The 57,671-nt window shown below is 57.4% G+C and carries 49 protein-coding genes, 1 tRNA gene and 3 pseudogenes (1 of these 53 running past the window's edge); 24 read left to right on the forward strand and 29 right to left on the reverse strand.

The genetic code is table 11. The features are described from left to right. Positions 1-28 precede the first annotated feature (28 nt). Together HK24_RS00005 and HK24_RS14015 are read right to left on the reverse strand one after the other, a co-directional pair. Positions 29-325 carry a hypothetical protein gene (locus HK24_RS00005; RefSeq protein WP_369826496.1) on the reverse strand — a complete coding sequence of 99 codons (297 nt, stop codon included), beginning with the start codon at positions 323-325 and terminating at the stop codon, positions 29-31. Between the two features lie 322 nt (positions 326-647). Then, positions 648-1,405: pseudogene (locus tag HK24_RS14015) on the reverse strand (type II toxin-antitoxin system HipA family toxin). Positions 1,406-1,644: 239 nt separating this feature from the next. Between HK24_RS14015 and HK24_RS00015 the strand changes: the two are divergent. The 4 genes from HK24_RS00015 (at position 1,645) to HK24_RS00030 (ending at position 9,734) form a co-directional block, all read left to right on the forward strand. Then, positions 1,645-3,801 carry a glycosyltransferase gene (locus HK24_RS00015; RefSeq protein WP_086632816.1) on the forward strand — a complete coding sequence of 719 codons (2,157 nt, stop codon included), beginning with the start codon at positions 1,645-1,647 and terminating at the stop codon, positions 3,799-3,801. Positions 3,802-3,922: 121 nt separating this feature from the next. Next, the gene (locus tag HK24_RS13745) at positions 3,923-5,140 is read left to right on the forward strand and encodes an HAD-IIIA family hydrolase (protein ID WP_143412270.1); all 1,218 of its coding nucleotides are present in this window, start codon (positions 3,923-3,925) and stop codon (positions 5,138-5,140) included. Continuing rightward, complete coding sequence (locus HK24_RS00025) at positions 5,137-6,225, forward strand: dehydrogenase (protein ID WP_086632818.1); 1,089 nt, start codon at positions 5,137-5,139, stop codon at positions 6,223-6,225. The genes HK24_RS13745 and HK24_RS00025 overlap by 4 nt, the downstream gene beginning before the upstream one ends. After that, on the forward strand, positions 6,213-9,734 hold the full coding sequence (locus tag HK24_RS00030) for a glycosyltransferase (RefSeq protein WP_086632819.1): 3,522 nt from the start codon (positions 6,213-6,215) through the stop codon (positions 9,732-9,734). The genes HK24_RS00025 and HK24_RS00030 overlap by 13 nt, the downstream gene beginning before the upstream one ends. Before the next feature lie 269 nt (positions 9,735-10,003). Here the strand turns inward: HK24_RS00030 and HK24_RS00035 are convergent, their stop codons facing one another. The 4 genes and pseudogenes from HK24_RS00035 to HK24_RS00050 form a co-directional block, all read right to left on the reverse strand. Further along, positions 10,004-11,215 (reverse strand): AGE family epimerase/isomerase, encoded by a 1,212-nt coding sequence (locus tag HK24_RS00035; RefSeq protein ID WP_086632820.1) that lies wholly within the window; start codon positions 11,213-11,215, stop codon positions 10,004-10,006. A gap of 196 nt (positions 11,216-11,411) precedes the next feature. After that, entirely contained in the window at positions 11,412-14,585 is a 3,174-nt protein-coding gene (locus tag HK24_RS00040) for an error-prone DNA polymerase (protein WP_086632821.1), read from the reverse strand. Continuing rightward, positions 14,582-16,012 (reverse strand): annotated as a pseudogene (locus tag HK24_RS00045) (Y-family DNA polymerase). Before HK24_RS00045 ends, HK24_RS00040 begins: the two are co-directional and overlap by 4 nt. A 7-nt stretch (positions 16,013-16,019) precedes the next feature. Then, entirely contained in the window at positions 16,020-16,814 is a 795-nt protein-coding gene (locus tag HK24_RS00050) for an ImuA family protein (protein WP_086632822.1), read from the reverse strand. Positions 16,815-17,048: 234 nt separating this feature from the next. Here HK24_RS00050 and HK24_RS13750 point away from each other — a divergent pair, with 234 nt between their 5' ends. Together HK24_RS13750 and HK24_RS13755 are read left to right on the forward strand one after the other, a co-directional pair. Further along, positions 17,049-17,159: a UvrD-helicase domain-containing protein gene (locus HK24_RS13750; RefSeq protein ID WP_233125906.1), complete on the forward strand. Its 111-nt coding sequence runs from the start codon at positions 17,049-17,051 to the stop codon at positions 17,157-17,159. 1,091 nt (positions 17,160-18,250) lie between these two features. Then, positions 18,251-18,340: pseudogene (locus tag HK24_RS13755) on the forward strand (SOS response-associated peptidase); the annotation flags it as partial. Positions 18,341-18,954: 614 nt separating this feature from the next. Here HK24_RS13755 and HK24_RS00060 read toward each other — a convergent pair. Further along, entirely contained in the window at positions 18,955-19,815 is an 861-nt protein-coding gene (locus HK24_RS00060; protein WP_086632823.1) for an aldo/keto reductase, read from the reverse strand. Between the two features lie 24 nt (positions 19,816-19,839). Next, positions 19,840-20,823: an aldo/keto reductase gene (locus tag HK24_RS00065; protein WP_086632824.1), complete on the reverse strand. Its 984-nt coding sequence runs from the start codon at positions 20,821-20,823 to the stop codon at positions 19,840-19,842. A gap of 149 nt (positions 20,824-20,972) precedes the next feature. Between HK24_RS00065 and HK24_RS00070 the strand changes: the two genes are divergently transcribed. Continuing rightward, on the forward strand, positions 20,973-21,866 hold the full coding sequence (locus tag HK24_RS00070; protein WP_086632825.1) for a LysR family transcriptional regulator: 894 nt from the start codon (positions 20,973-20,975) through the stop codon (positions 21,864-21,866). 219 nt (positions 21,867-22,085) lie between these two features. Here HK24_RS00070 and HK24_RS00075 read toward each other — a convergent pair whose 3' ends face one another. Beyond that, positions 22,086-25,391: a Hint domain-containing protein gene (locus HK24_RS00075; protein WP_086632826.1), complete on the reverse strand. Its 3,306-nt coding sequence runs from the start codon at positions 25,389-25,391 to the stop codon at positions 22,086-22,088. Positions 25,392-25,520: 129 nt separating this feature from the next. Then, positions 25,521-26,168, reverse strand: a complete 648-nt coding sequence (locus HK24_RS00080; RefSeq protein ID WP_086632827.1) for a LexA family transcriptional regulator — start codon at positions 26,166-26,168, stop codon at positions 25,521-25,523. Positions 26,169-26,364: 196 nt separating this feature from the next. On the opposite strand from HK24_RS00080, the gene HK24_RS00085 reads away from it, so the two are divergent. The 7 genes from HK24_RS00085 to HK24_RS00110 all read left to right on the forward strand — a co-directional run bounded on the left by HK24_RS00085 (position 26,365) and on the right by HK24_RS00110 (position 30,669). Further along, positions 26,365-26,616 (forward strand): hypothetical protein, encoded by a 252-nt coding sequence (locus tag HK24_RS00085; RefSeq protein WP_062274372.1) that lies wholly within the window; start codon positions 26,365-26,367, stop codon positions 26,614-26,616. Between the two features lie 3 nt (positions 26,617-26,619). Beyond that, on the forward strand, positions 26,620-27,471 hold the full coding sequence (locus HK24_RS00090; protein WP_086632828.1) for a hypothetical protein: 852 nt from the start codon (positions 26,620-26,622) through the stop codon (positions 27,469-27,471). A 3-nt stretch (positions 27,472-27,474) separates the two neighbouring features. Beyond that, on the forward strand, positions 27,475-28,452 hold the full coding sequence (locus HK24_RS00095; protein ID WP_086632829.1) for a hypothetical protein: 978 nt from the start codon (positions 27,475-27,477) through the stop codon (positions 28,450-28,452). A 188-nt stretch (positions 28,453-28,640) separates the two neighbouring features. Next, positions 28,641-28,802 carry a hypothetical protein gene (locus tag HK24_RS13560; protein WP_158092981.1) on the forward strand — a complete coding sequence of 54 codons (162 nt, stop codon included), beginning with the start codon at positions 28,641-28,643 and terminating at the stop codon, positions 28,800-28,802. A gap of 240 nt (positions 28,803-29,042) precedes the next feature. Continuing rightward, positions 29,043-29,261: a hypothetical protein gene (locus HK24_RS00100; protein ID WP_086632830.1), complete on the forward strand. Its 219-nt coding sequence runs from the start codon at positions 29,043-29,045 to the stop codon at positions 29,259-29,261. A gap of 92 nt (positions 29,262-29,353) precedes the next feature. Next, complete coding sequence (locus HK24_RS00105; protein ID WP_086633040.1) at positions 29,354-29,989, forward strand: hypothetical protein; 636 nt, start codon at positions 29,354-29,356, stop codon at positions 29,987-29,989. Between the two features lie 338 nt (positions 29,990-30,327). Beyond that, complete coding sequence (locus HK24_RS00110) at positions 30,328-30,669, forward strand: hypothetical protein (protein ID WP_086632831.1); 342 nt, start codon at positions 30,328-30,330, stop codon at positions 30,667-30,669. An 8-nt stretch (positions 30,670-30,677) separates the two neighbouring features. Here HK24_RS00110 and HK24_RS00115 read toward each other — a convergent pair whose 3' ends face one another. From HK24_RS00115 to hisB, 9 genes are all read right to left on the reverse strand, one after another. Beyond that, positions 30,678-31,787 (reverse strand): site-specific integrase, encoded by a 1,110-nt coding sequence (locus HK24_RS00115; RefSeq protein WP_086632832.1) that lies wholly within the window; start codon positions 31,785-31,787, stop codon positions 30,678-30,680. 143 nt (positions 31,788-31,930) lie between these two features. Next, a tRNA-Glu gene (locus HK24_RS00120) sits at positions 31,931-32,006 on the reverse strand. A gap of 50 nt (positions 32,007-32,056) precedes the next feature. Then, positions 32,057-32,422 carry a histidine triad nucleotide-binding protein gene (locus tag HK24_RS00125; protein WP_086632833.1) on the reverse strand — a complete coding sequence of 122 codons (366 nt, stop codon included), beginning with the start codon at positions 32,420-32,422 and terminating at the stop codon, positions 32,057-32,059. A gap of 11 nt (positions 32,423-32,433) precedes the next feature. Continuing rightward, the gene (locus HK24_RS00130) at positions 32,434-32,808 is read right to left on the reverse strand and encodes a phosphoribosyl-ATP diphosphatase (RefSeq protein ID WP_046901090.1); all 375 of its coding nucleotides are present in this window, start codon (positions 32,806-32,808) and stop codon (positions 32,434-32,436) included. Between the two features lie 4 nt (positions 32,809-32,812). Then, positions 32,813-33,574 (reverse strand): imidazole glycerol phosphate synthase subunit HisF, encoded by a 762-nt coding sequence (hisF, locus tag HK24_RS00135; protein WP_086632834.1) that lies wholly within the window; start codon positions 33,572-33,574, stop codon positions 32,813-32,815. Continuing rightward, positions 33,568-34,914: a 1-(5-phosphoribosyl)-5-[(5-phosphoribosylamino)methylideneamino]imidazole-4-carboxamide isomerase gene (gene hisA, locus HK24_RS00140; RefSeq protein ID WP_198942026.1), complete on the reverse strand. Its 1,347-nt coding sequence runs from the start codon at positions 34,912-34,914 to the stop codon at positions 33,568-33,570. The genes hisF and hisA overlap by 7 nt, the downstream gene beginning before the upstream one ends. Further along, entirely contained in the window at positions 34,911-35,549 is a 639-nt protein-coding gene (gene hisH / locus HK24_RS00145; RefSeq protein WP_086632836.1) for an imidazole glycerol phosphate synthase subunit HisH, read from the reverse strand. Before hisH ends, hisA begins: the two co-directional genes overlap by 4 nt. Beyond that, on the reverse strand, positions 35,534-35,926 hold the full coding sequence (locus HK24_RS00150) for a hypothetical protein (protein WP_064275114.1): 393 nt from the start codon (positions 35,924-35,926) through the stop codon (positions 35,534-35,536). The genes hisH and HK24_RS00150 overlap by 16 nt, the downstream gene beginning before the upstream one ends. After that, entirely contained in the window at positions 35,923-36,519 is a 597-nt protein-coding gene (hisB, locus tag HK24_RS00155) for an imidazoleglycerol-phosphate dehydratase HisB (protein WP_046901095.1), read from the reverse strand. The genes HK24_RS00150 and hisB overlap by 4 nt, the downstream gene beginning before the upstream one ends. Positions 36,520-36,694: 175 nt before the next feature. Here hisB and HK24_RS00160 point away from each other — a divergent pair, with 175 nt between their 5' ends. Genes HK24_RS00160 through HK24_RS00170 form a run of 3 tightly spaced genes read left to right on the forward strand, consistent with a single transcriptional unit; the run spans position 36,695 to position 39,523 of the window. After that, a complete protein-coding gene (locus HK24_RS00160) occupies positions 36,695-37,297 on the forward strand; it encodes a nitroreductase (protein WP_233125907.1) in 603 nt (200 codons plus the stop codon). Positions 37,298-37,302: 5 nt separating this feature from the next. Then, positions 37,303-38,487, forward strand: a complete 1,185-nt coding sequence (gene ubiM, locus HK24_RS00165; RefSeq protein WP_086632837.1) for a 5-demethoxyubiquinol-8 5-hydroxylase UbiM — start codon at positions 37,303-37,305, stop codon at positions 38,485-38,487. Between the two features lie 19 nt (positions 38,488-38,506). Further along, positions 38,507-39,523: a zinc-binding alcohol dehydrogenase family protein gene (locus HK24_RS00170; protein WP_086632838.1), complete on the forward strand. Its 1,017-nt coding sequence runs from the start codon at positions 38,507-38,509 to the stop codon at positions 39,521-39,523. Positions 39,524-39,532: 9 nt separating this feature from the next. Here HK24_RS00170 and HK24_RS00175 read toward each other — a convergent pair whose 3' ends face one another. From HK24_RS00175 to HK24_RS00190, 4 genes are all read right to left on the reverse strand, one after another. Continuing rightward, the gene (locus HK24_RS00175; RefSeq protein ID WP_086632839.1) at positions 39,533-40,921 is read right to left on the reverse strand and encodes a glycosyltransferase family 2 protein; all 1,389 of its coding nucleotides are present in this window, start codon (positions 40,919-40,921) and stop codon (positions 39,533-39,535) included. A gap of 17 nt (positions 40,922-40,938) precedes the next feature. Continuing rightward, positions 40,939-41,421 (reverse strand): hypothetical protein, encoded by a 483-nt coding sequence (locus HK24_RS00180; RefSeq protein ID WP_086632840.1) that lies wholly within the window; start codon positions 41,419-41,421, stop codon positions 40,939-40,941. Between the two features lie 86 nt (positions 41,422-41,507). Beyond that, complete coding sequence (locus HK24_RS00185) at positions 41,508-43,886, reverse strand: DUF3772 domain-containing protein (protein WP_086632841.1); 2,379 nt, start codon at positions 43,884-43,886, stop codon at positions 41,508-41,510. A gap of 184 nt (positions 43,887-44,070) precedes the next feature. Beyond that, positions 44,071-45,144, reverse strand: a complete 1,074-nt coding sequence (locus HK24_RS00190; RefSeq protein ID WP_086632842.1) for a quinone-dependent dihydroorotate dehydrogenase — start codon at positions 45,142-45,144, stop codon at positions 44,071-44,073. Positions 45,145-45,247: 103 nt separating this feature from the next. Here HK24_RS00190 and HK24_RS00195 point away from each other — a divergent pair, with 103 nt between their 5' ends. Beyond that, on the forward strand, positions 45,248-45,463 hold the full coding sequence (locus HK24_RS00195) for a hypothetical protein (protein WP_064275151.1): 216 nt from the start codon (positions 45,248-45,250) through the stop codon (positions 45,461-45,463). A gap of 2 nt (positions 45,464-45,465) precedes the next feature. Here HK24_RS00195 and HK24_RS00200 read toward each other — a convergent pair whose 3' ends face one another. After that, positions 45,466-46,311, reverse strand: a complete 846-nt coding sequence (locus HK24_RS00200; RefSeq protein WP_086632843.1) for a sugar phosphate isomerase/epimerase — start codon at positions 46,309-46,311, stop codon at positions 45,466-45,468. A gap of 5 nt (positions 46,312-46,316) precedes the next feature. Next, positions 46,317-47,126 carry an alpha/beta fold hydrolase gene (locus tag HK24_RS00205; protein ID WP_086632844.1) on the reverse strand — a complete coding sequence of 270 codons (810 nt, stop codon included), beginning with the start codon at positions 47,124-47,126 and terminating at the stop codon, positions 46,317-46,319. A 128-nt stretch (positions 47,127-47,254) separates the two neighbouring features. Between HK24_RS00205 and dusB the strand changes: the two genes are divergently transcribed. The 6 genes from dusB to hflX all read left to right on the forward strand — a co-directional run bounded on the left by dusB (position 47,255) and on the right by hflX (position 54,471). Next, positions 47,255-48,346 (forward strand): tRNA dihydrouridine synthase DusB, encoded by a 1,092-nt coding sequence (gene dusB / locus HK24_RS00210; RefSeq protein ID WP_086632845.1) that lies wholly within the window; start codon positions 47,255-47,257, stop codon positions 48,344-48,346. A 21-nt stretch (positions 48,347-48,367) separates the two neighbouring features. Further along, positions 48,368-49,096 (forward strand): helix-turn-helix domain-containing protein, encoded by a 729-nt coding sequence (locus tag HK24_RS00215; protein ID WP_086632846.1) that lies wholly within the window; start codon positions 48,368-48,370, stop codon positions 49,094-49,096. A gap of 68 nt (positions 49,097-49,164) precedes the next feature. Next, on the forward strand, positions 49,165-51,459 hold the full coding sequence (locus tag HK24_RS00220; RefSeq protein ID WP_233125927.1) for a PAS domain-containing sensor histidine kinase: 2,295 nt from the start codon (positions 49,165-49,167) through the stop codon (positions 51,457-51,459). Further along, positions 51,449-52,855 carry a sigma-54 dependent transcriptional regulator gene (locus tag HK24_RS00225; RefSeq protein WP_046901107.1) on the forward strand — a complete coding sequence of 469 codons (1,407 nt, stop codon included), beginning with the start codon at positions 51,449-51,451 and terminating at the stop codon, positions 52,853-52,855. Before HK24_RS00220 ends, HK24_RS00225 begins: the two co-directional genes overlap by 11 nt. Positions 52,856-52,951: 96 nt before the next feature. Next, entirely contained in the window at positions 52,952-53,167 is a 216-nt protein-coding gene (gene hfq, locus HK24_RS00230) for an RNA chaperone Hfq (RefSeq protein WP_369826498.1), read from the forward strand. Further along, on the forward strand, positions 53,164-54,471 hold the full coding sequence (gene hflX / locus HK24_RS00235; protein ID WP_046901109.1) for a GTPase HflX: 1,308 nt from the start codon (positions 53,164-53,166) through the stop codon (positions 54,469-54,471). The genes hfq and hflX overlap by 4 nt, the downstream gene beginning before the upstream one ends. Here hflX and HK24_RS00240 read toward each other — a convergent pair. The 4 genes from HK24_RS00240 to HK24_RS00255 all read right to left on the reverse strand — a co-directional run. Next, positions 54,444-55,610, reverse strand: coding sequence for an OpgC family protein (locus tag HK24_RS00240; protein WP_086632848.1), 1,167 nt, complete (start codon positions 55,608-55,610; stop codon positions 54,444-54,446). The genes hflX and HK24_RS00240 overlap by 28 nt on opposite strands. 203 nt (positions 55,611-55,813) lie before the next feature. Continuing rightward, entirely contained in the window at positions 55,814-56,239 is a 426-nt protein-coding gene (locus HK24_RS00245; protein ID WP_086632849.1) for a cupin domain-containing protein, read from the reverse strand. Further along, on the reverse strand, positions 56,236-56,850 hold the full coding sequence (locus HK24_RS00250; protein WP_086633041.1) for a cupin domain-containing protein: 615 nt from the start codon (positions 56,848-56,850) through the stop codon (positions 56,236-56,238). The genes HK24_RS00245 and HK24_RS00250 overlap by 4 nt, the downstream gene beginning before the upstream one ends. An 83-nt stretch (positions 56,851-56,933) precedes the next feature. After that, a protein-coding gene (locus tag HK24_RS00255; protein ID WP_086632850.1) for a SulP family inorganic anion transporter crosses the window boundary here: on the reverse strand, positions 56,934-57,671 show its 3' portion. It continues 717 nt past the right edge of the window; 738 of the gene's 1,455 nt are visible here — the last part of the coding sequence; the start codon falls outside the window, past its right edge; it ends in the stop codon at positions 56,934-56,936.

Below are 57,671 nucleotides of genomic sequence, written 5' to 3' on the forward strand. Positions count from 1 at the left end.
CGTCTATCAAATCGCCAAAAGCCAGAAATTACGGGCCAAGCACATCAATCAAGGGTTCTTCGATCCCTCCACGTTCGAACAGTTCCCTGAAGGTGATCTGATTTTTCTGGCTCGTGGGTGGCTCAAGCTGCCCGACATGCGCTTTGGCCCGGACGTCCATGAGCCAGCGCCGTGCAAGGCTGGCGGTCGCGAAGGTCTCGCGATGGCGCTTGCCATCGACCACTTTTCGGGCCTGATACTGGCCCGGCCCACGATACCACACCCCTTTGGGTAAGGGCTTTCCGGTAACCGGATCCTTGCTGGTCTCTTTGGGGGCTTTGCTCATCGTCGATCGGTCCTTTCCCAGTTTGGCTCGGGATTGGCTCAAAAATCAACGGTTTTCAGATTAACCTGCTGCAAGTCCTTGAAAAACTTGGTGTCCCATAGGGGATTCGAACCCCTGTTGCCGCCGTGAGAGGGCGATAAGTGTAGGCTAAATGGCTGGGTTTTTCCGTTTAAATTGTTGATAATAGGGAATTTAATATCACTGACTGTCACTGGATACAACTAGATATCATATCAGGGTGGGCCCAAAACGGGCCCAAAAAGTTACCGCCCTGACTGGTTATCCAACGCTGCATCTGTGGAGCAGCAGGGGAGATATCTGATCACAGGGCCAGTGCCTGTCTGAGATCGTTATGCTCGAATGCGCTCGCCATACGCTGGATCTCCGCTGACCGGGCGCCGACTTCTCTGGCGGTCTCCCGCCATGTCGCGGTGACCGTCGCCATATCCTTGATGACGGCGCGTGCCTGCGGCAGCGTAAGAGCGAAGAATTCCGATGCCGCCTCGAACAGATCGACCGAGCATGTGCCCTCATCAAGATCAATGTTTGTGGTCAGGACCCGTGCCTTGAGATCGGTCGGAACAGGATTTAGGTCGTAGGCTGGAGAAAGCGACCATCCGGCCTTTCCCTGCCACAGGAAACCATGATTGCGCAGATGATCATCGACATTCGAGATCAGAACATTAAAAACCACGCGCCGATAAAGGGCGTGGTCGTCCGTCTTTCCCTGAGCACCGTATCTTGCAAGGGCTCCGAGTAACTCCCACGTTCCCCGTCTCTGGCGCCCATCATTGCCATTGCGGATAGGAACGGAATGCGGGTGGCGCTGTCACGGTCGAAACGCTGTGAGAGAAGAACCGCTTTGCCGGCGACATGGATCAGTTTGTGTCGTGGGGTCGCAATGCCAGCCTGCCCGGCCAGTCGCAAGGCGATCTCCTCCCAGGTTTCCATGCTGTAGTCGTCAGTCTCTTTGGGAAACTTGGCGATGGAGAGATGGCCGCTCAGGTCGATGACCGAGGCTTTGGGCCGTGCGCCACATACGATCCGCTCAAAACGCAGGTCAAAAGTGACCCAAAGCACCGTCAATCAAATCCTCAAAAGCCAGAAATCACCAGCCAAGCACATCAACAAATGGTTTCTCGATCCCTCTATTTGAATTTGTGGCGATTATTTGCTGTTTCGGACGGATTGTCTGACTCTTAAAAGATTGTGTGACGAAAAATCTGCAAACGTGACTGCACGCGGTGGTCTGAAAGTGTTAGTCTCTCACAAACCCTGATCTCCGTTCCTGTGCCCAATTTCTGAGAAACCGTTCTGCTATGCCGATTTCGACCGAGAATGCTGCTGACATCGTTCGGCTATTTCGTACTGGTCTTGGAAGAAGACCAGAGCCCGCTGCTCTCGCTCACTTTGCTTCTCTACTGGAAGACGGGGCGGCATTTCATGACGTGGCTCATATCATCGCAGGATCGCCAGAATTTCGGCAACTTCACGGTGACGAAGACATCTGCGACGTCCGATATATATCTTTCCTGTACCATAACGGGTTGGGTCGGACACCTGATCCGCAGGGAGAGGCTGCTCTGATGGAGGCCCCGAACCGGGGCGATGGGCTGGTGATTGTTGCCGGATCGGAGGAGGCGCGTGTTCGGGCCGATCTCTATGCGCAGCTTTATCCAGAAGGTGCGTCGCCGCAAGACGACATGGCCTACAAAGCTTGGCTGCTGCGTTATGACCGACTGTTGCCTACCGATCAGTTGGCCATCGGACGGCATATCGATCGGGGGATGACCTCGCGGCCGACATTTTCTCTGATGGTGCAGGTCAGCGATTATCGGCTGGATCTTTTGGAGGAAACAGTCGCTTCCCTGGAAGCGCAGATCTATACCGACTGGACGCTGATCGTGGTCTATTCTGAGAACCTGCGGCCCGGTATTCGCGCGCATCTTAAAGAGATTATGCGACGTGTGCCTGGCCTCGTCGGCGTGGAAGTTTCGCCCCATCAGCAGGTTGAAGGTCGCTGGCGGAGCGCAATGGCGGCAGCGACGGGCAGTTTTTGTGCCTTTCTGGAGCCCGGGGACCAGCTTTCCCGAACGGCGCTTTACGAATTCGCGGTAGCTATCGCTAGTCGGCCTGATCTGGTGCTTCTGTATTGTGACGAGGATCGTTTGGGCAGTGACGGGCAGCGCTGTCACCCTTCTTTCAAGACGGGCTGGAGCCGGGATCTCGCTTATGCGGGAGATGTGATCGGGCAGCTTGCGGTGTTTAGCCGGGCGCGGATCACGGCTGTGGGTGGAGCCCGTGACGACGGGGGTAGCTTTACGCGCTATGAACTGTTGCTGCGCGTGACGGATAATGTGCCGGAGGCCCGTATCCATCATCTGCCGCGGATTCTGTTCCATCGTGGGCGGACGCCGGGTCTGCCTCTGATGTTCCCGCTGGTGCGGGCTACGCGGCAGTATCCTGAAATGCGAGACGTGGTCCTGCGGCATTTTAGGAAAAGCCATCCGGATTTCGATCTTGAGGATGTTTATATCGGTGGCAATGTCTGGCCGCGGATCGTCTATCCGATGCTGGCAACGCCGCTTGTCTCGATCATCATTCCCACGCGGGACAAGTTCAAGTTGCTCGAGCGGTGCGTCTCCAGTCTTCTGACGCTGACGGAGTATCAGTATTTCGAGGTTCTGATCGCCGATAATGGTAGCACTACCTCCGAAATGCTCGATCTCCTGCGACGTCTGGGACGTGATCCGCGCGTGAGGGTGCAGCGCCTTGCGATGCCCTTCAACTGGTCTGCCCTCAACAACACGATGGTCGGTCTGGCAAAGGGCGACATGCTGCTCTTCCTCAATGACGATACACAAGTTCTTGAGGAAGGCTGGCTGACGGAAATGGTGTCACTGGCGCAGCAGCCCGGCGTCGGCGTGGTTGGGGCGCGGCTCTCCTATCCTGACGGGACTGTGCAGCACGGGGGCGTTGTTCTGACGGAACGCGGGCCCAAACATATCATGCGCAGCGCGGCGGAGGATAATCCTGGTTATTTGGGTCAGCTTGTCCTGACGCGGGACCTGATGGCCGTGACGGGAGCTTGTATGCTTGTACCCCGTCCAGTTTTCGAGCAGATCGGCAGTTTTGACGAGACATTCCCCCTGACATGCAATGACATTGATTTCTGTCTGCGCGTCCGGGACGCCGGGTTGCGGGTCATCTGGACGCCGCATGCGACGCTGATGCACGAGGATGGCGGTACGCGCGGCCGGGACGGGACCGCGCGTAGTCTGTTCAATGCCTGCGTGGATGTCGGACGGTTGCTTGAACGGTGGGAGCAGATCATGCTCGATGATCCATTTCTGAATGCTAATCTCGAGGCAACGGACTACGCCCTGCAACTGGCCACACCACCCCGTGCGCCAAAGCCCTGGCGACGGCTGGGCCGCCGGCAGAAGGCATCCACGCCGCGTACCGCGCTATCCTAAAGGATTGTCCCGTTTTCTCTGCGGTCATCCGCCTTGAGTTGATCCGTTCTGTCCTGAAAAGATCAAAGATGTTCTGTCCTGCTGTTTCCGTTTTCCGTTCCGTTGCGGAGTATCCTTGCCCGTGAGTGATGTGACCGTGCGTCAGTGTGCCATTCTGGTGGGGGGGCTTGGTACGCGTCTGGGCGCATTGACCCGCGCCCTGCCCAAGCCGCTCATGCCCTGTGGCGACCGGCCTTTTCTGGCGTGGCTGATGCGGGAAATGCAGCGTTTTGGTGTGGAGGATTTTGTTCTGCTAGCAGGATATCTATCGGTCGAGATTGAGCAGGCCGTGGAACAGATCCGGTCTTTTCTGCCGAAGCCAGCGAAGATCACTATCAGCGTGGAGCCGTTCCGCGCGGGAACGGGGGGCGCGCTGTATCATGCCCGCGCGCATCTTCAGGGCCGTTTCCTGCTCTGTAACGGGGATTCCCTGTTTTCCTGCAATCTGTCGCGGTTCCTGTCGCGGGCGCGGCAGGGGAACTGGATGCTGCTGCGCGCAGTCGAGGATCTGGACCGGTATGGGGAAGTCCGTCTGGCAGGAGATGGCGAACATGTTGCGTCTTTTCATCCGAAAGCCGAGCAGCCGGGGCAATCGGGGCTGATCAATAGTGGGATCTATTTGTTGGATCACACGGTCTTCGATCATCTGACGCCGGACTGTTCGCTGGAGCAGGACATTCTGCCCGCGCTAGCAGCGAGGACAGATCTGCGTGGCATGGAACTGACGGGATATTTCCGGGATATCGGTCTGCCGGACGATCTTGCGGCAGCGGGACATGAACTGCCCGCAGTGCTGCGGCGTCCGGCCGTGTTCCTGGATCGGGACGGCGTCATTAACCGTGACCATGGCTGGGTCGGGACGCGGGAGCGTTTCGAGTGGGAGCCGGGCGCTCTGGACGCTATCGGGCGGATGACGGAGCGCGGACACCATGTCTTCATTGTCACCAACCAGTCTGGCGTGGCGCGTGGACTGTATTCCGAGCACGATCTTCAGTCCCTGATGGGGTGGGTGATCGGCACGGCGCGCGCGCATGGGGGGACGATCGACGACTGGCGGTACTGCCCCATCCATCCCGAGGCCGTGGTGGAGCGGTATCGGGGGACCAGTCCTGACCGCAAGCCTGAACCGGGCATGATCCTTGACCTGTTGCGGCGGTGGGAGCTTGATCCGGAGCGCTGCGTGATGTTCGGAGACCAGCCCTCCGACATGCAGGCTGCCAGTGCGGCAGGTCTCGAAGGCGTTCGTGTGGGCCCCTCCGGTCTGGCTGACCTAATTTCCGAAAGAGAGGCGTTCCTGTGAACAGCGATCCTCATACACGCTCGTCCCGCACACGCCCGATTGCCGGGACGCGGAGTGCCGTTCGCGCACGGGTGCCGCTGCGTCTAGGGCTGGCTGGTGGCGGGACGGACCTCAGCCCGTACTGTGACGACTTCGGCGGGGCCGTCCTGAACACGACCATCGACCGGTACGCATATGCCTTCATCGAGCGATCGGCAGACGGGAATGTTCATTTCATCGCGCCCGATGTGGGCATCGATGAAGCGTTTGACCCGCGTGACATCAATGGCACCATCCCGGTCCATGCGAAGCTCAGGCTTCATGCCGGGGTTCTGGCCGGGATCAGCCGTCGTTTCTCAGTACAGGTTGAGCCATGGCGCATCACGTCTTTCGTGGATGCACCTCCCGGATCAGGGCTCGGGTCGTCTTCTGCGCTGGTCGTCGCTCTGGTGGAGGCTTTTGTAAGCCTGCTCCAGCTTCCGCTGGGCCCTTACGATGTGGCGCACTTGGCTTATGAGATCGAGCGGATTGATCTGGGGCTTCAGGGGGGCAAGCAGGATCAGTATGCCGGAACGTTCGGCGGAACGAACTTCATCGAGTTCCTAGCCCAAAACCAAGTAATCGTTAACCCGCTGAGGCTGTCCAGTCGTATCCGCAATGAGGTTGAAATGTCTCTGGTCATCGCTTTTACGGGCGTGTCTCGGGCATCCGCCGACATTATTGCCGAGCAGCGCAATGGTCTGCTCAAGGTTACGGAAGAGACCATGCGTAACATGCATCGCCTCAAACAGGACGCGCACGATATGAAGAATGCTCTTCTGCGCGGGGAAGTGGCGCATATGGCCGAGATCCTGAACAGGTCGTGGGAAGCGAAAAAGAACACGGCGCGGGGCATCTCCAATCCATTGATCGAAAAGCTCTATGGGCAGGCGATGGCGGATGGCGCAATCGGTGGGAAGGTCTCGGGCGCCGGTGGTGGTGGTTTCATGATGTTCCTAGTGCCGCCTGAGCGTCGGGTGCAGGTAATCCGCGGCCTGAATGGTGCGGGCGCGCAGGCTGGTGGCGTACATCTCGTGACGGAAGGAGCCGAAACATGGCTGAGCTGAAGCCGGTGACTGATGACAGCTCGTTCGCAGATGGCATGAGATGGCACGACGGGGAGCGGTCGGAGCGAGAGGAGCATCTGCCCATCAGGAAGCCTGCGGTCGAAAAGCATGTGCGTCTGCTCATCGAGAATCAGCTGGAGCAGGCGATGGGGCGTGTCTTCCAAGTGGAAGAGCGGAACCGCCATCTGGAACGTCTGTTCGCGCGCGAGCCGGTTTCAGAGCATGATGTCCAGTCCCTGACCCGCAGCAATACGGAACTGCGCAAGCAGCTTCAGCAGATCCAGTCGGAGCATCGGCTGCTGCTTCAATCCACCGCATGGCGCGTAGGGCGCAGGTTGCGGGATCTGGCGCAGCGGCATCCGGTCTTTGCCCGTCATGCGCGCCGTGCTGTAAAGCTCGCATACTGGACCCTTACGCTGCGTTTGTGGTCGCGGATCCAGGTTCGCCGGGGGGCCAGAAAAGGCATTGCCCTTCTTGCACAGTCGCCGTTGTTCGATACGGCTTGGTATTGCAGGCGTTACGCGGCAATGTTGCCACCAGGGACTGATCCGGTTTCACATTATTACTGGACAGGTGCAGCGCAGGGACTGGATCCGCATCCGCTGTTCAGCAGCAGCTGGTATACTGCTGCGCTGCCGGTTGAGGCGGCGATCAATCCGCTTGTCCATTACATTACCCATCAGGGCCGCAACCCACCCGATCCGCATCCCCTGTTCGATACGGACTTCTATCTGAAGCAGGTTGGAAAAATAGCGCCTGGACGTACACCGCTGGAAGATTTTCTGGCGCGTCCGCCTGGGTCTGCGATCAGGCCGAATGCTGTTTTCGATCCTGTGGCCTATGCCGAGGAATATGCCACCAGTGTGAAAGACGGAACCAATCCTCTAGCGCATTATGCCGCGGAAGGGGAAGCCGGCGGGTTCTGGCCGCATCCGCTGTTTGATCCGGCCTGGTACACGGCGCGACACCCGGCTGCCGTGGAGTTCGGAGCACTAGCGCATTATCTGCGGGAAAAAAAATGCGCAAAGGGCGTGGTCTGTTCCGAACATATGGAACAGCTGGGTGACAGCACGCTGTCCCTGCCGTTTGCGCTGTCCTTCCAGGAGGAGCATGATCCGGAAGTTTCGATCATCATTCCGGTCTATGGTCATTATTACGATACCTGGCGCTGCCTGGCGTCTGTCATGCTGCTGACGCGGAAAGTGCCGTATGAGGTCATTATTGCGGATGACCGTCCGTCTCGGCCGATTGCTTCCCTTCTGGGAGCGAGGGGTGCGGTACAGATCATCAATACTGAGAATCTTGGTTTTCTCGGTAACAGCAATACCGCCGCGCGACGGGCGCGGGGCCGCGAATTGATGTTCCTGAACAATGATACGACCGTCGGGTACAACTGGCTGGCCCCGATGCTGTCGGTCATGAAAGCCGACCCCTGTGTGGGCGTTGTGGGCTGCAAGCTTCTGAACGGTGATGGCACCGTGCAGGAGGGAGGTGGCATTATTTACGGAACTGGCTGGGGCGACCCGTTCGGGAAAAATGACCGGGCCGATCGTGGCTGCTACAATTACGTCCGTGAAGTGGATGTGGTGACGGGGGCCTGTTTCCTTGTCCGCCGCCATCTGTTTGAGAAAATGGGCGGGTTCGACGGCCGTTATGCTCCTGCGTTCTACGAAGAGTTCGATCTTGCCACCAGCATCCGGGATGCGGGATACCGGGTCGTGTATCAGCCTGCGAGCCGTGTCCGCCATCATGGTAGTGCCTCTTATGGCACGGAGACGCGCGACCGGCAGACTCTAAAGAACCACGCGACCTTCTGCCGCAAGTGGCAGACGCTTTTAGCGACGCAACCCGCGCCTGACACGTCCAGCTTCTTGAGTCGCGAACGGCCGTCTCCACGGGGCATTATCCTTGTCATTGATGACAAGGTGCCGGAATATGACAAACATGCCGGGGCGGTCACGTTGTTCCAGTACCTGCGCCTCATGAGGGAGCTGGGGCTGCGGGTGATCTATGCCCCGCAGGACGGTAAACCGCTGGAACCTTACACGTCTGCTCTCCAGCAGCTTGGCATCGAGGTCCTTCACGCGCCGGATCGACTGGACCGCTGGCTGAAGGCCTATGGGCTTTACGTCGATTTCATCTGGACGGCGCGGCCGGATGTGACATTCCCGATCCTGTCGCAGCTTCGGCGCCATACCGGTGCGCCAATTCTGTATTACACTCATGACCTGCATTACTTGCGGGAGATGCGCCGCTACGAATTAGAAGGCAGCATCTGGGCGCTTCAGGAATCCCAGCGGCTCAAGCCAATGGAACTGAAGATCTTTGATGTTGTGGACCACGTCCTGACACCAAGCAAGGAAGAAAAGCGCGATATCCTCCACGAGGTGCCGCACGCAAATGTCACAGTGGTACCGCCCTATCTGTTTGGCGACACGGATCTGACAGATGCGCCGGCCGATTTCGGAAGCCGCACGGATCTGATTTTCGTCGGGGGCTTTGACCATACGCCCAATGTGGACGCAGCGGTCTGGCTGTGTCAGGGGATTATGCCTCTGGTCTGGGAGAAGCATCCGGACAGCACCTTATGGATCGTCGGGAACGTGCCACCGCAGCCTGTACAGGCGCTGGCATCGGAGCGGGTAAAGGTAACGGGGTTCGTGCCGGAACTGGAGCCTTATTTTGAAAAGGCGCGCGTCTCAGTCAATCCGCTGCGTTATGGTGCCGGGGTTAAGGGTAAAATCGTCACATCCTTGCAGGCGGGTATTCCTGTTGTTACGACTACCTGCGGCAATGAGGGCATCCAGCTTGAGGATGGGAAGGAGGCACTGATTGCTGATGAGCCAGAGGATATCGCGCAGGCAGTCATCCGTCTTCTGGATGATGAAGCCCTGTGTCGGACGCTGATCCGCTCGGGTGCGGAGGTCGTGCGGACACGCTTTTCTGCCAGCCGGGCGCGGGAGATCCTGCGGAGTATTCTGGGAGATGCGCTGTGTCCTGTTTGTGGCAGCCGTCCGCGACAAGGGCGTCACGTAGAAGTCGACTGGCGCCTGGGACTGCACTGCACGAACTGTGGAGTGGATAATCTTGCAGCTGGTGTAGCGCAGGTCGTGGTGGCGCCGTGGCATCGACAGCGGGTCAACACGATACGCGAGGCGCTTCCATATTTACAGGATCTGCGGATTCACGAATTCGGAAGGGGTGACGCGTTTCACGCCGTGCTATCGGGACTGGGCGGATATACCTGTTCTGAAAAACCTATCGACAGGCTGCTTTATGAAGATAGCCTGATCGACCTGTTTCTCAATCCTGAGGGCCAAGTGCTGGATATGCCGACACTCCATCGTATTCTGAAGCCGAACGGCAAATATATCTGTGCGGTCCTCAAGCAGGCGAATGAGAAGGCACAGTCCCTGAGGGAAATTGGCTTTCAGGCTACAATTCATAACGTCGATATGTCCGACAGCGATGAGACTTCTCTGCAGATCATTGAAGCCATTCGGAATTGAGATGGGTTTCGTAAGGAAGCCATGAAAATAGGTTGGGCAAGCTGCTCTTTTCAGTACTAAAATCTGAAAGGGCAGCTTGCCCAGTCCGATATCGATCTGGAGCGACTGGTCTTCATTGACGAAACCTGAGTCTCCACGATTACGGGGCGGTACTATGATGATGTTAACTTCGCCTAGTTGATGTGCAGTTTCTGGAGCTTCGTACTAGACGGCTCACGACAGATGACATGCCCTTTACATTTCGAAAGCGGAATTTCCCCTTCCAGTCTTTAGGTGCGTTCAATTCGTTCATATTTTCCTTTAGATACTGATAACTGACGCGCTGCCCCATAGATATGATAGAGTGAGCTGGCGGGCATATAATCGACTAGAGGCGTACCTGCTTCGTCAAAACGATCAATCCAGCCGCCATTCAAATGGGCTGGAGTAAATCGTTTCAGGAATCTCTCTCCTAGGCTGTCTACGCAAATATCGTCCGCCATGCCGAGCTCCCGACGCTTACAAAGCAATCGTAGGAATTCAGTTTGTGGCCAGATCCGAACTGTTTTTTCAAAGAGAACACCGTCTTCTGTCATTGCATCAAACACAACGCCTGATTTCAAATCTATTCCATGACGGCAGGCAGACTGAAAAAAACTCTCTGCAACTTCTGAAAGGCCTGATTTGTCTTTATCTGGCGGTGAGACTAGACGTTCGTATTCGCTAAATAGCCAAGCCCACTCAAAAAGATGTCCAGGTTCAACGCGGTTGTGTGATGCAGCGTTTTCGGGTTTCCATGAAGAAATGAAGAACTCAAGTAGCATACCTGATCGATTATCGATCAGGTGGTTACGGGCCAGCGCAATGAGGTTGTGCAGCTTATCGAGATAATATTCGTCTCCTGTAACCTCGAAAAGCACCAGATAGGCTTCCAGAAGATGCATATGAGGGTTTTGTCGACGTAAGGAATCTGCAGGTGGTACAGTATCAATATAGCCTGCATCGGGTGCGGAAAATATTTGCTCGACTTCTGTGGCTGTCTGATAAGCGATTTTACGATATTTCTCTTCTCCAGTCAGCTGGATTGCCCAGCCGTAGGCAAAAAGAATAAAAGCATGCGCGTAAAGATCGCGTTGACGACCAGCAGGGCGTCCATCCGGCGCAAGCGAAAAGATCCATCCTATATCACCGTCTCTGCCTCGATATTGTTGCTCTATCGTATCTAGGCAGCGCAATGCCTGTACAGAAGCGTCGTAATATCCGTCGAGCGCGGCGCGGCAGTAAGTGGAAATCTGCCGTGCCTGAACCATTAGACGCAGCTCACTCATTTGGACAGGACATCCGTCCCAATCAAGTCGTTCATGGTATAGACCACGCGCTACGTCAAAGCCTGCATTGCTCCATAGAGGAAGCGCATGAGCTGTTAGCCATTCCTTCCAAACCGGCTGAGAGCGTGCTTTGCTTGCTTTTGGAGTAGAGAAGAGAGAGGCATCAACCGCCATGCATATATCCTTAAAAAATTGTTGAGTTTAGATAAAACTGAAGTGTAGAGGCATTGATAGCTCCGCCGCTTAAACACAGTTGCTAATCAGGCTTGGCTCGAACAGCTTGTGGCTATGGTGAGAGGGCATAGTTCGACCACGAGTTCATTAGGCGATGTCGCCAGATTCGTGCTATTTTGCTGCGTCACCTCGGGGGTCAGTGAAAATTACGCGATCTGACGACGATACGCTCATCGGCGGAAACGCTGTCATGGGGGCTCTCAGCAGAGGAGCGATTACCGATGTCTGCAAGCAACCCGGAAAGGTCGGTGATCTCCTTTGCGACCAGATGCACGACGTCACCTTCCTTCTGGAGCATGCCTGTCACCGCCAGCATGTGGCCGCCGAGCACCACGCGCCGGTTCGCATTGAACAGATCCGGCCAGATGATGACGTTCATGTTGGCCCTCTCATCCTTCAGCGTCACGAACACCACGCCTTCGGCGGAGCCCGGCCGCTGCCGGACCAGCACCAGTCCCGCTACGGTGAGACGCTTCCCATCCTTTGCCGCAAGCGCCTGCCGACAGGTGACTATGCCCCGTTCTCGCAGATCCCTGCGAAGAAATGTGAGGGGATGATCCCGTAGGCTCAGGCCAAGACGGTTGTAATCCCGCACCACCTCGGCCCCGTCACGCATGGGCTGGAGCAACACATCCGGCTCCTCCGTTTCTCGCGTTACTTCCGCGGCCGCAAACAAGGGCAATGGTTCGTCCCGTAAGGCCTTAATCGCCCATAGCGCCTCGCGCCGTGCCAGCCCGAGCGAGGGACGGAACGCATCAGCCTCAGCCAGATGGGTGAGGGCTGCCGCTTTGACGCCAGCCCGACGCCACAGGTCATCAACCGAGGTAAACGGACATGACGCTCGTGCGGCAACAATCCGGGCCGCATCGTCATTGGCCAGTCCCTTCACCAGGCTCATGCCCAGTCGCACGGCGAACATCCCGTCAGGTCTTTCTGGTCCTTCCAGCGTGCTGTTCCAGCGTGAGGCATTGACGCAAACGGGCCGGATTTTCACACCATGTTCCCGCGCATCGCGAACCAGTTGCGCTGGCGCGTAAAATCCCATCGGCTGGGAATTCAGGAGTGACGCAAGAAACACATCCGGATGGGTGCATTTCATCCACGATGACGAATAGGCCAGAATGGCGAAACTGGCTGCATGGCTCTCGGGAAACCCATAGGAACCGAAGCCTTCCAATTGCTGGTAGATCCGTTCTGCAAAATCCTCATCATAACCGTTGTCGCGCATGCCTTCGATGAGACGCGTCTGAAACTGCGAGACGGTACCGGTATTCTTGAACGTCGCCATGGCCCGACGTAACTGATCGGCCTCGGCGGCGGTAAACCCCGCACAGATCATGGCGACCTGCATCGCCTGCTCCTGAAACAGCGGGATGCCAAGCGTTTTGCTCAGAACCTTTTCCAGTTCGGGGGTGGGATAGTTTTCCGGCTCAATCCCTTCACGCCTGCGAAGATAGGGATGGACCATATCCCCCTGAATGGGGCCGGGACGCACGATCGCGACCTCGATGACGAGGTCATAAAACACACGCGGTTTGAGCCGTGGCAGCATGGACATCTGCGCCCGGCTCTCGATCTGGAACACACCGATCGTATCCGCCTTGCGGATCATGGCGTAGGTGCGGGGATCCTCAGCCGGAATGCTCTGAAGCGTGAAATGCTGGCCCTTGTGGTCTGCTAGCAGATCCAGCCCCTTTTTCATGCAGGTCAGCATGCCCAGAGCTAGAATATCCACCTTCATGAATTTCAGGACGTCGATATCGTCCTTGTCCCATTCGATGATCTGGCGGGCCTCCATTGAGGCAGGCTCGATGGGCACCAGTTCATCCAGCCGGTCATGTGTCAGCACAAAACCACCGGGATGCTGCGACAGATGGCGGGGCACGCCAATCAGGCATCGAGCCAGATTCAGCGTCAGGCGGATGCGCCGATCGGACAGATCAACGCCGCTATCATTCAGGGCGTCATCGTCCAGCTTACGTCCCCAGCCATGAATCTGGCCCGAGAGGGTTCGGATCAGATCCTCCGGCAACCCCATAACCTTGCCGACATCCCGCAAAGCCCCTTTGGCGCGATAGCGGATCACCACCGCGGTCAGAGCTGCGCGGTTACGGCCATAATGCTCATAGACCCACTGGATAACCTGCTCGCGGCGGGCATGCTCGAAATCCACATCAATATCCGGCGGCTCGTCCCGTTCTTCAGAGACGAAGCGCTCGAACAGTAGCGAGTTACGGGCCGGATCAATGGCGGTGATACCCAGCACGTAACAGACTGCAGAATTGGCAGCCGACCCACGACCTTGGCAGAGAATGTCCTGACTACGGGCATAGCGGACGATGCTGTTCACCGTGAGGAAATAGGGCGCGTATTTCATGCGCCCGATCAGGGCGAGTTCATGGTGCAGGCTTTTGCGGACTTCGTCCGGCACCCCTTCGGGATAAGTGCGGTCTGCCGCCTCCCATGTTAGCGCTTCCAACGCCTGCTGGGGCGTCTGACCGGGCACGGACACTTCATCGGGATACTGGTAGGCCAGATCATCAAGCGAGAAACGGCAGCGCTCCACGATCTGCATGGTACGGGTCACGGCTTCAGGGTAACGGCCGAACAGCCGGGCCATCTCCTGCGGTGGCTTGAGATAACGGTCGGCATGACGTTCGCGGATGAACCCGGCCTCGTCAATGGTGGTATTGTGCCGGATGCAGGTCACGACATCCTGCAGGATGCGCCGGTCATGAGTATGGAACAGCACGTCATTGGTCACAACGGTTGGCACCCGTGCCTGATGTGCCAGGTTCGACAGTTCATACAACCGCATCTGGTCATTCGGGCGGCGTAGGAGGGTGAGCGCCATGTAGGCGCGGTGGGCAAAGGCGTCTTTCAGCTTGCGCAGATGCAGGGCGCAAGCATCGTCTGCCGTGTCGGGGATCAGGACAACGATCAGGCCTTCACCCCAGGCGACGAGATCCTCCCAGAGAAGATGACATTTCCCTTTTCCGGCTCGCTCCTTGCCTAGGCTGAGCAGGCGGCAAAGGCGGCCATAGGCAGCCCGGTCCATCGGGTAGACCAGCACGGGCGGGAAATCCGCCAGATCGAGACGGCATCCCACAACAAGGCGGAGTCCGACCTCTTTTGCCGCGACATGGGCCTGCACTATCCCGGCCAGAGAATTGCGGTCACAGATGCTCAGCGCCTCGATGCCAAGCGCCTTTGCTTGTGCGAATAGTTCGATGGGGGAGGAAGCCCCGCGCAGGAACGAGAAATAGGTCGTGATCTGCAGTTCGGCATAACGCTGCGCCGAGGTGCTCATCCAAAAATCCCGTGCAGAAACCAGCCCTGCGAGCCGGTCTCGCCGTGCTCACCATCACCGGCACGGTAAAGCCAGAACCGTTCGCCACGGGTGTCCTCCACCCGGAAGTAATCGCGGGCGATGGTCAGCTCGGCGTCATTTTTCCACCACTCGCCAAAGACCCGCTCAGGCCCGTCAGCGCATTTCACTTTCCGCCGCACGCCCCGCTAGATGAAGAACAGCGGTGGCTGATCCGGCAACTCCGCTATGGCCTGCACCGGTTCCGGTCGTGCCAGCAGCCGGGTGGGTCGAGGCCAGTGCTCCGGCCAGTTCTTTGTCTCCTCGGGGGCTAGGGCAGGCACTCGGCGGAAGGAGCGTTCGGGCAGATCGCTTTCCACGGGGGCAAAGCGATACAGCGCCTGCATGCCGACACGGTTGGCCAGTGTGTCGATGAGGTCGGACACATCGGTCTCTTCCTCTGCAATCAGGGAGGAGACCGTCTGCCGCCGGTCCATGGGCTCCGCCAGGGACGCGATCAACACCATTCGCTCGATGCCGAAACCCGGATTGATCGTTTCGATTTTCTCGCATAGCAGCCGCGTCAGGCCCTTCACATCGCGTACCGGCATGGCGGTCGCCACGCGGATAGCCTCGGTGCAGCTATCTACCCGATGCAGCAGCAGGTCGAGACGGCGCACGCCCTGCCCACGTTCGTCCAGACTCTGGCAGAGCAGCGGCACCAGCTTGCCAATATATTTGGTGATGGTCTCGGCCGCGCCGATGGGTTCGGCGAAATTCCGGCTGACCTCGACCGGATCCACCTGGCGGACTGGCACGATGGCTTCCCCCATGCGTCCAAAAGCCTGATCCAGCCTGCGGGCCACCTCTGGGCCGAAACGCAGCGCCAGCGGTGCGCGGGGCATGGCGGCCAGTGATCCGATGCGAGATACGCCCAGCGTGGCCAGACCTTCAATGATAGGGGAGGGCAGACGGAGAGCTTCAACGAGCAGATCAGCCAGAGCAGAGGTCGTTTTATCTGAAGGGACAGCCGCAATCGCTAACCGGCCATAGCGAGCCAATGCGTGGGCCGCCCCCCAGGTGTCCGCGACTACGGCCCGAGCGCAAAAACCGGCTCCTACCATGCGGTGGACCATATCCTTGAGCATGGGAAGTTCGCCACCATGCAGGTGATCGGCCCCGGTCGTGTCCAGAACCAGGCCGTCCGGCGCATCGGCGGCCACGATGGGCGCGATCCGGTGCTGGAACCACAGGGCAAGTTTTTCCAGCCCTAGCCGGTCGCCTTCGGGATCGGCGTCCATCAGCACCAGATCGGGAAACAGCGCCTGAGCCTTGGCCACCGGTATGCCGGGGCGCAGCCCCAGCTTGCGGGCGGCAAGATCGACCGACAGGACAACTCGTCGCCGTCCTTCCCGTCCGACAAGAGCCAACGGCGTTTCAGGCGCGGGCGCGTCTGGTCCAAGTCGTTTCCTGATCCGATCGGTCGGCCAAAGCGGCAGGTAAAGAGAGACGATCCGCGACCGGGATACAGGGGGCGAGCCTTCCTTTGGCGTCACAGGCCTCCACTTCAAAATCGGCACATTCACCCGCCCGGGCACGGATCAGTTCCAGTAGCCAGCGAGGGCGGCCCACTCCGGGCACCGGCAGCGGTCCGGATGGCAGGACGGACACCCGCCATCGGGTCACACTGGCAGTCGGTTGGCCGAAATCCGCCGCATCCGTCTGCCGTCGCCAGCGCCGGATGGCGATGCCAAGCGAACCAGAGGTTTCAGCCGCCAGTTGCAGGCGGCGTGAGGCGGTCATGGACAGACGAGCGACTTCGGCAACCACGGCCCCAAGGCCACCATGCCGCAGCCCTTCCTCGAAGCAGGCCAGCACATCGACATCCGAACTGGCCTCGACAAAAATGGTCCGCCGTGCTGACAGCCCGACCTGTTTCAGGGAGGGAACGAATATGTCCTGACGTGTGACAATCCAGAGCACCTTGCCGCGCGTGCGGGCTGCAATCCCGGCGCAGAACTGACCGGCGGCCGCACTGTGCAGGGCGTCGTTGCCTCCGCCCGCCACCTCGTGCAACGCGCCCAGTGCCAGACCGCCGCCCGGCAGTCGGCCGTCGATCTCGCGCACACCAAAGGGCAGCACCGAGCGGCGTCGGTCGCTGTGCCCTTCGAGACGGCTGATCGCGGCCCGTAGCGTCTCCAGACCGGGTTTTTTATGGGTTTCAGCAGTCATGTCACGGCTCGACGGTCCTTGTGCAGGCAAATTTCCTGATCATATGTTCCTGATTTGTTCTAATCTTGCTAAGCAAGTCAATGCAAATTCTCTCCGTATCCGGCATGCTGGTTAGCGATGTCGGTTCAGTATCGTTGATGAAAGTGCGCTAATGAATTAAATCCAGAACCTTGTCCCGCTTCGGGCAGCGACGATTATCTGTCCCGTCTGAATGACGCGCAGCGGCAGGTCGTCATGCATGGGACCGGGGTCTCGGCAGGTGGAGCAGATTCATCGCCGATCCTGGTCATCGCTGGGGCTGGTTCGGGCAAGACGAACACGCTCGCACACCGGGTGCGCATCTGATCGCCTCAGGGGCTGATCCGCGCCGCATCCTGCTGCTGACCTTCTCCCGGCGTGCCAATGTTGAGATGACACGGCGTGTCGAGCGCATCTTCAAAACCGTGCTGGGCGACAAAGCCGGACCTCTAGCTGACGCGTTGGTGTGGTCTGGGACGTCCACTTCACAGATGGGCCAGAGGAAATCGCCTTCGGTATGAGCTTTCATGACCGTCATTCTGGGAATGTAACTGCCCTATCTGCGGGGCAATTTGATGTTGATTCAAAACAAACTTATCCACAGGGCAAAAAGGCCCCAAAAACCCCTATTTTTGACCCCTTTTTGTTTCGATTTGTAAACTCTAACCCGTTGATTTAACACAATACTCAAAAACACCCTTTGGGATAAAATCCCAAAATGGCCTTAAATTATAACAGTGTTATGTTTTTGTGGTACTAGGGGCACACCGAAAAATGCGGTACTACGGCAACACGGATAAAATCCCACACAATTCGCCCCTCTTGGCGTCATAACACCCCTTCATTGCCGACAACCTCATCACACAGAGCGCCAACAAGCCTCAGGCTCTCCCCTGCACTGGGCCTGCCACCACAAACAGCCTCAGACACTCCCAGCCTCAAAAAAATGGCATCTCCGACCGCATATAAACATTCCACCCCCCCTAGATTCCCCTATTTACCGGCAACTCTTTCCCAAATGACACCTGGCACCAACATCTCTCCCCCTTTTGACCTACTTTCCCCTGCTTGGAAGGCACGCTACCTCAATTTCATACGCACCCTTCGGATGCATATGAAATCGCTACGCTTTTTCTCTTTTTTTCTTTCCTCTATCGCTGAATAAATTCGGCTCCCTTTTCGATTCGATCGCGTAACACGCCACACCACCCCAAAAATTGCGGGGGAGGGAAAATGGCACTTGCCCTGTATTTCATGTCAAAAAACATGAAAAAAATACCTAAAATCGCACCCCCCCCCCTGTTTGTTGCATCTCGACAGAAGCGGTTGAAATTTGCTCCAAAAACGGACTTATCCACAGCCTGGAGATGCAGGAATTGCAGTCGCTCTCAGGTCTAATTCAGACCGTTTATTGCTGCGGCGAGCTACTGGCTTTCTTTGCAGGGATATGGTGCGGGTGGATGTCGGTGCGGAAACTGGCTGGTGGAGAGACGACGGATGACCTGTGCTGATTTCTGACCACCGAGGCTGGCTGTCAGATGGGGTGAACGACCGCTCAAGCTGAAACCTGCCGTACGGCGGGGGAGGAACCGATCCAGCAGCGAAGCGTCTCCAATGCGGTCGTTAGACCGGCCCACCCAAATCTCGGCAGAGTTAGCCAAGTCATAATCCTTTGCCGTCCCTTCAGCGTAATGCGATCGTCTGGTCAGTCCGCATTCTCCTCGTCGGATTAAGGCCGATGGCACGCCGTCATTGTGAGTTCGTCTCTGTAAGTTTCCGTATAGGCTATTCTCTCTTTGCAGATAGAGATATCAGCACGGCACCACGCTACGCCGCATGCCATCATGTCGTAGGACATTCAGGGACCTGTTGACGATGTCCGCAGTCGGAACGGCACTCTATGGGTTTGAACATCCATTATGTAGGCGTCTGCTGCCTGTCCGCTCTATGTTCCTTGAGCGGACAGGCAGTTCAGGGAGGTAAACAGAATGTCCGGTTATGAGCGAAATTGTCGATACTCGGACATTCCCTTTAACTCGTATGGATCGAAAAAACATTCACTTGATTTGAATAAGATCCGCAACAATCTCAATTCACACAGACACCCCTGAGAAGATACTTCTCACCTTAAATTTCTTGTCCCCAGCCATCTGACTTTCTCCGGATCGCGGTGATCGAAGAAACTGCTGGCTTTCTGATCAAGCGTGGTAATCGCCTCCACATCAGCATCGTCCAACGTAAAGTCGAAGATAGCAAAATTTTCGGCCATACGATCTTTACGAACTGACTTGGGGATCGCGACAATCCCGCGCTGGTTCAACCAACGCAGCACAACCTGAGCGATGGTCTTGCCATGCTTCTGCGCAATTGACTGAAGCAGATCATTCGAGAACAGCCCGTTTCGTCCCTCTGCAAACGGTCCCCAAGCTTCCGCCTGAACATCGTATTGCTTCAGGATTTTCAGCGCATCGTCCTGCTGATGAAAAGGATGGAGCTCAATCTGATTGATCGCTGGTGTGATTTCGTTGTGCAGCACGAAATCTACCAGTCGGTCAGGATAGAAGTTGCTGACGCCGATCGCCCGGATACGGCCCGCACGATACAGTTCTTCCATTGCGCGCCATGCCCCATAGACGTCCCCGTATGGTTGATGGATCAACCAAAGATCGAGATAGTCTGTCTGGAGTTTGTTCAACGAGCGCTCAAAAGCAGCCTTGGCTCCCTCATAGCTCGCATCTTCAATCCAGAGTTTGGTAGTGACGAATAAATCGCTGCGGTCGATCCCGTGGTTGCGGATCGCATGTCCGACTGCTTCCTCGTTGCCATAGGATGTTGCTGTGTCCAGAAGCCGATAGCCGACATCAATGGCGTCCCGAACACTTTGCTCACATTCGGCAGGATCAGGGACCTGGAATACACCAAAACCAAGAGACGGCATCTGAACGCCATTGTTTAGCATGACTGCAGGCGGGGTGAGTGTCATGATTATTCTTTCCGAGACTGTGGCTTAGCGATTGATCAGGTTCTGATATGAGGCAGGATAACGGTCCCCTTGCAGGGTGATACCGTTGAGCGCCTGTTCAATTCGGGTCAGATCATCAACCGTTAGACTGACATCAGCCCCTCCCAGATTTTCTTCGAGACGATCAAGCTTCGTCGTACCGGGAATGGGAACAATCCACGGCTTCTGGGCCAGAAGCCACGCCAATGCGATCTGTGCAGGCGTGCAGAATTTTTCAAATGCAATGGCTTTGACAAGATCAACAAGGGCCTGGTTCGCGGCCAGTGCATCAGCCTGAAACCGGGGAACAGAGCTTCGGAAATCATCTTTGGCGAACACGACCTTTGGATCGAGTTTTCCAGTCAGAAACCCTTTGCCAAGAGGCGCAAATGGCACGAAGCCGATACCCAGGTCTTCAAGAAGCGGTAGAATTTCCAGTTCAGGTTCGCGCCAGAACATCGAATATTCACTCTGGAGAGCTGCAACAGGCTGTACGGCATGTGCACGACGGATTGCATCCGCCCCGGCTTCAGACATGCCAAAATGCTTGACCTTCCCCGCTGCGATAAGGTCTTTCACCGTTCCGGCAACCTCTTCGACCGGCACATTTGGATCGACGCGATGCTGGTACAAGAGATCAATTCTGTCAGTCCGCAGGCGCTTCAGGGCTTCATCCGCAACCTGTCGAATACGCTCCGGCCGACTATCCAACCCCTGTGCTGGCACGCCGTTTACGAAACCAAACTTGGTGGCAATCACCACCTGATTGCGAACCGGCTCTAGTGCCTCCCCAACGACTTCTTCATTAATGCCTGGTCCATAAGCTTCGGCAGTATCGAAGAAAGTGACCCCACGCCTATATGCTGCGCGGATCAGGGCAATAGCATCCTTGCGATCGGTGGCAGGGCCATAGCCATAGCTCAGGCCCATGCAGCCGAACCCAAGCGCTGATACTTCCAGACCACTCTGGCCTAACAGACGTTTCTGCATGTTTCTTGATCCCGCGTGTTTATCCTTGGGCGTCTGCCAAGGCTCTGAACACGCCAATCATAAGCCCAGACTCATCAATCGATTAGACAAGGTAAATTTCTTGGGTCTATGACTTTTAGTTATGAAACCTGTGAGAAAGCCTGAGCATAATGCGGCGTGAAGATCTTGGAAGTCTGGCTATGTTCATGGCAGTTGCTGATGAAGGCAGTTTTACCAAGGCCGCAGGCAAGCTTGGCATTTCACAATCTGCGCTCAGTCATTCTCTTCGGCGGCTCGAAGCCAGATTGGGCCTCCGGCTCCTTACACGTACAACCAGGAGTGTCGCACCTACATTGGCTGGTGAGCGCCTTATAGAAACACTACGTCCTGCCCTTGAGGAGATTGATCAGAAGCTTGCCGCACTGACCGAGTTGCGGGATCGCCCTGCTGGCACTGTTCGGATCACGACAAGTTCTCACGCGGCGCGCGCAGTGCTCTGGCCAGCTATTGATCGTCTCACAGCCGAAAATCCTGACATCAACGTGGAAGTCAATATCGAAGGCGGCCTCGTCGACATCGTGGCTGAGCGATATGACGCGGGAATAAGGCTTGGAGAAAGACTGGAGCAGGACATGATTGCGGTGCCAATCAGCCCACGCCTTCGGATGGCTGCTGTGGCCTCGCCATTGTACCTGAACGGAAAGACTATCCCAGAAACGCCTTACGATCTGGCTCACCATAACTGCATCAATCTGCGCTTGCCGACTTCTGGCGGATTATATTCTTGGGAGTTTGAGCGCGATGGCAAAGAGATCCGGGTTAAAACGCAAGGACAACTTGTGTTCAACGATATCAATCTGATTGTAGAAGCCGCGCTGACCGGGCACGGTATTGCTTTCATGCTTGAGGATCATGTCAAAGATCACCTTTCTTCCGGAGCTTTGATGCAAATTCTTGAAGAGTGGTGTGAGCCATTCGATGGCTATTATCTATATTACCCAAGCAGGCGTCAGCCTTCTCCAGCGTTCACCCTTGTTCTGGACGCTTTGCGTTACAAGGGATGAATAAGCTTTGTCAGAGACGACAGTCCCACGTTCCCTCTGTCGCGCTCCGCGTAACAATGTCCGCTTTCGGGCAACCACTATAAACGCTCAAATGACCGAAATGAGGGCGATTGCCGCCTGTCTGCTCTGTTTCCGCTGAGGCAACAGGAGGCATTCGCCTACTTCCTGGTCTGGAAGACAATATTCCGTTTGCCTCGCAAAAAGCCGACCATAGACCGGTTACCCGGCCTGACGTTTACGTGTCGTACCTCCAGCGATCCTTCCGAATACGTCGACAATTCTCGCATGATCATGTCGCTCTCGAATAAAGTGACACCCAGCCCGAACCATTCTGGCGTGCGTCGTTGAGTCATCATGCAAGCTGACGATCAGCGCAGCCAGTGCTTCAGCGGTTTCTCCTGTCGCGTCAGCAAAATCTTTGGGCAGTTCCATTCCCTCGGACGCAATTGGTGTCATCACACACGGAACCCCAGTGGCCATACTGTCCAGAACCTTACCCTTCACACCCGCTCCAAAGCGGAGTGGGGCGATGCTGAGACGGACCTTGTCGAACAGAACGCCGCAGTCAGGAACATGGCCGATCACCTCAATGCGGGGCGCTGCGAGCCGACGAATTCTATCAGGCACGTCTGCGCCTGCAATGACACAGTGGATATCCGGTCGTTGTTGCCAGACGAGCGGCATGATTTCTTCAGCCAACCAGAATGCGGCATCACTGTTTGGCGCATGACTGAAATTACCAAGAAAGAGAACCCCCTGACGGGCATCAAACGATGGTATTCGTTTTCTAACTGCCACCTCCCAGGGAACGACATGGACTTCGACGCCCGCCACATCACGCCTGAGGATCGCGGCCTCCACGGTTGAATGGGTCAGAACGGCATCGGCCTGACGGGCGGCGGCGTATTCGGCATCCCGGATATGACGTGCCCTCGCCATCAGTTCCGGCCGTTCCTCGACTGCCGCCTGTCGCGCAATTCTCATATGGTGCAGGTCGGCGACGGCGTAGATCACCCGTGCGTGTGACTGGTGCTGGCGAACAAGCGGCAGATAGCGCGTCGCAATAGACTGTCGGTGCAGATAGATTAGGTCGAAACTCTGTGCCTGCCGTCGCAGCAGGTCTTCGACCGAACTATAAAAAGGCGCCGCACATATATCGATATTTTTCATGGGTGGCGTTGACGCGTTTCCCATTTCATCTGCTGCCACGAACGAGATCTCATAGCCAAGCGCCTGAAGGGCGCTCATATGCGACAGAATGGCGCACGAACCGGCGTCACGCCGGGCATCCGGCATGCGACTGTCGATGACAAGCGCTGTTGGAGCACGGTTTGCCGGAAGCGCCAAGCCCCGACGGGAACGTTCACGCTGTGTCGAGCTCCGGATGCGTCCCGACTGATGGTCGGCATGGCTCTGTTTCAGGCGCTCCATCTGCGCGGCCAGAAAGGACAGGGCTCGATTTTGAACCTCTGAATCCTGCACGGAACCAATCGCCCTGCGAACAGCCTCTTCCAGGTCGGGTTCGAACCGGTCAGCTGGCTCCATTACGATCGGTTGCCCCAGTACGGCTCCTGTGCGCTCATTGCGGATCTCAATGATCTGGCGCGTCAATGGTGACAGGGGTGGGGCAAAGAGAAGATCGAACCCACACCGTTCCGGCCCTGCACTGGCGTCGGCCACATCGGGACGGCGCCCGTTGGCAATGCTTCGTTCTACAATCGTCCCGTTCACCACGACCTGTATGGCGACTGACTCTCCGGGCTGTGCAGGATCACGAATCCAGCCGCAGACCCGGTCGCGGGAAACGCTATCGATATAGCCGCACATCGTGGCTGACGACGCGGGCACTGCCGACCGCGCGATGATATGGTGGCCGCTCGTCTGTTGGTCCAGAATCCATGGCGTATGGCCAAGAAAGTTCCGTGACGTGCCGGGATCATCTGCCTGCGCGATTTCGATGACATGCCTCATGTCTGGGGTGAAACCACCCGGCACGACGAAACAGAAACCACAGTCCGCGCCGACATCAGGACGAGGGCAATCGGCCACGACTTCCCCGATGGCAATGCCATTATCAAATAGGGACAGACGCACCGGTTCCGGAGAGTGCGGGTTTCTGGCCCAGCCCCTGATGATCGTTCGTGTTACCTCGTCGAGATAGCCTTCGACGATGCCGCCTGAGGCTGGAGTTGGTGCGATCCCGGCTTCGGCATTCAGGCGTGTGCGGATGGCTTCAAGAACGGGGCCTTCTTCAATCCGGGGCGCGCAGTAGATTGCCGGAATTGGCGCTGTATCCGGATAGAGTTTTTTGAACTCGGCGGCATTGTGAAACATGTTCCGGCTGTCATCATCGACAAAACTCTCCGAAGGCGCCCCTTCAGCCAGAAGTATATCGTGCGTTTCGAGTTCAATGTGGAAATAGGTGACCTGATCGATGCTCTCCGCCTGAAGAATGCTGATCCCGTTGATGAGACAGATTGCCGGTATGAGCACGCCCTCCAGGGCCATCGCATGCAACGGGGAGACGGAGAGATCCCGTCGCGGCAGACCATCGCCCAAGGCTCCCGCCCGGATTATAACGGGCAGGACGTTCCGGTTGCCCCTGACAAACGGGTCAGAATACGAACGATGCCCGATCCAGCGGATGGGGCGCAGGGTACCCGAGGCCGTCCGCACCCGATCGCCGATGGCGAGATCTTCCACCATGATCTCGCCCCGTTCAGTCGCGATCAACGTGCCCCGGCAGAAGCAGGGCGTGCCGTCATCCGGCTCCAGAGTGGCGACGGTGCCTCCCGATCCGTCGTCGCTCAGGACGAAATGCTCCCCGGCATAATTTCCTTCGATGGAGACCGAACGTGAAACGCCGCCTTCGGTCACTGTCAGGACCGGATCGCCTTCAAGTGTTGCACTGCCATCTGACTGGAAGGCCATGCCGCTGAAATCGATACTGCCGCCGTTCTGGATCGTTACGCCTCCTGCAGATGATATATCTGCGGCGTTGATTGTGCCGCCACTGGCGACCGTTACGCTCTCGATCACACCACCCTCGCCGGGGCGGATGCCAAACGTGCCGCCGGGGCCGACGGTCAGGTTTTTGACGACCCCGGTGGAATCTACTTCGATGCCACCGCCATTGCTCACGGTGACATTGTCCGCGAGAGCGGCGATCTCGATATACCCGCTATCGGTGACCAGAACATTGTTGATGGAGCCGCTGTTGACGATGCCCCAGCCCTGATTTTCGACAGTCAGATCGGTAATCGTGCCGCCGTCGACTTCGAAATAACCGTTTTCATCCCAGTCGCCGGTGACCGTCACGCCGGAGGCAACGCCGCCGGCATCAACGGTCAGATCGCCCTTGTCGAGCACTGTATTAACGGCCAGTCCGCCGTCTTCGACAAAGAGTTCACCGCCATCGCCCAACTCGGTTTCCGTCCACACGGCACCATTACCGATAGAGACATCCGAGTTGACCAGATGGACGCCTGACGAGGACGACGACGTGATATCCGCAGAATCCGACATGATGGCGCTCCTGAGCATGGCCGCGTAGTAGGCGGCTTTTGTCAGGATGTTATATGCGATATTTCGCAATAACAAGCGGATAATTTACTATTTATACGAACGAGTTTCCGTTGAGTTCTGCACCAGAGTTCAACCGCGCGGCAATCCTCCCGACCAGACGACTTCGCCCACGACATCCAGTCCTGCGGCCTCTGCGGTCTGAAGTTCCTGCGGCGGATAGCGATCGTTGTCCGCGAGAGCCCGGATTCCACCTCCCAATCGGCGCTCCAGGCGGCGCAGCAGAATGTCACCCTCAACCCGCAGCGCGAAGATGGCGCCGCCCTGAACCGAGCGGGCGCTGGTATCCACGATGACGAGATCGCCTTCCTGCAAGGTCGGCGCCATCGCGTCCCCCGAAACACTGACGAGACGGAGCATTGCCGGGTCACGCGGGAGTGCTGCTTCCAGCCAGGATTTGCCAACGCGCAGACCTTCGTCCGGCTGAGGCGACAGCCAGGGGATTACGACCTGATGACCGCCACGAACTGGAGCCGATGATTCACCATCCGCGTCGAGACCAGCTCCCACACCAAAGGCCAACCAGTCCAGCGAGACGCCGCAGGCGCGGGCGAGAGACGCTACGGCGGAGAGTTTCATCTCACTGCCATTCATGTAATCCCGCAGCGTCGTGTAGGGCACGCCGGCCGCCTTGGCCGCGTGCGTGATGCCGATGCTCTGGGCGGCCTGTCGGAGGCGCTCGCCACGCTCGCGCAGCAGGCGGATCTGGTCATCAGACATGCGACGGCGCCTGGCTCGAGAACGGACGGTCACAGGCAATCTCTCTTCCGGTGTGTGGAAAAGCGACTCCTACGCGAAAACGCGCTTGTATGTATATGCGAATATGCGTATCTATTTGCATCGTAGTGTGAAGCGGGTCTCCGTTGATCCTGGGCCCAATCTCGCATGAACCACGTGTTCTGTCGAAGGGTTTGTCATGACCGATGAGGTTCGTTCGCTGTCTCCCGTTCCGTTCGGCGATCCAAGGCTGGAGGAACTGCATGCCGGACTGCATGACGTCATCCGCCTGATGGAACTGGAGCATCATCTTCTGCGAGGTCGCCTCGATACGCTGAAGGCCGATAGTGAAGGCGCCCAGCTTCTTGAGGGCATCATCGTGCTGGGCGGTGTCCTGAACCGGAAACTGACGCATCTGCTGGGTCTGTGTCGTGACGTGGGAGGGCTGTGACACATGAGCATGCTGCGTTCCCTTGCCTTAACGCTCTCCCGGCTGCCGCGTCTTGCGCAGATCGGCGGAGGTGTCTCAGCCCTCGCGGTCGTTGGGGCAGGCGTATCTTCGTTCAGTGGCGGATCCGGTGACAGGGCTGCGATCCGCGCGGTTTTGGCAGCTCATCAGGCGATCGACACGCGTTCCTGTCTGACGTTCCGCTTTGCGCCAGGCCTGAATTTCGAGAACTGGGCCGGTCGTCAGTTCTGGATGGCATCGACACCCTGGACAGCCCCCGATCGTCATCCTTTCATTTTCTATGCTGGCCCTGCGAATGATACCGCACTGGAGATCGTCACCGATCTGACGCATCGCGGTGTGCTCGAACGTCATCTTGTGCCGGTCAGCTTTCTTGCCGGTGGTGTAGCCTCGGCCGCGATTTACACGACGCCGCGTAACGATCCCGATTTCAGCTACGAGCTTGTACAACCGAATTTCATGGCGCGGGGCAGTCCGCTGGGGACGCTGGCCTGGCCGAACAGCGTGTCGGTCGCGCGGGGCAATGGTCCGCAGCAGTCGCTCTATCTGCTGCATCCCTATCTGATCAGTCAGGTCAGCGGCGTCTGTGTTGGTCTCCACCTCAATGCCATCACGGAGATCAAGCCCCATGACAGGGACTGGGCCGGGCGTGATGTCATGACCGCCACGGCTGTCTACCGGAGTGATGGTCTGAAGGACTGGATGCAGTCACCTGTATTCCGCAGGACGATCGGGTCCTTTCAGAATCTGGAAAACGGTAGGGATAATCGCCATCGGCTTGTTTTCCATCGGGGATCGAAAGGTCTGGAACTGGTCGGTAATCAGGAGGAGCAATAGGTCATGCGTTTCCGGACCATGAAATCCTTGCTGTCCGCACCGCTGCTGGCGGCGTTGGTCACAACCGCCTTGACCGGCGCTTCCGTCCCGTCTGTCTGTGCGGCATCGGACGACCGCAAGGCCGCGCAGGCGGCCGATGATATTCTGGCGACGCTGCGGGCTCTGCCGGGTGACCGAGGTGATCTGGAGGAGGGGAACAGCCGTCGCGTCTGCCTCAGGCTGCGAGGCGATGCTATTCATGGTGAGGCGGCATGGCCCATGTCAGCCGTCATCCTCAGTAGATACACGGCCGGGGTCGAGCCGGGCGCGGCCTATAACGCGGACACCACCGGCGTCCTGCTCGGCGACGGTCCGCGCAGCATCACGCCGACACCGTTCGTGCAGGCGCTGATGGCGGCGGGCGTGGTGCGGCGCGTGCCAGTGAGCTGGGTCGTTCACACGGGCCATCCCGGTATGCCTACAGCGGCTCAATTGGGATTGCATGATCTGGACGATAGCTCCGAGCCAAAACCCTCGAGTTCGCCGCCGGACAATGTCGAGGCGACGACACGCTTTGAGGGGGACCTGTTTCTGGGCTCCGGTCCGGAGATCGTCGGGCATTTTGAAATCCCGCCTGATGAACGGGGTCATATAGGGGCGGTGAGCATTCCGCCGCTTATCGGAACCGCATCGCCCCCGTCCGGTGTGACCTCGGCGTCGCGCTACTGCTACGCGCTCGTGCGGCAGCGGGTGCTGGAGTTCGGACCGCTCCAGACAATTGAGCCCGGACATCAGCGGATTACGGTTGCCGTGTTGATGACGCCTGAACAGCTGCCGGGCTGGGCCAGTGATCCGCGTGTGCTGGAGGTCTTTGCCCCGCAGTTCATCCGCCCGCAGCAGGTGTTTCTGGTGACCTACGACAATTTCGGGGATGGCTGGAAAAAATTCGGCCTGGCCTTCGCAAAGGATCTCGCTGAAACCGGGCATTATGTCGGGGAGTGACGTGACGAAGCAGCGATCGAACTACCCCTGCGCGCGCCCGCGCGCGAGTACAGAATAGATAGTACTAAAAGAACTCCTGTGGGGCCTTCGAAGCGGGATACCCTCGTTTCCCCAAAAGAGCTGTAAGGATTGTACCGTCACCGTTTTCAGTCCGCGCTCTGGGTGTCAAGTCTCAGGGAAGACTTCCTGTGGATACCAATCAACCTCACGACGCGCTCGATCGCGACGCTCTGCTGTTTACGATGCTTCTGCCTGCCCTGATCCGGTATCGGGATTCAGTGGATCGTGACGTTCCCGCAATCACGGCCGCGATTGCGCTTCTACGAATCATGGATGCGCGCCGAGAATAAAAAACAAAGGCCGGGCGGAACTTACCGCCCGGCCTTTATTATGTTCGCAAAGTTTTTTCGGTTTGTATTATTCGTTTTGTTTATTGGACTTATAATTGTTTTATTTGTTTTGGTTTTTGTTCTGGAACTTTTGAGGTCTCACACCCTAAATTCCCCAAAGGATTTTGTTCTTTTCTGGCTATGTGTCGGTTTTTTGCGTGTGGGTTCCTCGTCCCGCAATACTTCCAAACGAGAATATCAATGTCAGATCATACAACAATTTCCTCCGCCGTGGAGGTGGATCTCATGCAAGTCGTGGCGTTGCACGGGTTGCTCGACTTTGCCCTGAGTCAGTCGCTTGCTGGTAATACGGACGATCGCATCATGGAGGGCGTCGTCATTCTGACCCGCCTGATTGGATGCAAGGTCCGGTGCCTGGCCGACAAACTGCTGCTAGGCGAAAGCTTCGGCTGCGACTGAGGCTCTCCATCCTCGCTTACACCCACACCCGTTTCTTTCATCAACAGGCGCGCTCGTGTCGCGTCTGTTTTTATTTCTTCATGGAAAAAACAATGTCTCGTTTCTCAGGCGACGCTACACCGTCCCATTTTTACCCCACCGAAACTGATCTTATCACCTATCGAGACCTGGCCCGTGACCTCGGTGCTCCACCGAGCGAGGCCATCTGCCGCTACCTCGGCCCCGCCGGCCAACATCTGGTGTTCATCGGTGAGTCTGGCCAGCGGGACTGGGCGCGCGTCGATACGCAGGCAAGGGCTCGCTGGCCTGATCTGCCGCCGACAGGGAAGATCGCGTCCAATGGCAAGACACTGGAATCCCTTCCCGAACGTGTCGTTTACCAGATTCTTGAGTCTTTGAAGCACGAGGATATGGAAATCGATCTCCATCAGCCGATCATGGCTGACCTCGGGGCGGAGAAGGCGGACCTGACATTGCGCAGGAGAAATGCTGCCTGCTTTATCGAGGTCATCGGTTCCTGTGGACCCAATCGCATTACCCGGAACGACCACGAGTTACGGGGGTTGGAGCGCTTCGAGCGGCGTGAAGCCTTTTACCGTCGTGTCGGCATCACCCCGGTCTGTATCTTTCTCGATCTGCTGGCGCGTCCGGAGGACCTGAAGGCACTGTGCCAGTCTCTGGTGGACCAGATCGCTGACGACGGGCGTGACAGAGAAATGTCGCTATAAGGACAAGGATCGATGTCTGGGGCGCGGGATGTCCGGAACCGGAGCTCCCGCGCCAGAAATGCTAGCGCACGACATCAGTTTTGGTATCCGGAGTGGAACCGAACGGTGTCAAAAATCACGAAAAAACCGTCTTGCCGTTTCAGGAATGTCTCTTACCCTGATTGTAACAGGGAAATTGGCAAGTGATTCGATGCTCACGCCCGGAGTTATCGATTGAAGTCAGCTTCCCCTCATGGAGGTTGTGACGATGTCCAGGACAATAGCGGATGACGGGGATCTGAAAGCACGACCTTGCCGGATCCTATGTTCAATCGGTCTTCCAAAACCGGAGCACCATCATGTCGTCGGTTAAAAGCGAAGCTGTAGCAAGAGAGTCTCGTGGGGTGTTACGTTACGCGGCAGCAGCAGCGTATATCGGTTTGGCTGAAGGAACACTCCGGAACCAGCATGATACCTTGGGAATCCAGTCGCTGAAAATCGGTCGGGTGCGGTGTTTTCCGATGGCTGCGCTTGATGATTTCCTTGAGCGGAAGCTCCTTGAGACCGAGAGAAAACAGCTCCGCAAAAAGCGGCGGGGGCGCGGAGAGAGTTTGGTCTTCAGTTTGGATTTCAGTTTCTGGATTGTGATTGCTGCTCTGTTGCTTATGGCTCTGATCAGGCTGTCCTGTCTGACAGCCTGACGGAAGCGCTATTCTTTGTCGGCACAGTTACGCTTCTCATACGCGATGGCTTTCGCGGCCAGATCTTCCGTGTGAGGCTGGTAGTACCTGTCCAGAGACTTGATATCTTTGTGACCCGTCACGCGGCGAAGTTCCAGGGGGTTCGTGTAAATCCTTGCGAGACGGCTTGTCGCCTCATGGCGAAGGTCGTGAAACGTGAGGTCCCGAAGGCCAGCTTTCTTCGTCATCCGTCCGAACCGAACGGAGAAAGCATCCTTGCTACCGATGTCGAATACGAGATCTCCGGGCTGGCTGGATCTGCGTTGTGTCTGAAGGGTCCGAAGCAGGCGCGCCGCACCGGGTGTCAGCGGACGGATTTCCGGCCCACGTTCGATGGCGCGATGCATTGTTTTCGTCTTGGCAAAGGACAGTGAGTGTCGGTCGAAGTCGATGTCGCGCCAGCGGAGCGTCAGGGCCTCTTCCCGTCGCGTTCCCTGTTCGATGGCGAACCGCACGAATGCGACATCATCGGGCCAGGGTGATTTAGCCATGACCTCCAAAAGACGTTCGTATTCGTCGCCAACGAGGCGCCGGTTGCGTTTTTTATCCGCGCCTGCCGGGCGCTTGACTGCGGTTGCGGCGGCCGGGTTCTTCGCAAAAGGTACATCCCATTCCGCGATGGCGTGCTGGCAGATCGCAGCGAGCAGGTTGAGTCGTTTGACGACCGTGGCTGCGCTGTATTTGTCAGCCAGCCGGTCCCGGAAGCCACGGACTGCTGTCGAAGTCAGGTCGACCAGTGCCAATTGTGCAATCTCGTCCTGAAGGATGGCGGGGATATGACCCTTGCGATCATTCTCCCGCGCCTGCATCTCCTCACGCACATAACGCTCGACCAGTTCACGGACGGTCTGGCGTTCAAGCGGGCGCGTATCCTGAAACTGGCCGAGTTCGAGTTTGGCAGATGTCGTATCCAACCACCGTCGGGCCAGCTTGGCCGATGAGAAGGTCTGATGGATTCTCTCGCCGCCGGCGATGCGCTTGCGGGCCCGATACTGACCTTTGCCGCGATACTCGACACCTGCGGGGAGAGCGCGGCCGGTCGCAGGATCGATTTTGGTAGAAGTGATTCGGTCTTTCATGGTGAGCCTCGCTTGGGCCCAGCATAGCCTTTTCATGGGCCCATTGGGACCATGTGCTCATCGTCTTTTCCGGTGGCGGGCCCAAGGTGGGCCCAAAAGCAGTCAATCATTCCGCGACCAGAACTCTAAGTCATTGGAAAGATTGGCGTCCCATAGGGGATTCGAACCCCTGTTGCCGCCGTGAGAGGGCAGTGTCCTAGGCCTCTAGACGAATGGGACCAGAGCGAGGGCGTTAATAGAAGAGGCCCTCAGGGTTTGCAAGTATTATTTTACAGTTTTTGCGAAAGCAAAGGGCCTAGTGCCGCGCCGCCAAAAAGGTGGACGTGGAAGTGAGGAACTTCTTGGCCTGAATTGGCGCCGGAATTGCTGATAAGGCGAAAACCGTCTTTCGTCAGGCCCTCTGCTTCAGCCACTTTTGCGACCGCTCTCCAGAAGCCAGTAATGTCATCGGCTGACGCTGTCGCACTGAAGTCCGCAATGGAGACATATGGCCCTTTGGGGATGACCAGCACATGGATAGGTGCCTGCGGGGCGATGTCGTGAAAGGCCAGCGCGTAGTCGTCTTCGTAAACCGTGCGGGACGGGATCTCCTCACGGAGGATGCGCGCAAAGATATTACTATGGTCGTACGTCATGGCTTTGTCCCTTAACCAAGCTTTTCCTTGGGGCGCGATGCTTTTTCGGCAATCCCGCTCGTGCCTTCGCGACGCTTCAGCTCTGCCCAGACATCGTCGGGAGAGACGCCTGCGTCCACCCACATGACGATGAGGTGATAAAGAACGTCAGCACTCTCCCCGACGAGTTCCTTGCGATTGCCATTGACGGCTTCGATCAGACACTCAACAGCTTCTTCGCCAAATTTCTGGGCGATCTTGTTGCGGCCACGGGCCATCAGACGGGCTGAATGGCTCAGCGTCGGGTCTGTGCCGCGACGGGACTGAACGGTTTCGAACAGGCGCTCCAGCACGTGCTCTCTGGCCGGTGTCGTTTTGCGCTCTTCCGGCTTTGCTGCTTTTGCCATTGCCTTATTCTCCAAGTCTGACCGGAAGGCCGGCCTCATTCAGTGCCTGTTTGACGTCCCCAACGCGGAACTGTCCGAAATGGAAGACGCTGGCGGCTAACAGGCCGCTTGCGCCAACCTGCGCGCCTTCAACAAAATGATGCAATTCGCCAACGCCGCCGGATGCAACCACAGGGATGGTCACTGTACCACAGACCGCTCTGAGCAGATCCAGATCGAAACCGGACTTCGTGCCATCACGGTCCATGCTGGTGAGCAGGATTTCGCCTGCGCCCAGATCCTGCATCTTTTTGGCCCATTCCACCGCATCCAGTCCGGTGGGTTCGCGGCCGCCTTTCGCATAGACTTCCCAGCCACCACGCCCATTCGACCGCGCATCAATCGCCACGACCACGCACTGGCTGCCAAAGCGTTGCGAGGCTTCACGGATCAGTTCAGGGCGCGTGATCGCCGCCGAATTCACGGCACATTTGTCGGCGCCAGCCAGAAGCAGGCGTCGCATGTCCTCACAGGTCCTAACGCCACCACCTACCGTCAGGGGGAGGCAGATGGCTTCTGCCGTGCGGCGTACGACATTCAGAATGGTATCGCGATTTTCGACGCTGGCCGTGATGTCCAAAAATGTCAGCTCATCAGCACCGGCAGCGTCGTAAAGCTTGGCTTGCTCCACCGGATCACCTGCATCACGCAGGGAGACGAAGTTCACCCCTTTGACGACGCGGCCGTCCTTGACGTCAAGGCAGGGAATGACGCGGAGTTTCAGCATGAACCGAGTACGTCCAGGGCGTCCTTGAGGGAAATACGCCCATCATACAGCGCCCGGCCGATTATGGCGCCGGAAATGCCCGGTACGTCGCGGGCAATAGTGCGCAGGTCCCGAAGATGGTCGAGGGTGCCGACGCCACCGCTTGCAATGACGGGAATGGAGAGGCGGCGCGCCATGTCTGCCGTCTGTTCGAGATCAAGCCCGGCCAGCATCCCGTCGCGGGTAATTTCGGTGAAGATGATGGCGGCAACGCCTGCATCTTCCATACGGAGTGCCAGATCGTTGGCTTCAAGTTCCGAAACTTCTGCCCAGCCTTCTGTTGCAACGCGGCCCTGGCGGGCGTCAATCCCAGCAACAATCTGCCCCGGGAAGGCGCGCGCGGCCTGTCGGACCAGTTCCGGGTCTTTTACCGCCACGGAACCGAGGATGATGCGAGAAACGCCGGCTTCCAGCCAGCGCTCAATGGCAGCCATATCACGGATGCCGCCACCAAGCTGCACCGGCAGACCAGTAGCTTTCACAATGGATTCAATGGCTGGAACATTCGTCGATTTGCCAGCGAAAGCACCATTGAGGTCAACGACGTGCAGATGGCGGCAGCCTGCTTCTTCAAACAGCTTGGCCTGTGCCGCAGGGTCGTCGGAATAGTGAGTGGCATCTTCCATCTCGCCACGGCGAAGCCGGACGCAGGCGCCGTCTTTCAGGTCGATGGCGGGGTAGAGCATCAGGCCCTGATGGCTTTTGGTGGTCTCGGAGGAAACAGGCGCGCCGCCAGCATCCGGTGCAGCAATGCTGGACTGCCAGCGGGCCGCTTCATGTTCACCGGCGAGTAGTTTGGAGAAGAAAAGTCCGCGCACCGTCTGGCCTCCGATCCGTGCATAATAGGGATGGGTGCCCCAGTGCTCAAAACCGAGCGACCGGAACAGCCCGATGGCAGCAGCATGCGTTTCACGCACGTCGCAGTTGATAACTTTGCTACCCATGGCTTTTGCGCCCTGGATCATAGCCTGAATCAAAGCGCGCCCCAGTCCTCGCCCTCGGGCGTAGGGTGCAACAAAGAAGCCTGTCAGATTGACTATGGCGGCATGAGCTTCGTAGCTGGAAGGCGGACGCACAAGCTGTCCCGCACCACAAATGATGCCGTCTTCGCGCAACACATACAGGCTGCGCTCCTGCACCAGAAGCAGGCCTTCGAAATAACGCTCCAGAGCCTGATTTCCGGGCGGCTGGAGCCAGCCGAAACCGCCGCCATCCAGAATGCCTGCCGTTACTGCTTCGCAGAGCGCTTCCATGTCATCCGGCGAGAGGGATGAAACGACCCGTTCGCAAACAACGGTCATGACGTCCACCTCAGAAAGTTGCCCATGATGGTCAGGCCAACAGTCTGGCTTTTTTCAACGTGAAACTGTGTTCCGCACCGGTTGCCGCGCGCAACAATGGCGGGGACCGAATTTCCGTACTGTGCGGTCGCCACCAGTTCGTCTTCATGCCCGTCATGCAAGGCATAGGAATGAACAAAATAGCCATGCATTCCGGGCTCCAGGCCTTGCGTCAGCAAATGTGCGCCCGGTTTGAAATCAAGCGTGTTCCAGCCCATGTGGGGTAGGCGCAGACCTGCATTGGCGGCTTCATCCATGCGACGAATATTACCTGAAATCCAGCCCAGCCCCTCGGTACGGCCGTGCTCCAGGCCATATTCGCTCATAAGCTGCATGCCCACACAGATGCCAAGGAAAGGCGTGCCTTTAGCCGTTGCAGTCTCAAGAGTATTGCGAAGATCCGGCCCAAGGCCTGCGGCACAATCGGCAAATGCGCCTTGACCTGGCAGGATAAGGCGATCGGCGTTCAGGATGGCGTCTGCATCGCGCGTAATGGTGACGTCTGCGTCAAGTCCACGTAATGCCGCAGCCTTTTTGGCGGCCTGAGCGGCCGATGCAAGATTGCCACCATTATAGTCAATTACGACGACGCGCATGGGAACTCCGGGGGGCTAACAGGTGATGTGTGCCGGTCCGCCCAGCGGATCAGCGCAATGTCCTTGCTTGGAGCAGGGATTGGCAGGCCCATCTGGCGGCCATTGAGGCGCATTTCCCACAGACGGATTTCTGCCGTGAACGTGGCAAGGACAGCGTGAATACCTACGATAATCGCAATGTCCCACCGTGAAGCAATAAAGACATGCAGCAGGATGGACACGGCTGCGGCAAGAAGTCCGGAGATCCAGGCGCCATAAGTGAGAAGGCCCAGCCATCCGAAAAACATGACACGCCAGGAAAAGCCGTTCTGCACCATGACAGGCAAACCCAGCGGCCGCGATGAGGCGGGGTCCGTACAGGGCGTGAAAAGCTTCACAGGACGCCTTTGGTGGAGGGAATGGCGCCCGCCGCACGGGGGTCCATCGAGACGGCAACGCGTAGGGCCCGGGCCACCGCTTTGAAGCCGCTTTCTGCAATATGGTGGGCGTTTGTTCCTGCCTTGCAGGTCAGGTGCAGCGCGATGTGCGCCGACATTGCAAAAGCACGGAAGAATTCTTCAAAAAGTTCGGTATCCATCGTGCCGATCTTCTCGCGTGGGAAAACCACGTTCCACGCCAGATAGGGGCGGCCGGAAATATCCACCACGGCTTCGCACAGGGCTTCGTCCAGCGGCACCAGTGCATGACCGAAGCGCTCGATGCCGCGCTTGTCCCCGATCGCCTGACGGAAAGCCTGCCCAAACACGATGCCAACATCTTCGACCGTATGGTGCCCGTCAATGTGCAGATCACCCTTGGCGAGCAATTCCAGATCGAAGCCGCCATGTTTGGCGAGTGCCGTCAGCATATGGTCGAAAAAGCCGATGCCGCTGTCCACGGTTGAGCGTCCCTGCCCATCAAGAGACAGGGCAAGGGTGATATCGGTTTCGCTTGTCGCGCGGTGCAGACGGGCGTGACGGGGTTCGGTCATGGTGGTTCTGCTACACCAGCGGGAGGGTTATTTCCACGCTGTCCCTGAGATAAAGGATGAAAAAGAAGGGTCCTAGAGTGCCGCAGAACGGGAAGACTGTCACCTGTCTTCAAGAGTTTGGGCGAGACTCTGTCGCCCCCTTGGCGGATGAGGCTGATCGCGCCATATCTGAACCATGGCACATCATCACTCCTCCCTCGACTTCCTTCTCTCCCGCGCCTCGACCGATAACCTCGTTGAGCCGACCCCCAAGGGCGAGCAGCTTCGCAATATCCTGTCTGCAGGTTTGCGAGCGCCGGATCATGGCCGGATGCGACCGTGGCGCTACACGGTCATCAAAGGAAAGCATCGGGAGGCCTTTGCCCAGGTGGTGCTGGAAGCCATGGAACGGCAGGAGCCCGACGCCCCATCTGCCAAGAAGGAAAAGCGACGGGATCGCTTCTCCAACATGCCCATGATTATTGCGTTGGGGATGCACATTGTCCCTGACGGCAAGATCCCGGTCATCGAGCAGGAAATGTCCGTGGCTGCCGGTGCGATGAATGTTCTTAACGCGTTGCATGCCGAAGGTTTTGGCGGGGTTTGGGTTACGGGACCTTTCTGCGAAGACCGTGCGCTTCTCGAATCGCTTGGGTTGAAAGATCCGCATCGTCTTGCGGGCTTCCTCTTCGTCGGAACGCCGGAAAAGCCGGTCGAAGGTCGTAAGCGCCCGGAGATCGAAAATTATATGGCAGTCTGGAAAGGCGAGCCCATTACATTCGATGCAGACGCAGGCTGAACAGAATGCGGTATGATGTGATTGTTGCGGGTGGCGGCCCGGTTGGTCTGGCTTGTGGCATTTCTCTTGCCCGGGATGGTCGCAGGGTTTGTGTCATTGAGCGCTCGCCAGTATCTGTGCTGGCTGATCCGCCTTTTGACGGGCGAGAAATTGCTCTGACGCATCACGCCGCGAACTGGCTGAAAGATGCAGGAGCCTGGGCTGAGATCCCGGCAACGTCCATCTGCCCCATGCACACGGCGCGCATTGAAACCGGCACGGTCGGCAGTCCGCCGCTTTTGTTTGATGCGCCAGCCGATGGCCCTGACGCACTTGGATATCTTGTTGCCAATCATCTGATCCGCCGCGCTCTGTATCGTGTGGCAGAGCGGACACCGGGCCTCGAAATCCGCGCCGGGGAAGGGATTGAGACGGCACGACATAACGCGCAGTCCGCCTCTGTAACACTGACAGATGGTACGGAACTGACTGCTGATCTTCTGGTCGGAGCAGATGGACGCTTCTCGCGATTGCGCGACAATGCGGGCATCGGTGCAATTGTTCATGATTTTGGCCGGAGCATTCTGGTCTGTCGGATGCATCATCCGGAAAGTCACGCTCATACCGCGCTTCAGTGGTTTGACGAGGGACAGACAATTGCCCTTTTGCCAATCGCTCCTGACGGGCGTGAAGGGGCTTCGTCCTCGCTCGTTTTAACCTTGGAAAACGATGAAATTGCGCGTCTGAAGACGCTCGAAGCTGACGCATTCAACGCCGAGATCACGGAGCGGACGCAGGGACGTATGGGTCCAATGGAGCTGGAGAGCCCGCGGTGTTCCTATCCTTTGAAAGCGGTCTATGCTCATCGCTTTCATGCGCCGCGTTTTGCCTTGATTGGGGATGCTGCCGTGGGGATGCATCCGATTACGGCGCATGGCTTCAATCTGGGTCTTAAAGGACAGGAAACGCTTGCGCGTGCCATCGCTGATGGACCTGGAGATGCGGGGGGACCCATCGTGCTCTCGAAGTTCGCCCGGACCCATCGGATGGCGACGGCGCCACTGTTTGCTGCAACCAATGCGATCGCGACAGTTTATACGCGTGACGAGACGCCATTTCTGGCTGCCAGAAAGTTGGGCCTGGCCGTTGCCAACCGCCTTCTTCCTTTCAAATCAGCTGTGACAAGCATGCTGATGGATCGTAATTCCTGAGTACCCTGCGGAGCCCGTGATGAAAGCCTTCGGACACACCCGTGCGACCCGCATCGAAGAAACAGATGCGCTCGTGGAATTGAATATCCCGACCCCCGAGCCGGGCCCGCGGGATGTTGTTGTCGAGGTTTCGGCTGTTTCCGTGAACCCGGTTGATACAAAGCTCCGATCTGTCGCTCCTCCAGAAGGAGAGGCGCGCGTTCTGGGTTACGATGCCGTGGGTCGGGTTGTGGCAACGGGTGGTCAGGTTCGCGGGTTTCGTGCGGGTGATCGTGTCTTCTACGCTGGCAGTAATCTGAGGCAGGGCAGTAATGCCCGCTTTCAGGCAGTGGATGAGCGCCTTGTTGCATGTGCCCCGCAAAGCCTGACGGATGTTGAAGCTGCGGCTCTGCCTCTGACTGCTTTAACGGCCTGGGAGCTGCTATTTGACCGTCTGGGTCTCACGGCCGGGCAAATGGAAAGCCCGGATGCGCTTTTGATTGTCGGCGGGGCGGGAGGCGTCGGGTCCATTCTCACGCAGATCGCGCGTCGCCTGACTGGCCTGAAGGTCATTGCAACTGCATCCCGGCCTGAGACCGTGGAATGGTGCAAATCCATGGGCGCACATCATGTCATCGATCACCGTCGACCGCTCGATCAGGAGCTCGCCCGTATTGGTCTTCCGCATGTGCAATATGTGGCCGGTTTGACGGCAACCGGGCAGCACAAAGATGCGATTGTTCGCGCGCTGGCCCCGCAGGGTGCGCTGGCGATGATCGATGATCCGGGCGAATTTGATATTATGCCCTTCAAGCGGAAATCACTGTCAGTCCATTGGGAATACATGTTTGCGCGCCCAGCGTTCAATACGCCGGACATGGCTGTGCAAGGGCGTATTCTCGGGCAGATTGCATCGCTGGTGGATGCTGGTCTGCTCCGGACAACTCTGCATCAGACCCTGGGCCCTATCACGCTGGAAAATCTACGCCTTGCGCATGAAATTCTAGAGAGTGGCAAAGGAATTGGGAAAGTCGTGCTGTCAGGTTTCCCGGACTAAAATTTGCTGTCACGCTGGAAGTTTGGCTTCCAGCATCTCGCGCTCTGCATCCTCTAAAAAGTCCATCAGGAGGGGGAGGACGGAAACGGTCAGGCGCAAATCTTTCTTGGCCAGGGCGCTGATGGTTGCGAGAGAGACAGGCTGAGACAATGCGGCGCGTGCGAAGCTCAGCGTCGGTCCGTTCAGAATATCGTCTGATGCAGCTGTGTTTTCAAACGGCCGCAACTGAAAGATCTCGGCGTCTTTGAAAGTCTGACTGCCTGACGGAACGCTCTCGTCTAGACTCTCAGAATTTACGCTCAGGAAAAAATTGTTGCCTGTCTGGCGTAACGCCACAGACCGGTGCTCGGCTGTGGAAACCGTATCGTAAGATAAAAAATCGAGCAGATGTGGATTACCATCAGGGTTGATTGATGCCGGGTTGCCATCTGTTCCGATAGTAGTGAGAAAAACTCTGGAAGTAGCTTCGCCGATCCTGATTGCAAGAAGCGGACGGATTATTGGCGATTTGTCCGCCACTTCCAGTTTCGTGTCTCTGACGCAGATACAATTTCCGTCATGGGACCAGACTGAAAATACATGCAGTGTCGGTACCGACGGCGGAAGAGGTGTCAGTTGGTCTGAACTGGGCAGAGCATCAAGAACACGCGCATATCCTTGTTGTATGACGCGGCGTACCCAATCTTGCATCGCGTTAGTTTTATCTCGGGTGCTCGAACCGTATATGTCACCGCGATTGGCTTCCACGATGCCATGTGAATCAGGTCGAACGTTATTGTCGCTCTGTGAACGATCTTTCGTAATGTCTGACGTATCTGAGGACACTGTATCCTGAGTTAAGGCATCAACGTAACGATATGGTGCAACATCAAAATAATCCACATTGGACCATTGTCCGCTCCAGCACCTGGGGCGGACAAAAGACTTAGCGGGACCGTTTATGCTGCTTTCAGCTTTATGGTGTGGGCCAGTGTGGAAGGCGGCCACGTGGGGCTTCGTAACATGGCCTGAGTAACCGTAATCGCGCCAATTGACTTCGATTGCGCCAACATCGCCACCCATCTCATCTAGGAATTGATGGAGAGTGTTGTGGGTTGGGAGCAACGCGTATTCGCCAACATTCAGAAAGCCGACCCAGTCGAATTCGTCTCTAAGATGTTCAAGAGCTTCTGCATGGATTTTCCGGTGTCTTTCCGTATGAGATCCGCCAGCACTCTCGATGCGATAAAGGCGGATATCGTGCACACAGGCCGCATCGGCAACAATGCGATCCGTGCCGTCTTTTGAGCCGTCATCAAAGACGATGATGGTATCCACGCCAAGACTGACATACCAGCCGAGCCACCAGAGGATATCAGAGACCTCATCGCGGACGATGGCAACAACGGCAACTTTCATACGGGGCTAATTTCGACTCAGTTGAAGTGGGTACGCAGGAGTGGTGTGGGTGAAATACACAGAAGGATAAAGCCAAAAATGGCCATGACCTTCAGGATGAAGAACACCATATGCTGGCATACTTCCCCATTCGTGGCCATCATCATGAAGGGGTCCGGTGGGGGAAGAGTAGCTTTTGGATATGTCTGCAAGCGCTCAAGGCTGGAATTACGCTGATTGGCGTATTCTGCTCTGCGGCGAGCCATCTCAGTGCTGGAAATATCAGCTTTGCCGTAGAGGTGAACGAGATAGTTCTCGAGGTCTTCCCGTCGATACGCGGGCTTCCCATTCGGCATATGACCGCGCTCTGGGCCTGTTCCGAGCATGGAAAGCAGTCTCAAACGGCGCAGTGACAATCCCAGATAAGTAGCAGCTTCGTTGACGGCGAGCATACGTGCCCGAATGGGCAGATGGAAAAGCTGCCCAGAGCTGTTCTGTTCGGAAATATGTGATGGCGGCATGGTCTGTGTCCCTGCGGTTCAGACACTCATCACCTTAAAAGACGCTCCGTGGAAAAGCGAGGTTTTCCACGGGGCACTCGGAAATATCAGGCAGTTGTGAGCGTGACATTTTCCGCATTGAAGCGGCGGAAAACATCGAAAAGGATTGCATCCTGTATGGCGGATGCATCTCGGGCAGACAGGATCCGGACGGTCAGACTCATGGTGAGGCTAAAGCTTGCGAGCGCACTGATCCGCACCACAGGAGCAGGATTGGACAGAATTTCAGAGCGCTGGGCAGCCACCTCAATGAGCAGGGATTTGGCTTTTTCCAGATCGGTCGTGGTTGGCACCTTGAAGTTCAGTGTCAGAGCGCTTGTTGAGCCGGACAGGGTACAGTTCTTGACGCTGGACGTGATGAACTGCGAGTTCGGAACAATCAGCGTTGAACCGTCGCCAAGGCCAATGTCCGTAGCCCGGATGCTGATGCGCTTGACGTCACCCTTTGCGCCCGCAATTTCCACCATATCCCCGACCCGGACTGGTCGTTCTGCCATCAGGATCATGCCGGAGACGAAGTTCTGTACAATGGACTGAAGACCGAAACCGATACCCACCGACAGCGCACTCACCACCCAGGTGAGGTTCTGAACAGACAGTCCAGCAATGGACAGAATGCCAAGGCCAACCAGGATCCACGAGCAGTAAGTGAAAATGCTCAGGATGGATGTCCGGGCACCGATATCAAGCTGCGTGGTGGGCAGGAAACGATCTCTGATCCAGTGTTTTGTCTGGCGAATGATGTAGTAAGCGACGCTTACCAGCACGACGCAGAGAACGACCGTATCCAGCGAGATCTTTACGCCATGGATGGTATTGCCGACGAACAGCAGGCGCAGGCGGCTGCCGATATCGCCCATGCTGAAGCTTCCGTCGGTTTGAGCGATCGAGAAAAGCAGCAGCAGCAGCAGGATGTTCCCGATGCCGGAAAGCAGAACACCGATCTGCGTGAGGCGACGCGAAGACAGGCCGAGCGGGTGTAGACGTGCACTAAAGCGGCCCTCTGGATCAAAAAGATGATCCAGAATGCTACGCCAGCACAGTCCCAGAAGCACAACGACGGCCAGGCCTGTTCCCAATGACAGGAGCCAGCCGTTCAGGGAGAATGCAAAGGAGACATATCCCAGCAGCACGGCAATGAGCGAGATGCCAAAAATCAGGGAAGACAGTCCCAGCGCGGTGGGTGCGAACTGGCGTGTATCGTCCTGCTTGCCCAACCGGCGGAAGGTGTCGATTGCACAGATGCCGATCGCCAGAGAGAACGCCATTTCCAGGACGGTCTGAAGCGTGGGGCCGAAGACATCCTGAGCGCGGAAAGAGCGAAGAAGGTTCAGGACAAGAATGCTGAGTGCCAGCATCCAGTCCACACCACGGAGGGCACGGCGTTCGTTGGGGTTGCCCTCCAGAACACCTTTTCGTCCAAAAACCGGAAGTCCGGCCCCGATGATAAAGCCACAGATTGGAAGGCTCTCGCCCAGAACGGCGGCGATGGGGCCACCATCGGCGTCGAGTACGGCGGCGCTCCAGATCAGCCAGGTAATTCCTCCCAGAAGGGCACACAGAATACCATTAAGCGTGATGGCGATGATGCTGCTTGCGAGTGCATCCTTCACGCCGGTTTCTGCGGATGAGCGGAATTTCGCCCCCGCACGCTTTAACAGACGCAGAATGACAGGAGACGCAATCCCGATCAGGAACAATGTTCCCGCCGTGCCGATCAGGAGCATCATCCATGCTGACAGCACGCCGTCTTCATGGAGCGACGACTTGTTTTCCGGGCGTTCTGTCAGGAGGGCATGCCAGAATTTGGGCGCCAGCGGAGAGACTGTCCGTTCAGACAGAGCAGCATTTTGCAGACGTGTCCGACGCGTGGCGATGGCGGAATTGAGCTGCTTGGCCTGAAGATTGTAAAGCTTGGACCGCATCAGGGCGGACTTCACACCCTGGGAGTTCTGCTGCAGTCGCGCGCGCTGTTCCGTGACAGACGGGTCTTCGTTTTCTGCGGCCTTGGGCCCAAGAATTTGAAGATAGGAGTCCGTGATGTCGTCGTAATTCTGGATCTGCGTCAGTGCGTCCTGCGTATTCTGCTGAACACGCTGAGCACGCGCAGACAGATTGTCCAACTCGGTACTGCCAAGATTGGCGTCTGTCCGGTTAAGAACATTGAGGATCTGTTTCAGCGTTGCTGAACTGTCTTCAAGCTGGCGGTTGATCGTATCCGACACGGCCGTCCAGCCCAGACCGCCGTTCTTGTCCACAACGGCTTTCTGGGTTGTTGTTGGTGCTGCTGCCTGCGGGGCCGCAGCGGGGGCGGCATGGCCTGTGATCGGTACGCCACACAAGAGCGTCAGGGCAAGGAAAGCGCTTCTGCACGTAAAGCGGGTTCGCCGGCGGGTTTCCGGCCCTGTGAGGTGGGGCTCTTGCATGTGGGGCTTTCACTCCTGGTTTTGATGTTGGGTTTTAACGATCTGAAGAGCCACAAGGTTCAGGAAAGCCTTGCAGAGGCGACGATCGGTGTCTCTTTCGGCGGGTGAGCAAAAGAAAGCGCCTCTGCCGGACTGGGCAAAGGCGCTGGTATTGATGGCTTTATTTTGAAACGAGACGCAGGCTTCAGACGGAAAGAGCGGTCCCGTGTGCGTCGGCAATGGTTTCGAACCCCTCCCGACGCATGGCATCCAGAAGTTCCGTTTTAAGGCGACTGAGAAGAGCGGGCCCCTGGAGCACGAAAGATGTGTAGATCTGGACCATGTCTGCCCCCATGCGGATACGGTCCAGCACGTCTTCTCCTGTTTCGATACCACCGCAGGAAATGAGCGCGATGCGGCCCTTGTTCAGGTTTGAGACAACCTTGAGAACTTCGCGCGACCGGGACGCCAGAGGTCTACCAGACAACCCACCGGTTTCGGCTGCCAAGGGGCTCGTTAAATTTGTTGGGCGGGCAATTGTCGTGTTGGTCAGGATTAGTCCTTGTGCCCCGCCCGCAATGGCAGCCTCAAGAATGGGCTCGTAGGAGCTGTCGTCCATGTCCGGGGCCAGCTTGACCAGCAGAGGCAGACGATCCGGGTTGCGCGTGTTGATGGCGCTCAGCAGGTCCGTCAGCATCTGGGCGGACTGAAGGTCCCGCAGGCCGGGCGTGTTGGGTGAGGACAGGTTCATCGTCACGTAGTCCACATAGGGACTGACACGCGAGACGAGTTCCGGATAATCCCGCAGAGGCTCTGCGCCGATTTTGTTAATGCCGATGTTCGCGCCCAGCGGCACTGTCGCACCGCGTGTGCGGCCATTAGGCATCGGGCGATGCAGGCGTGCGAGATTGCGGCAGAACCGGTCAATTCCGCAGCCGTTGAACCCCATGCGATTGATGATCGCGCCGTCTTCCGGCAGGCGGAACAGGCGCGGTTGGGGATTTCCGGATTGCGGTCGTGGTGTGACGGTGCCCGCTTCCACATGGCCGAATCCGAGTTTGGCCAAGGGGCGAACGGCGCGCGCATTTTTGTCGAAACCCGCAGCCAGACCAATTGGGTTCGGAAAGCGGAGTCCGAAAGCGCGGGTGGCAAGTGCCGGTACGTCTTTCGGAGCAGACCCTCCCAGCCCAAGGGCCATGGAGTTTATGGCAAGCTCGTGCGCCGTCTCCGGATCGAAGCGATGCAGGAGGGGCGTGGCCAGTTTTCCAAGATCAATCATGAGTCTTTCCCTTATCGCAAACCTGAGCAGCGTGCACGTGGTGGGGCAGAACGTGAGGGGAGAGGGGTTGGCGGGAGCATGGGGACGCGATAGACGCGAAACAATGTGGGAAGAACCCTATCTAGAAACATGTTGCCGCTCGACCCTGCACCGACTTCTGCTTTGCGGCGATGCAGGGCGGCCGACAGGTCTGCGTGATCAGCCCTGCCTTGAGCGCCTGGAGCGCATGGGGTTCGTTCGTCTGCGCGAAGACGGTCGTTTTGTGATCACGGATGCCGGCATGACCCGGCATCGGCTGGAAATTGGTCCGACTGGCTGATGTCAGGCCTTGTTCCAGGCATTCTCCAGTCCCCTGCGTGACTGACTGATAAGAGCTTCGAGATCTCCGTCATAGAGACTGTCCGGAACCTCTGACGAGAAAATTTCGACGGTGCAGGCTCCACGAAAGCCCGCCTCCCAGGTGGCGTGAAGCATGTCGTGCAGGGGGATGATGCCATCGCCGGGAGTGAGCCGATCCGTGGCAGAATATGGCGTCCGCCAGTCGCTCACTTGAAGAACGTTAATTTTCTTGCCAGCTTTCCGAATGGCACCACAGACGTCGTCTTGCTGCCAGATGTTCCAGTAATCCAGACAGAGGCCCATCGCTGGGTGGCCAACACCCTCAATGATCTCCAGGGCCTGCTCTATCGTCCAGATTGCGCTCTCAACATTGACGGATGTGGGATTTAGCGGTTCCAGCGACAGGGAAACGCCAAGATCAGCCGCCAGCGGGCACAAGTCCCGCAGGTAACGTGCAGTCTCATCCATGACACGATGCATGTTCCCATTGGGTGGAGCACCTGTGTTGGTGACGAAAACGGCGCCCGGCGCATAGGGCGCAAGAGTCTCAAGGCTTTTCCTGAGGCGTGCTGCGCGCTGGGCCGGGTCGGCTGGTTCAGGGGCCATCCTGCTGTCGAAGAAGGTACGGACAGAAGGCTGAATGGCGCTGATGGTCATGCCGCTGTTGGTAGCAAGAGTCATCTGTTCATGGATGCGTGCAGGGTCCAGCTTCGCTTCGCAGATCTCGATGGCCTGGACGCCTGCTGCTTTGTAGCGTGCGACATCTTCTTCGAAGGACCAGGGCTGGGTAGTAAATTCGTTCATGCCGAACAGAAAGGGCAGGGACATCGGAATCAGCCTTTCAGGAACTCGATAACGGTCCGGTTGAATTTTTCGGTTTCGTCGATGAAGACCATGTGCGCGCTATCCTTGAAGAAAACGGCTTCGCAGTTCGGCATATGATCGGCTACCCAAGCTGGGCCCCCTGCGGGCAGGATTTTGTCCTTCTCCGCGACCATCATAAGGGATCTCAGGGTGAGGTGCGGCAAAACGTCCCGCCAGTCCTGTGTGGTGTGATCGGCCATCATGGCGGCGCGGGCATAGTCCGGGCTGGCGCCCATTTCCCGAAGCAGGAAAGCTTTCTCGTCTTCTGGAATGTCCTGGCTCAGGCAGTCTGCCAGATTGCCGTGGTCAAAGTTTTCAGCATCCAGAAAAACCTGCTGCTGAAGGTAAGCCAGACCGGCCTGATCGTAGCAGGTTGCGTGGCCCAGCTTCCAGTCCGGAGAATAATACTGTTTTGGCGTCTGTTGAACGAAAATGGCGCTTCTGAGCCGATCCTGTCCGAACAGTTCCAGATAGGACCAGATCACGGGGCACCCGATGGACCAGCCCAGAACGGTCGCATCCTTGAGGTTCAATGCACCAATCAGGTCTCGCAGGTCTGCGGCTAGTCTTGCGATGCGGTAACCGTGTTTGGGTTTGTCCGAGCGTCCGTGTCCGCGCAAATCCATGGTGATGACACGTGCATGCTCGGACAGGGCTTCCACGTTGCGGTGGAAAAACCGCCCCGAAAACGTCCATCCATGGATCAGGACGAGGGGGCGTCCATGCCCTTGCTCCTCGTAATGAATTCGTGTTCCGTCGCTCGCGGTGATGTGGGGCATGAAAACCTCCTGCGTCGCTGTGCAGAGTATGGAAGGGATGCAAGGCGATAGCGTTTCAGGGGCGTTAACGGTTTCGTGGCAAAGGAGCGTTTGCGCTTGAGGGAGTGCATCGGTAAATTAACAGTGTCATGACAGCTTACTCCTCTCCCGCTCCCCCGAACCGCGTTCTCGCGCCCATTGATCTTGGCCAGGGCGTAGTGATCGAAGATCCGGTAATCCTTGCTCCGCTTTCAGGGGTTACGGATCTGCCGTTCCGCCAGCTTGCGCGCGACCTTGGCGCGGGGCTGGTCGTGTCTGAAATGATCGCATCCTGGGCAATGATCCGGGAGAACGAGAACACCATGCGCATGGCGCGTTCGGCCGGGAATGGCCCGAATGCGGTTCAGCTCGCCGGGTGTGATCCGGATGCGATGGCGCAGGCTGCGAAGATTGCGGTTGATGGCGGTGCAAACCTCATTGACATCAATTTCGGTTGCCCTGTGAAGAAGGTCGCGATTGGCCAGATGGCGGGTTCTGCTCTGATGCGGGACGAAGTGCAGGCCGGAAAGATTCTTGAGGCTACGGCACGGGCCGTCAATGTTCCCGTGACGCTCAAGATGCGCATGGGCTGGGATCACGACTCCCTCAATGCACCACGGCTTGCGAAAATTGCGGAAGAAAGCGGAATCCGGCTCGTGACGGTTCATGGGCGCACCCGTCAGATGTTCTATAACGGAACCGCAGATTGGCGCTTCGTAAAGACCGTGAAGGATGCTGTGGGTCTGCCGGTGATCGTGAATGGCGACATCAATACGATCCGTGATGCCCGTGAGGCACTTCATCAGTCTGGCGCGGATGGCGTGATGATCGGCCGAGGCTGTTATGGCCGTCCATGGTTCACGGCACAGGTGGCTCAGTCCCTGAAAACCGGGCAGGACGTTCCGGACCCGGATCTGACAACGGAAAAATCCATTGCTCTGCGTCATTACAGGATGATGCTGGATCATTTCGGGGAGCGCCCCGGTCTGCGTCTGGCGCGCAAGCATGTGTCCTGGTACTCCGGCGGTCTGCCCGGCTCTGCAACATTCCGTTCCGCCATTAATCGTGTGGATAACGCGCCGGAAGCAATCTCCATGCTGGAAGAGTTCTATGACCGGAACATCGAAGCGGGCGTTGTCAGGGACCGTGAGAACGGACCAGCCGGCAGCATGCCGCGTGATGGATGCAGTGAAGCAGCCTGACCGGCAAAGGTTTAGTCAGGGATGGTGATGCAGGCTGAGCCCTTGCTGGCGGATGAAGCATGCCGTCCGATGTTTCTGTATGGGGCATCCCGGCTTGATCGTCAGGACGTGGCGCGTCGACTGCACACGCATAGTGCGCGGGCGCAGCAGCCTTTTGTGGTCGCTGCTCTAACGGCTACCCCCTGTGCACTACGCGAAGACGCTCTGTTCGGAGGGCGTGAAAGCGGCTGGTTCGAGCAGGCGCAGGGCGGGACTCTGCTTGTCGATGAGATTGACTGCCTGTGCCCTGCGTTACAGGTCCGGTTTGTTTCGGAGATCGAGCGTCCGGAGACGGATCTGCGTGTGATTGCTGCGAGCAGGCACGACCTGACCCTTCTGCTGCGGCAGGGTAATTTTCAAAGCGGTCTGCATCGCTGGTTGGCCGCATTTGAGCCGTCGCAGCGCTTGGGGCCTGAGCGCATCAGTGCGGTGTGCCGCCTGCCGGGGACGGGAAATGAGCGTCCACGGGGGCTGGCGCGAGCGCTTGAGCGGCCGTTAACTGAGTATTTCGAGACCGGGCTGGAAAACGACGCGGGTGATCTGCATGCCAGTGTGGTGGGTGAAGTCGAGCGGCCGCTTATCACCATGGTCCTGCGGAGAACAGGCGGGAACCAGCTTCGCGCGGCTGCCATGCTTGGCATGAACCGCAACACGTTGCGCAAGAAAATCAGGGAACTGGATATTACGGTTCCAAAGGGAAGTGACGAGTGAGTTCTTTTTCTCCGGGGCGTGTGCTGAGACGACTGACAAGCGCCAACGGGGTGGTTCTTCTAACCGTCATGGCACTGATTTTGGCGTTCGCGACTTTTGTCGTTCTCGCGGGCGGCATGTCACTGGCGCATCGTCCGCAGGTGCAGGCCATCATCTTCCTGCTCGACTTCATCATGCTCATGCTGATCACGGCAGCAGGGGTGGTGCAGATCGGGCGCATGATGGCAGAACGGCGGCTTGGGCTAGCCGGTGCAAGGCTTCATGCGCGCCTCATTACCCTGTTTGGAATTGTCGCTGTTGCACCGACCATCGTCGTGGGAGCTGTTGCAGCGCTATTCTTCCATTACGGCGTGGAGATCTGGTTTTCCAATCGTGTCAGTAATGCTCTGACGGAGGCCCGCTCTGTAGCAGCGGGGTATCTGCGGGAGCATAACGACAATATCCGTACAGAAGCATTTGCCCTCGCAAATACGCTGATCCTTATTCAGAACGATGAACTGTTCACGCACGGGACAGACCTGTTCCACAATCCATCCCGTTTGCAGGAATTGCTGGACGATGAGGTTTACGAGCGCGGTTTGACCGATGCTGAGGTCTTTGATCCGCTCACGGACAAAGTTCTGGGTGTCGGTGGCCTTCTTGGCAAGACGGACATGAATACCCTGCCGCCTTTACCGCCCAAGTCTGTGGTGGAGATGGCACGCGGGGGAGATGTCGCCATTCTCAACCGCCCTGATCAGCGCATGGTGCGGGCCATTGTCTCACTGGGCGGAAATTCGGGGCTCATGCTGGTCATTACCCGACCCGTCGATCCTGATGTCCTCGAGCATATGCGGCGTACCAACGAGCTCGTGCAGGATTACCAGCACATGATTGCCAATCGGGGCAAAACGCAGGTCACTGTCGTGGTGATCTTTGGCCTGATGGGGCTGCTGGTTTTGGCTGTTGGCATGTTGACGGGGCTTGCGCTGGCCAACCGTATTGCGAACCCGCTAGGCCTTCTCATTCTTGCCGCAACGCGCATTTCCCAAGGTGATCTGGGTGTGCGTGTTCCGGTGCCAGCAAAGACGAGCCGCGAAAAGGACGATGAGGTTGTGGGGCTCTCTCGGGCCTTCAATCGTATGACGGACCAGCTTGAGAGTCAGCGGTCAGAACTGATGCAGGCTTACGATCAGATCAATGAGCGTCGGCGATTTACGGAAACTGTTCTGGCAGGTGTGTCGGCGGGTGTCATTGGTCTGGACCGAGGACAGGTGATCGAACTGCCGAATAGGGCTGCTTCCGTCGTGCTCCAGCGGGATTTGCAACCTGCGATCGGCATGAGGCTCTCTGTCAGTGTGCCGGAATTTTCAGCTCTGCTGGACAAGGCAAGGCAGGCGCCGGAACGCGTCCATACTGATGAAATCCAGGTGGATACGGATGGTGCGCAGCGCCCGGGAGGACCTGGTGACGGTGGCGGTGCGGGTGCCGGACGAACACTTCTAGTGCGGATCGTGGCCGAACTCCGTGGCACGGATGTTGCCGGCTATGTCGTAACCTTCGATGACATCACGGCGCTTCAGTCAGCGCAGCGTAAAGCGGCCTGGGCCGACGTGGCCCGACGCGTGGCGCATGAAATCAAGAACCCCCTGACGCCAATCCAGCTTGCAGCAGAGCGGCTGAAAAGGCGTTTCCTGAAAGAAATTCAGAGCGACCCCGACACATATACGCAGCTTGTCGACACGATTGTCCGGCAAGTTGGAGATATCGGCCGGATGGTGGATGAGTTCTCTGCTTTTGCACGGATGCCACAACCCGTGATGCAGAACGAGGACTTTTCCCGGATCTGCCGGGAAGCGCTGGTGCTGCAAAGAAACGCTCATCCCGACATTGTGTTCGAAACACGGGATCTGCCGCCCTCAGGGCCTATCGTTCGGTGCGATCGGCGACTCATAGGGCAGGCACTGACAAACCTTCTGCAGAATGCGGCAGATGCCATAACCATGACAGACCGCGGAAAATTGCGGGAAAACGCGTCTGACGTCCTGATGCAGCCAATTGGACACATTGTGGTGGGCTTGCACATTCGGGACGGGCATGTCCTGCTAGGGATAGAAGATGACGGGATTGGTCTGCCGACTGGGGAACGCCACCGGTTGACCGAGCCTTATGTGACACACAAGGCGAAGGGCACAGGTCTTGGCCTTGCGATTGTCAAAAAGATCATGGAGGACCATGCCGGGATGCTTCAGCTCACCGATCGGGACCCCGATCCGTCATCCGGACGGCGCGGGACACTCGTCACACTGTCTTTGCCTCTGGCGGAGCTGGGTGGTGCAGGAGAGAAGGAAGACCGGATCATGAGGGTGACAGATGGAACATGAGATTCTGATCGTCGATGACGAGCCGGATATCCGGTTCCTGATCGAAGGTATCCTGAACGACGAAGGATATGCGACCCGCACGGCCGCGAACTCCGATCAGGCTTTGGAGCTTTTCAGGGCACACAGGCCGTCCCTGGCCATTTTGGACATCTGGTTGCAGGGTTCCAAGCTGGACGGGATTGAACTGCTCAAGGTCATGCAGGCTGAAGAGCCAGGTCTGCCTACGCTGATGATTTCGGGTCACGGCACCATTGAGACGGCTGTCGCCAGTCTCAAGCATGGTGCCTACGACTTCATTGAGAAGCCGTTCCAGTCAGATCGTCTGCTTCTGGTGGTTCAGCGTGCCTTGGAAGCTGCCCGCTTGCAGCGCGAAAATGCGGAGCTGCGACTGCGGGCCGGGCCTGAGACGACGCTATCGGGGGAAGGAGCTGCCGTTTCGGCTGTTCGTGCCCAGATCGAACGCGTGGCTCCGACCAACTCCCGGGTGCTGATTACCGGCCCAGCCGGTTCAGGCAAGGAAGTGGCCGCGCGGATGATCCATGCGCGTTCCCGTCGTGCGGAAGGTCCGTTCATTGCGCTGAACTGTGCCACGCTTGCGCCGAACCGTTTTGAAGAAGAGCTGTTTGGTCTGGATGGTACGGACGGCCAGCCCGCACGCCGTGGCGTTCTGGAACGTGCTCATCGCGGAACGTTGCTGCTTGATGAGGTGGCAGATATGCCGCTGGAGACGCAGGGCAAGATCGTTCGTGCCTTGCAGGACCAGACTTTTGAGCGGATTGGAGGTAACACGCGCCTCAAGGTTGATGTGCGGGTTATTGCCACGACAAACCGTGATCTTCAGTCCGAAATCATGGCGCATCGCTTCCGGGAAGATTTGTATTACCGGTTGGCCGTGGTCCCTCTGCGCATCCCTTCACTCCGGGAGCGTCGTGAAGATATTCCGGGATTGGCCAAGCACTTTCTGGAGCGTTGCGCACAGTCTTCGGGATTGCCGATCCGCGAACTCTCCGTGGATGCGCTTGCGGCGTTGCAGGCTTATGAGTGGCCCGGCAATGTGCGTGAACTGCGCAACCTGATGGAGCGTCTGCTCATCATGATGCCGGGCTCGGGGAGTGACCCGATCCGGGCTGATATGCTGCCATCCAGTATCAGCCAGGGTGCGCCGTCCATGACGCGCCTGAACTCCGGGGCAGACGTTATGAGTCTGCCGCTTCGAGAGGCCAGAGACCTGTTTGAAACGCAGTACCTACAGGTTCAGCTCATGCGGTTTGGCGGCAATATCAGTCGTACGGCCAATTTCGTCTGCATGGAACGCAGTGCACTGCATCGCAAGCTGAAGCAGCTTGGTGTTACCACACAGGAAGATCGCTCGACGTCACCGGCAGTCGGGGGATAAACGGGCAGTGATCCCAATTCCTTTTTTCCTCAGGGCCGGCGAGTCAAAATTATCGTGACGTCAGAAACTTCATCCACTTCCGCCGGAAGAGACGCTGTGCAGGAAGTTTTCCTCCAGCATCTCCATCAGATCGAGGCACCGGTCACGGTGTTTCTCGTCAATGGCGTGAAGCTTCAGGGGGTCGTAGCTCAGTTTGACAGCCACACGCTGCTGCTGCGCCGGGATGGGCATGTTCAACTCATTTACAAGCATGCCATCAGTACAATCATGCCCGTGGGAGCCCTCCCGCGGTTTGCGGATAATGAACTTTGAGCGGATTTGATACCAAGAAGCCTGCCACGCGTGCTGCTGTCATTCTCCCGTGGGAGAAATCGGGACAGCAGGAAGATATCCGGGCTGCAGATGCCCGTCTGGAAGAAGCAGTGGGTCTTGCTGCCTCCATCGGACTGGTGATCGTTCGGCAGGCGGCAATTCTGCTTCGGGCGCGTCGCCCTGCAACGCTGCTGGGTAGCGGGCAGGTTGAACAGCTTGCTGAAGCCGTGAAGCTGGATCAGGTTGATGTCGTCATTATCGATGCCCGCCTGTCTCCGGGGCAGCAGCGCAATTTGGAAAAGGCGCTTGGGTGCAAGGTCATGGATCGAACGGGTCTGATCCTTGATATTTTCGGTGCCCGTGCCGCCACCCGAGAGGGTGTGTTGCAGGTCGAACTGGCCCATCTCGAATATCAGCGCTCCCGTCTTGTACGTCTGTGGACCCATCTTGAGCGTCAGCGCGGTGGCTTCGGCTTCCTTGGTGGACCGGGCGAAACGCAGATCGAAGCAGATAAGCGGATGCTCGCGGACCGGATCGGCCGGATCAAAAAAGAGCTGGAGCAGGTTCGGCGCACACGTGGTCTGCATCGGGATGCCCGCAAGCGGGTTCCATTCCCGATTGTTGCCCTTGTGGGATACACCAATGCGGGTAAGTCCACGCTCTTCAACGCGCTGACAGGCGCGGCAGTCCATGCTGAAAACCAGCTCTTCGCGACGCTGGATCCCACGATGCGCGCGCTGCGTTTGCCGTCAGGACGGAACGTTATCCTGTCTGATACAGTGGGGTTCATCAGCGATCTGCCGACAGAACTGATTGCTGCCTTCCGTGCAACGTTGGAAGAAGTCTCGCAGGCAGATGTCATTCTGCATGTTCGTGATGTAGCTCATCCGGATAGTGCCGCTCAGCGTGCTGACGTGCTGAATGTTCTGGACGGCATGGTGCGGGACGGCATGCTGGATGCCCAATGGCCGGAACGAACCATCGAGGTTCTCAACAAAGCAGACCTGATCGGCGGTGTTGAAGCCGTGCCGAAGCGTGATAACGCTGTGGTGATTTCGGCCATCACAGGCGATGGCATCCCGGATCTGTTCGAAACACTGGACCAGTATCTGACGCAATCCATGCAGGATGTGAAAGTCAGTCTGTCACTGCAGGATGGTGCAGCACTGGCCTGGCTTTACCAGCATGGCGAAGTGGTCGAGCGGTTTGATCATGAGGGCGGGATGGATGTGCAGGTCCGTCTCTTCCCCATGGACTGTGAGCGCTTTGAAATCAGCTATCCCGGACGTGCTGCTACGGCCTGAGGGGCCATGCGTGCACGGGCCGCTTTCGCCTTCTGGCGGGAGCGGTCCAGCGGGATTGCCAGCGCGAAGGTCAGAATAAGCCCCAGGACATTAATAATGATCTGGAGGCCCAAGCCTGTTCCAAAACTACCGAGGATCAGGCGCCCTAGCAAATCCAGCACTGTGCCGAACGAGAACACTTCCAGTGAATTTCTGCCAAGCAAGGCCAGGATCTGACCCAGACGATCTGCCGAGAAACGACGTAGAACACGTGAAGACTGCACGAGATAAAAGATCGACATGATGTCGAACAATCGCCAGACGGCGAGGGTCGATTTCCCATTGTTGGGTGGGGCCGGAAACAGGCGTAGCTCGCTCAGGTGCCAGTATTCATACGGAAAGCAGAGGATAAAGGCGCCAATCAGGTAGCTTCCACACAGCACCTTGGCCCATGTTCGGGCTGGCAGGTCGCCATTATGCTTTGATGCCCAAACGGCACCAAGCACACCCAGAATATATAGAAACTGCCAACCGAACGGATTCATGTACCAACCATTCGGGTCCAGCCAGTTTGGAACCGTGATGCGCGGATCGATATTGGCAATCGCCCAGATGGCCGCACTGACGCCAAGCAGCAGCCAGACGCTTTTCTTGAGGGCAGCGTAGATCAGCGGGAAAAGAGCCAGAAGAACGATATAAAGCGGCAGGATGTTCAGGTAGCTCGGGAGCGCATCGAACGTCAGGATACGCCATAGCCAGCCGTATCCGTGGGCCAGTTGAGGCTCAAGAATATATTCAGGTACTGGCTCGTAATGGCGCCAGTGCCGGACGGTCCAGACGAACACCAGTGTCATGGCTGTCTGATAGATATAGAGCTTGGCGCAGCGTGACAGGATGCGGCGGATACCGCTAGTCCACCCGTCGCGGTCGATCAACCGACCATATGCCAGATAGGAGGCATATCCTGCCAGCATGACGAAGATTTCAGCTGCGTCGGCAAAGCCGAAATTGCGAATGGTAATTCTGTTGATGAGATTATCAGGCACATGGTCAGCCAGCATCATCAGCAGAGCTGCGCCACGCAGTGCATCGACACGATGATCGCGGGTATGCTTGCGCGGTAAAGGCTGTGCATCGGACGAAGAGGCTGGCAGCTGCATAGGGCCTTAATACAGTTTTCATCAAACCGGAGTATGAAGACTCGATTACCGCAACATTAAAGATTGTATGGAAAACAGAACCGCGGGGTGAAAGCAGACTGTGTCTTCTGCTTCACAAGAACGGTGATGTAATTCTTTTAATATTGATAAAATTTCAGAGATATTAAATTTCCTGAAGGAAATCGCTACTGAAACGAAATCCGCTAGCGAGGAGGCGTCTGAACGTAGTCGTCTGCGGAGAAAGGCGGAGCCGAAATCGCGTAAAAACTCAGAGATGAGTGGGGGGCAGCCGCGATTTTATGCTTCAGATGTGGGCTGACGCGAATGACGTCCCCGGCTTTGACAGGATTAGCCTGATCTCCGAGCCAAACCGTGCCCTCTCCCTCATGAATCAGGAAGATTTCTTCCGAGTGTCGATTGTAGCTCTCAGGATAGGCCGTTCCGGCAGTCAGGGTGAAGAGTGCGATGCTCTGATGATGGGAGGGAAGCGCAGCGCCAATACCGATGAATTCCTGTAGCGTGCTTCCCGGTGCGGGATAAATGGCTGGAACATGGTCGGGGTGAACAACCTGTGCGGCAGCGAAGCCAGGCGCAAACAGAAGCGACAGAATACCAAGGCTGATCTTCATTGGACCTTGTCTTTCACACGGGTGAGGGCAGAGATCTGCTTGCGGAAGGCAGGGTAACGCTCGCTAAGGGCGTTGCGTTCACCTAACTGAAAATCTTCTGGAATAAAGCCTGGCGCCATGGTCGTGCCGACAAATGACCAGCCTGATGGCCCAGCAGGGGCTGAACCCTGCCAAACATCTTCCGGCACGACATACGCGGGATGATCTTTATCCAGCGTAATGCTCTCGCCCTGTCCATTAGGGTGCAGCAGTAAAAGATGAACGGGGTCTCCAGCATAGAAATGCCAGATCTCGGCTGTCTTCAGGCTATGAAGTGCGGAGAAGTCACGCCGTGTTTCTACAAAAAGGATTGCCGTGGACAAAGGGTGCGTGACGCCATCATAACGGGCAGGCAAAGCCGAGCCAGCAATAGTTTCTGTGGTGCGCTGAAGCTGGGAAAACCAGCCGCCTTCTACAGGTACTGGCTGCATCTTGTAGCGATTGATCAGAGCTTGTGCCGCGGCAGGGATCTGGGCCGCCGCGTCGTTGTTCTGAGGCTTGGGCGGCGCGGAAGCTGAAGCCCCAGATGCCACGATGGAGCATATGAGGCTGGCAATAATAAATCTGCGCATCCGGGCAGCTTTCCTTCTCACGATCATGAGGAGGCCTTTGTATCCTGCTTCCTGCCCGGACGCGATATTTCCTTAGAGACGTCTCACATCGCCAGAAGCGTATTGTCTGACTGGGATGCAATTATGCCATGCTGCTCATGCTTCAGGCCTGTGACTTCAACTGTACGTCCATGACTTCGAAGCTTGTCTAGGACCTTTTCCAGTGCCTGAACGGACGTGACATCCCAGAATCGTGCATGCGTTAAATCGAGTACGACGAGGTCAGCGTTCGTCAGATAGTCAATTTCAGCCGAAAGGCCGTCTGCGGATGCAAAAAAGACCTGTCCGGAAATGGTGTAGGTCTCTGTTGATCCCTCGCGGTGGCTGGTTACGGTCAGGAGGCCAGCAGCGCGCCAGGCAAAAAACACACCTGACAGCAGCACCCCGGCCAGAACGCCGGCAGCCAGATCATGCGTCAGCACGACCACAATAACGGTCACAAGCATTGTCAGGCTTGAAAGCTTGGGCTGACGTGTGACGTCTCGCAGGCTGCCCCAGGAGAATGTGCTGATCGAAACCATGATCATGATGGCGACCAAGGCGGCCATCGGAACCTGTCCCACCCAGCGATGAAGAAGGACCATCAGGGCGAGCAGAAAAGCACCTGCCGTGAAGGTGGAGAGACGTCCACGGCCGCCGTAACGCAGATTGCCGACTGTCTGGCCGATCATGCCGCACCCGGCAATGCCGCCGAATGCTCCAACGAGGATGTTAGAGATGCCAAGACCAGTGCACTCCATACGTTGATTGCCGTGCGTGTCCGTCAGGTCATCGACGACTGA

The organism is Gluconobacter sp. DsW_058 (assembly GCF_002153615.1).
Lineage (GTDB): Bacteria > Pseudomonadota > Alphaproteobacteria > Acetobacterales > Acetobacteraceae > Gluconobacter > Gluconobacter cerinus.

Excerpts from the sequence above, each read along its gene's own strand:
- HK24_RS00195 (WP_064275151.1), top strand. The coding sequence starts at position 45,248 with ATGTGGGAAGAACCCTATCTAGAAACATGTTGCCGCTCGACCCTGCAC.
- HK24_RS13750 (WP_233125906.1), top strand. The coding sequence starts at position 17,049 with ATGCATGGGACCGGGGTCTCGGCAGGTGGAGCAGATTCATCGCCGATC.
- HK24_RS00205 (WP_086632844.1), bottom strand. The coding sequence starts at position 47,126 with ATGCCCCACATCACCGCGAGCGACGGAACACGAATTCATTACGAGGAG.
- HK24_RS00240 (WP_086632848.1), bottom strand. The coding sequence starts at position 55,610 with ATGCAGCTGCCAGCCTCTTCGTCCGATGCACAGCCTTTACCGCGCAAG.
- HK24_RS00185 (WP_086632841.1), bottom strand. The coding sequence starts at position 43,886 with ATGCAAGAGCCCCACCTCACAGGGCCGGAAACCCGCCGGCGAACCCGC.
- HK24_RS00005 (WP_369826496.1), bottom strand. The coding sequence starts at position 325 with ATGAGCAAAGCCCCCAAAGAGACCAGCAAGGATCCGGTTACCGGAAAG.
- HK24_RS00075 (WP_086632826.1), bottom strand. The coding sequence starts at position 25,391 with ATGTCGGATTCTGCGGATATCACGTCGTCGTCCTCGTCAGGCGTCCAT.
- HK24_RS00225 (WP_046901107.1), top strand. The coding sequence starts at position 51,449 with ATGGAACATGAGATTCTGATCGTCGATGACGAGCCGGATATCCGGTTC.
- HK24_RS00030 (WP_086632819.1), top strand. The coding sequence starts at position 6,213 with ATGGCTGAGCTGAAGCCGGTGACTGATGACAGCTCGTTCGCAGATGGC.
- HK24_RS00125 (WP_086632833.1), bottom strand. The coding sequence starts at position 32,422 with ATGACGTACGACCATAGTAATATCTTTGCGCGCATCCTCCGTGAGGAG.
- HK24_RS00170 (WP_086632838.1), top strand. The coding sequence starts at position 38,507 with ATGAAAGCCTTCGGACACACCCGTGCGACCCGCATCGAAGAAACAGAT.
- HK24_RS00065 (WP_086632824.1), bottom strand. The coding sequence starts at position 20,823 with ATGCAGAAACGTCTGTTAGGCCAGAGTGGTCTGGAAGTATCAGCGCTT.
- HK24_RS00085 (WP_062274372.1), top strand. The coding sequence starts at position 26,365 with ATGACCGATGAGGTTCGTTCGCTGTCTCCCGTTCCGTTCGGCGATCCA.
- HK24_RS00095 (WP_086632829.1), top strand. The coding sequence starts at position 27,475 with ATGCGTTTCCGGACCATGAAATCCTTGCTGTCCGCACCGCTGCTGGCG.
- HK24_RS00215 (WP_086632846.1), top strand. The coding sequence starts at position 48,368 with ATGGTGATGCAGGCTGAGCCCTTGCTGGCGGATGAAGCATGCCGTCCG.
- ubiM (WP_086632837.1), top strand. The coding sequence starts at position 37,303 with ATGCGGTATGATGTGATTGTTGCGGGTGGCGGCCCGGTTGGTCTGGCT.
- hisH (WP_086632836.1), bottom strand. The coding sequence starts at position 35,549 with ATGCGCGTCGTCGTAATTGACTATAATGGTGGCAATCTTGCATCGGCC.
- HK24_RS00190 (WP_086632842.1), bottom strand. The coding sequence starts at position 45,144 with ATGATTGATCTTGGAAAACTGGCCACGCCCCTCCTGCATCGCTTCGAT.
- HK24_RS00070 (WP_086632825.1), top strand. The coding sequence starts at position 20,973 with ATGCGGCGTGAAGATCTTGGAAGTCTGGCTATGTTCATGGCAGTTGCT.
- HK24_RS00200 (WP_086632843.1), bottom strand. The coding sequence starts at position 46,311 with ATGTCCCTGCCCTTTCTGTTCGGCATGAACGAATTTACTACCCAGCCC.
- HK24_RS00090 (WP_086632828.1), top strand. The coding sequence starts at position 26,620 with ATGAGCATGCTGCGTTCCCTTGCCTTAACGCTCTCCCGGCTGCCGCGT.
- hisF (WP_086632834.1), bottom strand. The coding sequence starts at position 33,574 with ATGCTGAAACTCCGCGTCATTCCCTGCCTTGACGTCAAGGACGGCCGC.
- HK24_RS00105 (WP_086633040.1), top strand. The coding sequence starts at position 29,354 with ATGTCTCGTTTCTCAGGCGACGCTACACCGTCCCATTTTTACCCCACC.
- dusB (WP_086632845.1), top strand. The coding sequence starts at position 47,255 with ATGACAGCTTACTCCTCTCCCGCTCCCCCGAACCGCGTTCTCGCGCCC.
- HK24_RS00180 (WP_086632840.1), bottom strand. The coding sequence starts at position 41,421 with ATGCCGCCATCACATATTTCCGAACAGAACAGCTCTGGGCAGCTTTTC.
- HK24_RS00015 (WP_086632816.1), top strand. The coding sequence starts at position 1,645 with ATGCCGATTTCGACCGAGAATGCTGCTGACATCGTTCGGCTATTTCGT.
- HK24_RS00115 (WP_086632832.1), bottom strand. The coding sequence starts at position 31,787 with ATGAAAGACCGAATCACTTCTACCAAAATCGATCCTGCGACCGGCCGC.
- hisB (WP_046901095.1), bottom strand. The coding sequence starts at position 36,519 with ATGACCGAACCCCGTCACGCCCGTCTGCACCGCGCGACAAGCGAAACC.
- HK24_RS00040 (WP_086632821.1), bottom strand. The coding sequence starts at position 14,585 with ATGAGCACCTCGGCGCAGCGTTATGCCGAACTGCAGATCACGACCTAT.
- HK24_RS00175 (WP_086632839.1), bottom strand. The coding sequence starts at position 40,921 with ATGAAAGTTGCCGTTGTTGCCATCGTCCGCGATGAGGTCTCTGATATC.
- HK24_RS00100 (WP_086632830.1), top strand. The coding sequence starts at position 29,043 with ATGTCAGATCATACAACAATTTCCTCCGCCGTGGAGGTGGATCTCATG.
- HK24_RS00035 (WP_086632820.1), bottom strand. The coding sequence starts at position 11,215 with ATGGCGGTTGATGCCTCTCTCTTCTCTACTCCAAAAGCAAGCAAAGCA.
- HK24_RS00160 (WP_233125907.1), top strand. The coding sequence starts at position 36,695 with ATGGCACATCATCACTCCTCCCTCGACTTCCTTCTCTCCCGCGCCTCG.
- HK24_RS00080 (WP_086632827.1), bottom strand. The coding sequence starts at position 26,168 with ATGTCTGATGACCAGATCCGCCTGCTGCGCGAGCGTGGCGAGCGCCTC.
- HK24_RS00060 (WP_086632823.1), bottom strand. The coding sequence starts at position 19,815 with ATGACACTCACCCCGCCTGCAGTCATGCTAAACAATGGCGTTCAGATG.
- hisA (WP_198942026.1), bottom strand. The coding sequence starts at position 34,914 with ATGACCGTTGTTTGCGAACGGGTCGTTTCATCCCTCTCGCCGGATGAC.
- HK24_RS00220 (WP_233125927.1), top strand. The coding sequence starts at position 49,165 with ATGGCACTGATTTTGGCGTTCGCGACTTTTGTCGTTCTCGCGGGCGGC.
- HK24_RS00050 (WP_086632822.1), bottom strand. The coding sequence starts at position 16,814 with ATGACTGCTGAAACCCATAAAAAACCCGGTCTGGAGACGCTACGGGCC.
- HK24_RS00245 (WP_086632849.1), bottom strand. The coding sequence starts at position 56,239 with ATGAAGATCAGCCTTGGTATTCTGTCGCTTCTGTTTGCGCCTGGCTTC.
- HK24_RS00110 (WP_086632831.1), top strand. The coding sequence starts at position 30,328 with ATGTCGTCGGTTAAAAGCGAAGCTGTAGCAAGAGAGTCTCGTGGGGTG.
- HK24_RS00250 (WP_086633041.1), bottom strand. The coding sequence starts at position 56,850 with ATGCGCAGATTTATTATTGCCAGCCTCATATGCTCCATCGTGGCATCT.
- HK24_RS00130 (WP_046901090.1), bottom strand. The coding sequence starts at position 32,808 with ATGGCAAAAGCAGCAAAGCCGGAAGAGCGCAAAACGACACCGGCCAGA.